General features: G+C 64.1%; 56 protein-coding genes. 46 read left to right on the top strand and 10 right to left on the bottom strand.

Translation table 11 applies throughout. The annotated features are described in order from the left end of the window. From CDV46_RS02045 to CDV46_RS02065, 5 genes are all read left to right on the top strand, one after another. Positions 1-149 (top strand): SPOR domain-containing protein (locus tag CDV46_RS02045; RefSeq protein ID WP_176398986.1); only part of this gene is annotated, 149 nt, incomplete at its 5' end. Between the two features lie 280 nt (positions 150-429). Continuing rightward, positions 430-1,128, top strand: coding sequence for a thiol:disulfide interchange protein DsbA/DsbL (locus CDV46_RS02050; protein ID WP_087690030.1), 699 nt, complete (start codon positions 430-432; stop codon positions 1,126-1,128). 45 nt (positions 1,129-1,173) lie between these two features. Beyond that, positions 1,174-2,016 (top strand): SDR family oxidoreductase, encoded by an 843-nt coding sequence (locus CDV46_RS02055; protein WP_087721669.1) that lies wholly within the window; start codon positions 1,174-1,176, stop codon positions 2,014-2,016. A 285-nt stretch (positions 2,017-2,301) separates the two neighbouring features. Next, entirely contained in the window at positions 2,302-3,621 is a 1,320-nt protein-coding gene (locus CDV46_RS02060; protein ID WP_058377013.1) for an MFS transporter, read from the top strand. A gap of 140 nt (positions 3,622-3,761) precedes the next feature. Next, positions 3,762-4,658, top strand: coding sequence for a hypothetical protein (locus tag CDV46_RS02065; protein ID WP_087721670.1), 897 nt, complete (start codon positions 3,762-3,764; stop codon positions 4,656-4,658). A gap of 40 nt (positions 4,659-4,698) precedes the next feature. Here CDV46_RS02065 and CDV46_RS02070 read toward each other — a convergent pair whose 3' ends face one another. After that, on the bottom strand, positions 4,699-5,781 hold the full coding sequence (locus CDV46_RS02070) for an MBL fold metallo-hydrolase (RefSeq protein WP_087721671.1): 1,083 nt from the start codon (positions 5,779-5,781) through the stop codon (positions 4,699-4,701). 189 nt (positions 5,782-5,970) lie between these two features. Between CDV46_RS02070 and CDV46_RS02075 the strand changes: the two genes are divergently transcribed. The 16 genes from CDV46_RS02075 (at position 5,971) to CDV46_RS02150 (ending at position 23,971) form a co-directional block, all read left to right on the top strand. Then, positions 5,971-6,423 carry a MerR family transcriptional regulator gene (locus CDV46_RS02075; protein ID WP_087690038.1) on the top strand — a complete coding sequence of 151 codons (453 nt, stop codon included), beginning with the start codon at positions 5,971-5,973 and terminating at the stop codon, positions 6,421-6,423. Positions 6,424-6,484: 61 nt separating this feature from the next. Then, the gene (locus CDV46_RS02080) at positions 6,485-6,958 is read left to right on the top strand and encodes a PaaI family thioesterase (protein ID WP_254915903.1); all 474 of its coding nucleotides are present in this window, start codon (positions 6,485-6,487) and stop codon (positions 6,956-6,958) included. 189 nt (positions 6,959-7,147) lie between these two features. Continuing rightward, positions 7,148-8,329, top strand: coding sequence for an isovaleryl-CoA dehydrogenase (locus CDV46_RS02085; protein WP_058377009.1), 1,182 nt, complete (start codon positions 7,148-7,150; stop codon positions 8,327-8,329). A 130-nt stretch (positions 8,330-8,459) separates the two neighbouring features. After that, positions 8,460-10,277: a bifunctional isocitrate dehydrogenase kinase/phosphatase gene (gene aceK, locus CDV46_RS02090; protein WP_087721673.1), complete on the top strand. Its 1,818-nt coding sequence runs from the start codon at positions 8,460-8,462 to the stop codon at positions 10,275-10,277. 48 nt (positions 10,278-10,325) lie between these two features. Beyond that, positions 10,326-11,006 (top strand): carbonate dehydratase, encoded by a 681-nt coding sequence (can, locus tag CDV46_RS02095; protein WP_087690044.1) that lies wholly within the window; start codon positions 10,326-10,328, stop codon positions 11,004-11,006. Between the two features lie 149 nt (positions 11,007-11,155). Continuing rightward, positions 11,156-12,337, top strand: coding sequence for an acetyl-CoA C-acetyltransferase (locus tag CDV46_RS02100; protein WP_087690046.1), 1,182 nt, complete (start codon positions 11,156-11,158; stop codon positions 12,335-12,337). Between the two features lie 78 nt (positions 12,338-12,415). Beyond that, positions 12,416-13,093, top strand: coding sequence for an SDR family oxidoreductase (locus tag CDV46_RS02105; RefSeq protein ID WP_087721674.1), 678 nt, complete (start codon positions 12,416-12,418; stop codon positions 13,091-13,093). 127 nt (positions 13,094-13,220) lie between these two features. Further along, entirely contained in the window at positions 13,221-13,826 is a 606-nt protein-coding gene (locus CDV46_RS02110; protein WP_058377004.1) for a 2-hydroxychromene-2-carboxylate isomerase, read from the top strand. A 14-nt stretch (positions 13,827-13,840) separates the two neighbouring features. Next, positions 13,841-14,284, top strand: a complete 444-nt coding sequence (locus CDV46_RS02115) for a YchJ family protein (protein ID WP_087721675.1) — start codon at positions 13,841-13,843, stop codon at positions 14,282-14,284. Between the two features lie 84 nt (positions 14,285-14,368). Next, a complete protein-coding gene (locus CDV46_RS02120; RefSeq protein ID WP_087690050.1) occupies positions 14,369-15,976 on the top strand; it encodes a carboxyl transferase domain-containing protein in 1,608 nt (535 codons plus the stop codon). Between the two features lie 65 nt (positions 15,977-16,041). Further along, on the top strand, positions 16,042-16,833 hold the full coding sequence (locus CDV46_RS02125) for an enoyl-CoA hydratase/isomerase family protein (RefSeq protein WP_087721676.1): 792 nt from the start codon (positions 16,042-16,044) through the stop codon (positions 16,831-16,833). A gap of 349 nt (positions 16,834-17,182) precedes the next feature. Then, positions 17,183-18,616, top strand: coding sequence for an adenosylmethionine--8-amino-7-oxononanoate transaminase (bioA, locus tag CDV46_RS02130; protein WP_254915904.1), 1,434 nt, complete (start codon positions 17,183-17,185; stop codon positions 18,614-18,616). After that, positions 18,613-19,821: an 8-amino-7-oxononanoate synthase gene (gene bioF, locus CDV46_RS02135; RefSeq protein WP_087690054.1), complete on the top strand. Its 1,209-nt coding sequence runs from the start codon at positions 18,613-18,615 to the stop codon at positions 19,819-19,821. The genes bioA and bioF overlap by 4 nt, the downstream gene beginning before the upstream one ends. After that, complete coding sequence (gene bioD, locus CDV46_RS02140) at positions 19,814-20,569, top strand: dethiobiotin synthase (protein ID WP_058376999.1); 756 nt, start codon at positions 19,814-19,816, stop codon at positions 20,567-20,569. Before bioF ends, bioD begins: the two co-directional genes overlap by 8 nt. Before the next feature lie 44 nt (positions 20,570-20,613). After that, a complete protein-coding gene (gene bioB / locus CDV46_RS02145) occupies positions 20,614-21,681 on the top strand; it encodes a biotin synthase BioB (RefSeq protein WP_087690056.1) in 1,068 nt (355 codons plus the stop codon). A 268-nt stretch (positions 21,682-21,949) separates the two neighbouring features. Further along, a complete protein-coding gene (locus CDV46_RS02150) occupies positions 21,950-23,971 on the top strand; it encodes an acetyl/propionyl/methylcrotonyl-CoA carboxylase subunit alpha (protein ID WP_087721677.1) in 2,022 nt (673 codons plus the stop codon). A gap of 36 nt (positions 23,972-24,007) precedes the next feature. Here CDV46_RS02150 and CDV46_RS02155 read toward each other — a convergent pair whose 3' ends face one another. Next, positions 24,008-24,883: an AraC family transcriptional regulator gene (locus tag CDV46_RS02155; RefSeq protein ID WP_254915905.1), complete on the bottom strand. Its 876-nt coding sequence runs from the start codon at positions 24,881-24,883 to the stop codon at positions 24,008-24,010. Between the two features lie 220 nt (positions 24,884-25,103). Here CDV46_RS02155 and CDV46_RS02160 point away from each other — a divergent pair, with 220 nt between their 5' ends. From CDV46_RS02160 to CDV46_RS02175, 4 genes are all read left to right on the top strand, one after another. Continuing rightward, the gene (locus CDV46_RS02160) at positions 25,104-25,997 is read left to right on the top strand and encodes an NAD(P)-dependent oxidoreductase (RefSeq protein WP_087721678.1); all 894 of its coding nucleotides are present in this window, start codon (positions 25,104-25,106) and stop codon (positions 25,995-25,997) included. A 235-nt stretch (positions 25,998-26,232) separates the two neighbouring features. Beyond that, on the top strand, positions 26,233-27,453 hold the full coding sequence (locus CDV46_RS02165; RefSeq protein WP_087721679.1) for a porin: 1,221 nt from the start codon (positions 26,233-26,235) through the stop codon (positions 27,451-27,453). 302 nt (positions 27,454-27,755) lie between these two features. Further along, positions 27,756-27,941, top strand: a complete 186-nt coding sequence (locus CDV46_RS02170; protein ID WP_058376994.1) for a hypothetical protein — start codon at positions 27,756-27,758, stop codon at positions 27,939-27,941. 570 nt (positions 27,942-28,511) lie between these two features. Then, positions 28,512-28,757, top strand: coding sequence for a hypothetical protein (locus CDV46_RS02175; protein ID WP_058376993.1), 246 nt, complete (start codon positions 28,512-28,514; stop codon positions 28,755-28,757). 114 nt (positions 28,758-28,871) lie between these two features. Here the strand turns inward: CDV46_RS02175 and CDV46_RS02180 are convergent, their stop codons facing one another. Further along, the gene (locus CDV46_RS02180; protein WP_087690776.1) at positions 28,872-30,050 is read right to left on the bottom strand and encodes a diguanylate cyclase; all 1,179 of its coding nucleotides are present in this window, start codon (positions 30,048-30,050) and stop codon (positions 28,872-28,874) included. Between the two features lie 457 nt (positions 30,051-30,507). Between CDV46_RS02180 and CDV46_RS02185 the strand changes: the two genes are divergently transcribed. The 3 genes from CDV46_RS02185 (at position 30,508) to CDV46_RS02195 (ending at position 33,330) form a co-directional block, all read left to right on the top strand. After that, positions 30,508-31,410 carry a DMT family transporter gene (locus tag CDV46_RS02185; RefSeq protein ID WP_087690066.1) on the top strand — a complete coding sequence of 301 codons (903 nt, stop codon included), beginning with the start codon at positions 30,508-30,510 and terminating at the stop codon, positions 31,408-31,410. Positions 31,411-31,560: 150 nt separating this feature from the next. Next, a complete protein-coding gene (locus CDV46_RS27325; protein ID WP_254915906.1) occupies positions 31,561-32,346 on the top strand; it encodes a helix-turn-helix domain-containing protein in 786 nt (261 codons plus the stop codon). Positions 32,347-32,952: 606 nt separating this feature from the next. Continuing rightward, positions 32,953-33,330: a helix-turn-helix domain-containing protein gene (locus CDV46_RS02195; protein ID WP_084655979.1), complete on the top strand. Its 378-nt coding sequence runs from the start codon at positions 32,953-32,955 to the stop codon at positions 33,328-33,330. Between the two features lie 49 nt (positions 33,331-33,379). Here CDV46_RS02195 and CDV46_RS02200 read toward each other — a convergent pair whose 3' ends face one another. Continuing rightward, entirely contained in the window at positions 33,380-34,216 is an 837-nt protein-coding gene (locus CDV46_RS02200) for an alpha/beta fold hydrolase (RefSeq protein WP_087721680.1), read from the bottom strand. Positions 34,217-34,331: 115 nt separating this feature from the next. On the opposite strand from CDV46_RS02200, the gene CDV46_RS02205 reads away from it, so the two are divergent. The 11 genes from CDV46_RS02205 (at position 34,332) to CDV46_RS02255 (ending at position 45,298) form a co-directional block, all read left to right on the top strand. Continuing rightward, positions 34,332-34,883, top strand: a complete 552-nt coding sequence (locus tag CDV46_RS02205; RefSeq protein WP_058376990.1) for a YaeQ family protein — start codon at positions 34,332-34,334, stop codon at positions 34,881-34,883. A 148-nt stretch (positions 34,884-35,031) separates the two neighbouring features. Then, positions 35,032-35,976: a 2-hydroxyacid dehydrogenase gene (locus CDV46_RS02210; RefSeq protein ID WP_087690070.1), complete on the top strand. Its 945-nt coding sequence runs from the start codon at positions 35,032-35,034 to the stop codon at positions 35,974-35,976. Between the two features lie 60 nt (positions 35,977-36,036). Beyond that, on the top strand, positions 36,037-36,981 hold the full coding sequence (locus CDV46_RS02215) for a hydroxymethylglutaryl-CoA lyase (protein ID WP_087690072.1): 945 nt from the start codon (positions 36,037-36,039) through the stop codon (positions 36,979-36,981). Between the two features lie 34 nt (positions 36,982-37,015). Beyond that, positions 37,016-37,546, top strand: coding sequence for a YbaK/EbsC family protein (locus tag CDV46_RS02220; protein ID WP_087721681.1), 531 nt, complete (start codon positions 37,016-37,018; stop codon positions 37,544-37,546). 67 nt (positions 37,547-37,613) lie between these two features. Next, positions 37,614-38,051: a thioesterase family protein gene (locus CDV46_RS02225; protein ID WP_058376986.1), complete on the top strand. Its 438-nt coding sequence runs from the start codon at positions 37,614-37,616 to the stop codon at positions 38,049-38,051. Between the two features lie 8 nt (positions 38,052-38,059). Beyond that, complete coding sequence (locus tag CDV46_RS27600; RefSeq protein WP_087690074.1) at positions 38,060-38,380, top strand: DUF1289 domain-containing protein; 321 nt, start codon at positions 38,060-38,062, stop codon at positions 38,378-38,380. Positions 38,381-38,425: 45 nt separating this feature from the next. Continuing rightward, the gene (locus CDV46_RS02235; RefSeq protein WP_087690076.1) at positions 38,426-38,866 is read left to right on the top strand and encodes a MaoC family dehydratase; all 441 of its coding nucleotides are present in this window, start codon (positions 38,426-38,428) and stop codon (positions 38,864-38,866) included. Then, positions 38,863-39,804 (top strand): MBL fold metallo-hydrolase, encoded by a 942-nt coding sequence (locus CDV46_RS02240; protein ID WP_087690078.1) that lies wholly within the window; start codon positions 38,863-38,865, stop codon positions 39,802-39,804. Before CDV46_RS02235 ends, CDV46_RS02240 begins: the two co-directional genes overlap by 4 nt. A 425-nt stretch (positions 39,805-40,229) precedes the next feature. Then, a complete protein-coding gene (locus tag CDV46_RS02245) occupies positions 40,230-41,177 on the top strand; it encodes an NAD(P)H-dependent flavin oxidoreductase (RefSeq protein WP_087721682.1) in 948 nt (315 codons plus the stop codon). A 405-nt stretch (positions 41,178-41,582) separates the two neighbouring features. Further along, entirely contained in the window at positions 41,583-43,385 is a 1,803-nt protein-coding gene (locus CDV46_RS02250) for a hypothetical protein (protein ID WP_087721683.1), read from the top strand. 218 nt (positions 43,386-43,603) lie between these two features. Continuing rightward, positions 43,604-45,298 (top strand): hypothetical protein, encoded by a 1,695-nt coding sequence (locus CDV46_RS02255; RefSeq protein WP_087721684.1) that lies wholly within the window; start codon positions 43,604-43,606, stop codon positions 45,296-45,298. On the opposite strand, the gene CDV46_RS02260 is transcribed toward CDV46_RS02255, so the two are convergent. The 4 genes from CDV46_RS02260 to CDV46_RS02275 form a co-directional block, all read right to left on the bottom strand. Further along, on the bottom strand, positions 45,286-46,134 hold the full coding sequence (locus CDV46_RS02260) for a 3-hydroxybutyryl-CoA dehydrogenase (protein WP_087721685.1): 849 nt from the start codon (positions 46,132-46,134) through the stop codon (positions 45,286-45,288). The two genes, CDV46_RS02255 and CDV46_RS02260, sit on opposite strands and share 13 nt — an antisense overlap. Positions 46,135-46,351: 217 nt before the next feature. Continuing rightward, positions 46,352-47,392, bottom strand: coding sequence for a porin (locus CDV46_RS02265; protein ID WP_087690087.1), 1,041 nt, complete (start codon positions 47,390-47,392; stop codon positions 46,352-46,354). A gap of 464 nt (positions 47,393-47,856) precedes the next feature. Next, the gene (locus CDV46_RS02270) at positions 47,857-48,126 is read right to left on the bottom strand and encodes a hypothetical protein (RefSeq protein ID WP_087690089.1); all 270 of its coding nucleotides are present in this window, start codon (positions 48,124-48,126) and stop codon (positions 47,857-47,859) included. Positions 48,127-48,408: 282 nt separating this feature from the next. Beyond that, complete coding sequence (locus CDV46_RS02275) at positions 48,409-48,918, bottom strand: hypothetical protein (RefSeq protein ID WP_087690091.1); 510 nt, start codon at positions 48,916-48,918, stop codon at positions 48,409-48,411. 608 nt (positions 48,919-49,526) lie between these two features. On the opposite strand from CDV46_RS02275, the gene CDV46_RS02280 reads away from it, so the two are divergent. From CDV46_RS02280 to CDV46_RS02305, 7 genes are all read left to right on the top strand, one after another. Next, complete coding sequence (locus CDV46_RS02280; RefSeq protein WP_140413273.1) at positions 49,527-50,087, top strand: hypothetical protein; 561 nt, start codon at positions 49,527-49,529, stop codon at positions 50,085-50,087. Positions 50,088-50,315: 228 nt separating this feature from the next. After that, positions 50,316-50,720, top strand: a complete 405-nt coding sequence (locus CDV46_RS02285; protein ID WP_058376975.1) for a hypothetical protein — start codon at positions 50,316-50,318, stop codon at positions 50,718-50,720. A 98-nt stretch (positions 50,721-50,818) separates the two neighbouring features. Beyond that, the gene (locus CDV46_RS02290) at positions 50,819-51,304 is read left to right on the top strand and encodes a hypothetical protein (RefSeq protein WP_087721687.1); all 486 of its coding nucleotides are present in this window, start codon (positions 50,819-50,821) and stop codon (positions 51,302-51,304) included. 207 nt (positions 51,305-51,511) lie between these two features. Continuing rightward, positions 51,512-51,898, top strand: a complete 387-nt coding sequence (locus CDV46_RS26730) for a hypothetical protein (protein WP_140413274.1) — start codon at positions 51,512-51,514, stop codon at positions 51,896-51,898. Next, positions 51,895-53,268 carry a TolC family protein gene (locus CDV46_RS02295; RefSeq protein ID WP_087721688.1) on the top strand — a complete coding sequence of 458 codons (1,374 nt, stop codon included), beginning with the start codon at positions 51,895-51,897 and terminating at the stop codon, positions 53,266-53,268. The genes CDV46_RS26730 and CDV46_RS02295 overlap by 4 nt, the downstream gene beginning before the upstream one ends. After that, positions 53,265-54,623, top strand: coding sequence for a multicopper oxidase family protein (locus CDV46_RS02300; RefSeq protein WP_087721689.1), 1,359 nt, complete (start codon positions 53,265-53,267; stop codon positions 54,621-54,623). Before CDV46_RS02295 ends, CDV46_RS02300 begins: the two co-directional genes overlap by 4 nt. A gap of 83 nt (positions 54,624-54,706) precedes the next feature. Further along, positions 54,707-55,213: a cupredoxin domain-containing protein gene (locus CDV46_RS02305; protein ID WP_087721995.1), complete on the top strand. Its 507-nt coding sequence runs from the start codon at positions 54,707-54,709 to the stop codon at positions 55,211-55,213. Positions 55,214-55,321: 108 nt separating this feature from the next. On the opposite strand, the gene CDV46_RS02310 is transcribed toward CDV46_RS02305, so the two are convergent. Together CDV46_RS02310 and CDV46_RS02315 are read right to left on the bottom strand one after the other, a co-directional pair. Further along, the gene (locus CDV46_RS02310; RefSeq protein ID WP_058376971.1) at positions 55,322-55,900 is read right to left on the bottom strand and encodes an IMPACT family protein; all 579 of its coding nucleotides are present in this window, start codon (positions 55,898-55,900) and stop codon (positions 55,322-55,324) included. Positions 55,901-55,955: 55 nt separating this feature from the next. Then, entirely contained in the window at positions 55,956-56,825 is an 870-nt protein-coding gene (locus CDV46_RS02315) for a PhzF family phenazine biosynthesis protein (protein WP_087690103.1), read from the bottom strand. Positions 56,826-57,117: the final 292 nt, after the last annotated feature.

Consider the following 57,117-nt stretch of genomic DNA (forward strand, 5'->3'; position numbering starts at 1 on the left):
CGAAGGTGACGCAGCGCGACGCCAACGGTCTCACGCTGTTCCGCGTGCGCCTTGGCCCGTACGGCAAGCTCGACGAGATGAACCACGTGCGTCAACGCCTGCAAGACGGCGGCTACGACACGGCAGTCATCCGTTTCACGAAGCAATGAACGAACGCAAGCGGCGTTGCGCCTGTCGCAACGCCGCTTGTTTTCCGATCGCCGAAGTCATGTGTCAAGCCGGTCGCGGGGGCATGCCGGTACAGCAAGTCATCGCAAAATGCCCCATCATGCGGGGAAATTTGGCACATTCGTCACGCTCGACACGTTGAACCCGGCGGATGCCGCCCGGTCATACGCAGTGGCGAATATGCCTTAATCCGGGATATGGTTTCGTAGATGCGCCGCAACACCAGCGCCGGCGCGCCTGCTTCACTCCTAAACAACGATCATGAAAAAACTTCTTGGTGCCGTTCTGATTTCTTTCGGGTTTCTCTCGGGTGCGGCCGTTGCCTCGCCGGAAGCCCCGGTCGCGGGGACCGACTATCTGACGATTCCGCAGCAACCGCTCACCGCGGGTGCCGGCAAAATCGAAGTGACCGAATTCTTCTGGTACGGCTGCCCGCATTGCAATGCGCTCGAGCCGACGCTTGAAAAATGGGTCAAGGCGCAGGGCAAGGACGTCGTGTTCAAGCGCGTGCCGGTGGCCTTCCAGAGCCGCTTTGAGCCGCATACGCGCATGTTCATTGCGCTGACCGCGCTGGGCAAGGAAGCCGAACTCACGCCGAAGGTCTTCAACGAAATCCACGTCAAGCACAACTACCTGCTGACCAAGGAATCGCAAGCCGACTTCCTCGCGCAGTTCGGCATCGACAAGACGGCTTACATCAACGCCTACGACGCCGCCGGCAAGCCCGCCATGATGCGCAAGGAAACGCCGGTCGAACTGGCCAACAAGGCCTGGCAGGACTACAAGATCGACGGTGTGCCGACGATTGCGATCCAGGGCAAGTACCTCGTCTCGCCGGCCACCTCGGGCGACGCGCTGCAAAAGGCCGGCAAGCCGGCCACGACCGAGCAGCAGACGTTCGACGCGGCCCTCAAGACGGCCGATTCGATCATCAATCAGATCCGCGCGAAGAAGCTCTAAGCTTCGCGCCTCACAAAGCCCGGCTCCGGCCGGGCTTTTGCGTTCATGGCGACACATACTGCATCACCGAAGGTCTTCATCACGGGCGCCTCCAGCGGGCTGGGCGAGGCGCTCACGCGGCATTACGCCGCCGAGGGCGCCATTCTCGGGCTGGTTGGACGGCGCGGCGACAAGCTCGCCGATCTGGCCGCCACGCTGCCGCATCCGCATGCCGTGCATTGCTATGCGCTCGACGTGCGCGATGCCATCGCATTGCGCGCCGCCGCCGAAGACTTCATGTCGCGCCATGGCACGCCGGACATCGTGATCGCCAACGCCGGCATCAGCCACGGCGTGAACACCGAAGACCCCGCCGACCTGCCGCATTTTGCGTCCGTCATGGACACGAACTGGATGGCGATGGTCGCTACGTTCAGCCCGTTTGTCGGGCCCATGCGCGCGGTGAAACGTGGCGCGCTCGTGGGTATCGGCAGCGTGGCGGGCGTACGCGGTCTGCCCGGGCACGGCGCGTACAGCGCGTCGAAAGCCGCGGCGATGACGTATCTGGAAAGCCTGCGGGTGGAGCTCCGCGCCGACAAGGTCGCCGTGGTGACAATTGCGCCGGGCTACATTCGCACGCCGATGACCGACGGCAATCCGTTCCCGATGCCGTTCCTGATGGACGCCGACAAGTTCGCGCGCAAGGCCGCCGGTGCCATTGCGCGGCGCAAGCGCTTTGTCGTGCTGCCGTGGCAGATGGGCGTGGTGGCCTGCCTGCTGAAGTGCCTGCCGCGCTGGCTTTATGACATGGCGTTCGCCAAAGCCCCACGCAAGCCGCGTATGGCAGACCGGCAGAAAGCGGCGGATGACACGCAAGCCGCGTCGAAAACAGACACCGATCCTTCCTGAGCCAGCGCTCACACGCGGGCGCCGCCTTACACGGCTTGGCACGCGCCCCTCGCCTCTCCCCGCGTCCCATCCCTGAAACAGCCTCCCGCCAGCGGAATATTGACCCGTTGTGGTGCGTCGCGTACCTGCGCTAGAGTGGATAAGTCACTCAAACAGAGGTCACACACGGCGCACACACGTCACTGAACGGTTTTGCCGCCACCAGAGAGAGGCCATACCGGCGCGCGGATGCTGCCGGGTGAGGCTTCCAAGTGCGGCGCTCCCAACCAAGAGCAGGAGAGGCACATGCAGGCAACCCCCACCGGCACGCCGGTTATCGATCCGGCGCTGCGACGCAAGGCTGTGATCGGGTCTACGCTGGGCAACGCATTCGAGTGGTTCGACTTCACCGTCTACGGCCTTTTCGCCGTCGTCATTGCAAAACTGTTCTTCCCTGCCGTCGACGACACCAACTCGTTGCTCGCGAGCGTGGCGTCACTCGGTGTCGCATTCTTCTTCCGCCCGATCGGCGGTATTGCTTTCGGTCTCTATGCCGATCACGCGGGCCGCAAATCGGCGCTGTCGGTCATGGTGCTGCTCATGGCGCTGGGCACCGGCCTGATCGGTATCGCCCCGACCTACGCGACCATCGGCTTTGCAGCGCCGCTGCTGATTCTGCTTGCACGGGTGATTCAGGGCTTCTCCGCCGGGGGTGAATTCGGCGGCTCGACGGCCATGCTGATCGAGTTTTCGCCGCCGCACCTGCGTGGCTTCTACGGCAGCTTCCAGATGTGCTCGCAAGCGCTGGCCGTCGCACTCGCCGGGCTGTGCGCGTATCTGCTCAACACGGGGCTGACGAAAGAAGCGCTGGAATCGTGGGGCTGGCGTCTGCCGTTCCTGTTCGGGATTCTGATCGGTCCGGTGGGTTTCTACATTCGCCGCCGCATGACGGAATCGCCGGAGTTCCTCGCCTACGCCGCCGTGCGTGAACCCACGCGCCGCACGCCGCTCGCTGAAGTGTTCGCGAACCACTATCGCTCGCTGATCGCCGGCTTCGGTCTGACGGTGGCTGCAACGACGTCGTTCTACGTCACGCTGATTTACACGCCGATTTACGCGGTGAAGCAACTCGGTCTGTCGCAGGGTGCGGCGAGCTTGTCGACGTTTGTCGCCGCCATGCTGATCGCGTTCATGTGCCCGCTCACGGGCTGGATCTCGGATCGCGTGGGCCGCAAGCCGCTGATTCTGCTGTTCGTGCTGCTCTATGGGCTGGTGTCGTTCTGGATGTTCACGCGTCTGCACGGTGCGCCGTCGATGGGCAACTTGCTGCTCGCGCAGATTCTGCCGGCCGTTTGCATGGGCTTCGTGTGGGGTGCGTTCCCGACGGCCGTCACCGAGGTGTTTCCGGTGGGTGTGCGCTCGACGGGTGTGTCGATTCTCTACAACGTGTCGGTCATGCTCTTCGGTGGTCTGGCGCCGTTCTGGATCACCTACCTGATCAAGGCGACGCAAAACGAGCTGGCCCCGGCGTACTACATCCTGCTTACCGTGGCGATCAGCCTCGTCACGTACGGACTGCTCGGCCGTGATGGCCGTCACATTCCGTCGGCAGCACAGCACGCTTGATTGCCGCCAACGCGATGCCAGCGCCGCCACTGCGATGACTGACATGCGTTGTCGACCCGATACCCCGCTCTCGCGCCCGCGACAGCGGGGTTTTCTTTTTGGCCGCCGCAACGGCGCCCGGCACTGAGACGTCTGCCCCCATGTTCGAGTATCAGGATTGGCTGCCCTTCAAGTTTGCGTCGGCGCGACTGGATGGGAAGGTTCACGAGCGCACCGCCATCTTTATCGAGGCAACGCTGGCCGCGACCGGTCAGCGGGTGCGCTTTCAATGGGATACGGGGGCGCCGGCGAACCTGCTCTATGGGCGAGCCGCCGGTCCGGTGCTGGGTGTGGCTGACGATGCGTTGTCGACTTCATCCGCTGCATCGACCTCGTTGACCTCATCCACGCTACCCACGGAAATGGCGCTTATCTTCGACAGTGGACTGCGCATGCAAGTCCCGTTCGAAGCTCGGCCCACACTGGGAAGTGCGCCGCGCTCGCCGGATGAGCCCCCGTTGATCGGCACGCTCGGCTACGCGTTCACGCGTGGGATGGCTATTGCAATCGACTATCGCGAGCAACGGATTTACTGGCTTAACCCGGAGCAAACGGACGCATTGATCTCGCGTTGGCCGGCACATTTCTCGCAATACCGGGAAAGCGCGGGCAGCCTGCGCGACAAGATTCTGGTGGACTACGCCGCCCCGGCCTTCAGCGGGCTGGCGATTTTCGATACGGGGAGCAGCATGTTCGAGCTGGTGGTGCCGCCGGATCAATGGGCCTTGATCCCGGACACCGCCACGGCCGACGACCGGCCCGTGCCGATTACGGTGCCTGCGTGGGGGAATCCGCTGGTGATGCTGCCCAAACGCACCGACCTTGCACTGACGGTCGGCAGACACCCGGTGCATGTAACGCTGGCCTACACGTTGCGCGACGACGATCGCATGGCCCCGACGATTGGCAACGCGCCTTTCCTCGACCATATCGTGGTGATCGATACCGTAGGAAAACGCTTCGGCGTGTTGCCACGCCATCGAGGCAATTCAGAATGATCTGAAGCGACGCGATCATGGTCGCGTCGCTTCATGCGTGTCACGCCGGCGAGAATCGCCACACGCCTTTCTCGTCGCGCGCGCGCTTGAGTTCACCCTTGCGCCAGAGCATGTGCAAATGCGCCAGCGCCTCGCCCATGGCGAACGTGGTCTGGTGCGCATCGAGCTTGCGGTGGAACATGATCGGCACGATGTCGCCCGCGCTTTGCGGCGACTTGGCGCACGCCGCGCGCACTTCCTGCAAACGGGCGTCGTGGTGATCGCGAAGTTGCCGGATACGCGTATGCAAACCGGTGAACGGGCGGCCATGCGACGGCAGCACGAGGCAGTCTTCCGGCAGATCGAGATACACGCCCAGCGAATCGAGGAATAGTTGCAGCGAGTTGGCCTCGGGCTCGATGTCGAACACGCTGACGTTGGTCGAGATGCGCGGCAGCACCATGTCGCCGGAAATCAGCACGTTGTGCTGTTCGCTGTACAACGCCATGTGTTCCGGCGAATGCCCGAACCCGGCAATCATGCGCCAGTCGCTGCCACCGATGCGCAACGTGTCGCCATCGCGCAAACGGTAGAAGCGCGACGGCACTTCGGGCACGAGATCGCTGAAGTAGGTCTTGCGATGGCGAATCTGATCGATCATCGCTTCGTCGGCGAGGCCATGCGCGATGAAGTGCGCCACGGCAAATTCGCCGCCGGCGTTCGAGCTGTTGTTGTTATCGCCCGACGACATCAACCGGCCCCACGCGTAGTCGCCCTGCGACATCGCGAGGCGGGCGTCCCAGCGCTGCTTGTCGCCGCCCTTGCAGATCCAGTGCGCGAGGCCGAGGTGATCGGGGTGGCAATGCGTGACGAGCACACGCAGCACCGGCTCGCCGCCGAGCGAGGTGTCGAACACCTGCTCCCAGTACGCCTTGATTTGCGGATGCGTGATGCCGCAATCGACAACCGTCCAGCCTTTGACGCCGTCCACTTCGTCGCGCAGCAGCCACAGATTGATGTGATCGAGCACAAACGGCAGCGGCATGCGCACCCAGAAGACGCCCGGCACGACTTCATGCACGGTGCCGCCGTCGGGCAGGAGTTCACCAAAGGGGTAATTCAGTTGTTGTTCGAGGGCATTCACGGGGGCCACGCTCCAGATGGGCTTGTTCTGTTGTTCTTGAAGTAGACGCCGTCACCGATTGCATACGATGCAACTTGACGCTAACGTAAACGGCAATTCTATCTGCAATGGTAAGCGCCCGCTTAAACGTCGCAGCCGCGCCATCGTCATGCATAGCCACGCATAGTCACGGATAGCCACGCCCACACCATGTCTGCCAACCCGATGCTGACTTACACGATTACCGACCTCGCCCGCGAGTTCGACATTACGCCCCGGGCGATCCGCTTCTACGAAGATCAGGGGCTGCTCACGCCCGCCCGCGAAGGCCCCGGCGGACGCCATCGCGTCTACACCGGTCAGGACCGCACGCGCCTGAAGCTCACCCTGCGCGGCAAGCGGCTCGGCCTGACGCTGTCCGAGATCAAGACGATTCTCGATCTCTACGAATCGCCCAAAGACACCGTGCCGCAGCTCAAGGTGTTTCTGGAAACGCTCTCTCAGCACCGCGAAGTTCTCGAACAACAACTCGAAGACCTCCACGCCACGCTCGACGAAGTCTCCCAGCACGAGGCGCAATGTCTGGCACTGCTCGAGGCGGCCGGAGAATCGGCACCGCCCGCCCTCGCGCGCCGTGTGAAGGTGCCGGCGACCTCGCATTAATCTGGAAAGTCCCTACTTTACGTTTACGTTAACGTAAAGTAGTATTTGCCGATCTGTGGTCTTGAAGCCGCCTATCGCCATGAACGTTTCCGTCTCCCATGCCGCGCCGCTCGACGATGCCGTCGCCGCGAAAATTCGCGCCAGTTTCGATGCGCAAGGCGTAATGACCCATTGGGGCGCACAAATCACGCATTTGACCGACGGTCACTGCGAGATCACGCTGCCTTTCTCGGACAAGGTCAACCAGCAGCACGGCTTCTTCCACGGCGGCGTCATCGGCGCGATCGCCGACTCCGCAGGCGGCTACGCCGGTTACACGCGCATTTCGCCGGAACACGAGCTGGTCACTGCCGAATACAAGCTGAACATTCTCGCGCCGGGCAAGGGCGATACACTGGTCGGACGCGGTCAGGTCGTCAAAGCCGGGCGCTCGCTCATCGTCGCGACCGCCGAACTCTTCGCCATCGACGGCGGCAAATGGACGCTGTGCGCACTCATGCAGCAAACGCTGTTCGTGCTGCCGCCCACGCGCTGATGACGGCTCGGGCGGCCCTGCTGGACGTCGCTTAGTTCGCTTACGTCGCTTACGTCGCTTACATCGATTAGGTCGATTACGTCGCGCCCACGCCGCCGCAACCTGCCGAATACTGCATTAGAAGCTACCCAACACCACCCCGAACATAAGCGCGAGCCACGAGCCACGCGCCCCTCTGGAGACTGCCTCATGACTATGCTGCCCGGCCTCAACTTCATGCTCGGCGAAGACCTGGACATGCTGCGCGATTCGGTCGCGAACTTCGCGGCGAAAGAAATCGCACCGCGTGCCGCCGAAGTCGACCGCACCGACCAATTCCCGATGGACCTCTGGCGCAAGATGGGCGACCTCGGCGTGCTCGGCATGACGGTCTCGGAAGAGTACGGCGGTGCCAACATGGGCTACGTCGCGCACATGATCGCGATGGAAGAAATCTCGCGCGCCTCGGCGTCGGTCGGCCTGTCGTACGGCGCCCACTCGAATCTGTGCGTGAACCAGATTCACCGCAACGGCACGGCCGCCCAAAAGGCGAAGTACCTGCCGAAGCTGGTCTCGGGCGAACACGTCGGCGCACTGGCCATGAGCGAACCGAATGCCGGCTCGGACGTGGTGAGCATGAAGCTGCGCGCGGAAAAACGCGGCGACCGCTACGTGCTCAACGGCACCAAGATGTGGATCACCAACGGCCCGGACTGCGACACGCTGGTGGTCTACGGCAAGACCGACCCGGAAGCGGGCGCACGCGGCATGACGGCGTTCATCGTCGAAAAGGGCATGAAGGGCTTCTCGGTCGCGCAAAAGCTCGACAAGCTCGGCATGCGCGGCTCGCACACGGGCGAACTGGTCTTCGAGAACGTGGAAGTGCCGGAAGAGAACGTGCTGGGTCAGGTCGGCGGCGGCGTGAAGGTGCTGATGAGCGGTCTGGACTATGAGCGCGCCGTGCTCGCCGGCGGCCCGCTGGGCATCATGCAGGCCGCCATGGACGTGGTGGTGCCTTACATCCACGACCGCAAGCAGTTCGGTCAGTCGATCGGTGAATTCCAGCTCATTCAGGGCAAGGTCGCCGACATGTACACGATTCTGCAAGCCAGCCGCGCGTATCTGTACGCGGTGGGCCGCCAGCTCGATTCGCTGGGCAGCGATCACGTGCGTCAGGTCCGCAAAGACTGCGCCGGCGTGATTCTCTACACGGCGGAAAAGGCCACGTGGATGGCCGGCGAAGCGATCCAGATTCTGGGCGGCAACGGCTACATCAACGAATACCCGGTCGGGCGCCTGTGGCGCGACGCGAAGCTCTACGAGATCGGCGCCGGCACGTCGGAGATCCGCCGCATGCTGATCGGCCGCGAGCTGTTCGCGGAAACCATGTAAAAGGCGCATGTAACACGCGGAAATTCACGCAATATCAGGGAGATAGCAAGGGCGACGCCATATCGATACGGGGGCAGACCGGAAGGCTACAATCAGCCGGAGATCGCCCCCTGCGCCCTTCCCGACCGGTATGAATCACTTTCCGAAACTCCTGTCGTCGCAGATCGCTTACGACGTCGCCCGCACAATGCTGGACGGCTTCGACAAGCACTACCGCATCTTTCGCGAGGTGTGCGTGGCGGCACAGGCTTGTTTCGAAGCCGGTGACTTCACCGGCATCCAGAAGCTCCAGCGCAATCGCATTGCCTATTACGACGAACGCGTGCGCGAATGCGTCGAGACGCTGTCGAGCCGCTTCGATGCGCAAGCGCTCGACGACGATGTCTGGCAGCAGGTGAAGCTGCACTACATCGGGCTGCTCACGGAGCATCGTCAGCCGGAACTCGCCGAAACGTTCTTCAACTCGGTCTGCTGCAAGATCCTGCACCGCTCGTACTTCAACAATCGCTTCATTTTCGTGCGGCCCGCCATCGCGACGGAATACATCGAGAACGATGCGCCCGCCGCGAAGCCGACGTACCGGGTCTACTACCCGGCGCAGGACGGCATGGCCGCGACGCTCTCGCGCATCGTCACGAACTTTCAGCTCGCGCGCCCGTTCGCCGATCTGCCGCGCGACGTGGCCTATGTGATGCGCGCCATCCACGAAGCGTTCGGTGAATTCGAACAGGCCCCGAATTTCCAGATTCATGTGCTCGCATCGCTGTTTTTCCGGAACAAGGCGGCATACGTCGTCGGCCGGATCGTCAACGGCGATGTGACCACGCCGTTCGCGATGCCGATCATGCACGACGCCAACGGGTATCTGGCACTCGACACGGTGCTGCTGCGACGCGACGAGTTGCGCGTGGTGTTCAGCTTCACGCACGCGTACTTCATGGTCGACATGGAAGTGCCGTCAGCTTACGTGCAGTTTCTGCGCACCATCATGTCGAGCAAGCCGAAAGCCGAGATCTACACGTCGGTTGGCCTGCAAAAGCACGGCAAGAATCTGTTCTATCGCGATTTTCTGCATCATCTGAAGCATTCGAGCGACAAGTTCGTCACCGCCCCCGGCATTCGCGGGCTGGTGATGCTGGTCTTCACGCTGCCCTCCTATCCGTACGTCTTCAAGGTCATCCGCGAGCGCTTTGCGCCGCCCAAGGAGACGACGCGCGAGCAGGTGAAGGCGAAGTATCTGATGGTCAAACAGCATGATCGCGTCGGCCGCATGGCCGATACGCTGGAGTTCTCGAGCGTGGCGTTCCCGCTCGCGCGTTTCGACGACGCGCTGCTCGCCGAGCTTCAGTCGGAAGTGCCGTCGCTGCTTGAGATCGATGGCGACGCGCTGGTGATTCGCCATTGCTATATCGAGCGCCGCATGACGCCGCTCAATCTCTGGCTGCACCAAGGCGCGTCGGACGCCGAGATCGATCATGCGATGCGCGAGTACGGCAATGCAGTCAAGGAACTGATGGCGGCGAACATCTTCCCGGGCGACATGCTGTACAAGAATTTCGGTGTGACCCGCCATGGCCGGGTGGTCTTCTACGATTACGACGAACTGGAATATCTGACGGATTGCCACATCCGTCGAGTGCCGGAACCCCGTAACGAAGAAGAGGCGATGTCGGGGGAAGTCTGGTACCGTGTAGGCCCGCACGACGTGTTTCCGCAGACGTTTGAGACGTTTTTGACCGGCGACCCGCGCGTGCGGCACTCTCTGAGCCAGCATCATCCGGACTTCTTCGACCCGGCCCTGTGGCAAAGCCATCAGGAACGGGTACAAGCCGGACAGATGCACGACTTCTATCCGTACGATGTCTCGCTGCGTTTCGTCAATCGCTACGGCACCGGCAGCGGTGCCACGCACGCCACAGCCCGCCCCGCCCGGGCGGCCGCGGCTTGAGCGAATGACGCCACACAGCGCACGACACGCCCACCGGATGACACGATCATGACTGAAGACAAAGACCAACCCCTGATCCATCTGCTCGACAACAACCGCGCCTGGGTCGCCAGCGTGAACGCGGAAGATCCCGCATTTTTCGAGCGCTTGGCCAAACAACAAGCCCCGGAATATCTGTGGATCGGCTGCTCGGACTCACGCGTCCCGGCCAACCAGATCACAGGGCTCGCACCGGGCGAGGTGTTCGTTCACCGCAACATCGCCAACGTGGTGGTGCACAGCGATCTGAACTGCCTCTCGGTGCTGCAATTCGCCATCGAAGTGCTCAAGGTGCGCCACATCATGGTGGTGGGCCACTACGGCTGCGGCGGTGTGGGTGCAGCGCTCGACGGCGCCAAGATGGGTCTCGTCGACAACTGGCTGCGCCATGTGCGCGACGTCTACGAGCGCCACCTCGACCAGATCGACGCCTTGCCCTCGCGCGACGCCCGCCACGACCGCCTGTGCGAACTCAACGCCATCGAACAGGTAGTGAACATCTGCCACACGACGGTATTGCGCGACGCGTGGGCCCGCAACCAGCCGGTCACGGTGCATGGCTGGGTGTACGGCCTGCGCGACGGTCTGGTGCGCGACCTGCGCATGTCGGTCAACAGCCTTGAAGCCTTGCCGCGCGTGTATGAACGCTGCGTCTCGGCATTTGCAGAACTGCGTAATCCGCGCGCGTAATTCAAGCGCATAAGCCTCACTCGCGGGTGCCTTAGGGCACCCGCCAGCCCTTGCAGCGCTCGCGGACGACGGAACGACTGAAGCATTGGATATCCCGGTGCCGGCGGCAAACGCCGACGGCACCGGTCACCGATTACAGGAGAACTGCCATGCAAGACCCGATCGTTATCGTTTCCGCTGCCCGTACCCCGATGGGTGGCCTGCAAGGGGTGTTCGGCGACGTTGCCGCCCCGCAACTGGGCGCTGCCGCCATTCGCGCGGCCGTTGAGCGCGCCGGACTCAAACCCGAACAAATCGACGAAGTCGTGATGGGCTGCGTACTGCCCGCCGGTCAGGGCCAAGCGCCTGCCCGTCAGGCCACGCTCGGCGCCGGGCTGCCGCTCGCTGCCGGTGCCACGACGGTCAACAAGATGTGCGGCTCGGGCATGCGCGCGGCGATGTTCGCGCACGACATGCTCGTTGCCGGCAGCGCCGACGTGATCGTCGCCGGCGGCATGGAAAGCATGAGCAACGCGCCGTACCTGCTGCCCAAGGCCCGTGCCGGCATGCGCATGGGACACGGTCAGGTCATCGATCACATGTTCTTCGACGGTCTGGAAGACGCCTATGACAAAGGCCGTCTGATGGGCACGTTTGCCGAAGAATGCGCCGACCGCTACGCCTTCACGCGCGAAGCACAAGACGCCTTCGCCATCGCCTCGCTGGAGCGCGCACAGAACGCCACCAAAGACGGCTCCTTCGCGTGGGAAATCACTGCCGTGACGGTGCCGGGCCGCAAGGGCGACACGGTGGTCGAGCACGACGAACAGCCGTTCAAGGCCAACCCCGAGAAGATTCCGACGCTCAAGGGCGCTTTCCGCAAGGACGGCACTGTGACGGCCGCCAACTCGTCGTCGATCTCCGACGGCGCCGCCGCGCTCGTGCTCATGCGCGAGTCCACCGCCAAGCGCCTCGGCCTGACGCCGCTCGCACGCATCGCCGGGCACAGCACGTTCGCCCAAGCCCCGGGCCTGTTCACGACGGCCCCGGTCGGCGCGATTCGCAAGCTGTTCGAGAAAACCGGCTGGTCGGCGAGCAACGTCGACCTGTACGAAATCAACGAAGCCTTTGCCGTCGTCACGATGGCCGCCATGCACGAATTCGATCTGCCGCACGACAAGGTGAACATTCACGGCGGCGCCTGCGCCCTCGGTCACCCCATCGGCGCCTCGGGTGCGCGTATTCTGGTCACGTTGATCGGCGCGCTGCGCAAGACCGGCGGCAAGCGTGGCGTCGCCAGCCTGTGTATCGGCGGCGGCGAAGCGACGGCCATGGCGATCGAGCTCGTCTGATCATTTCCGGCTGCCGTTCGTTGTGGGCCACCAAGCTCACCGACCCACGGCAGCCCTCCAACTTAGGACTCACGCGTCATGAAAACTGCCCTCATCATCGGTGCTTCCCGCGGTATCGGTCTCGAATTCGTGCGGCAATACCGGGAAGACGGCTGGCGCGTGATCGGCACGGCGCGCAATGACGAGGGTCTGGCCGCGTTGCGCGATCTCGGCGCCCAGCCTCTCAAACTCGACGTCACCCGTATCGAGTCGGTCGCGGGCCTCACGTGGCAGCTCGATGGCGAAGCACTCGATGTCGCCATCTACAACGCCGGTGTGAATTCCGAGCGCACGACCGGACTCGCACCGATTACCCGCGAGGAGTTCGACCGCGTGTTTCACACCAACGTGCTCGGGGCAATGCAAGTCGCGCCGCTCGTGTTGCCGTTCGTCGAAGCGGCCAAGGGATCGTTCGGTTTTCTGTCGAGTCGCATGGGCAGCGTGGCATTGATGGATTCGAACGGCAGCTGGTTGTATCGCGCCAGCAAGGCCGCCGTGAACTCGGTGGTCAAGGCTGCCTCGCTCGAAGCGCAGCAGGCGACGTGCGTCGCGATGCACCCGGGCTGGGTGCGCACGGACATGGGCGGCGAGAACGCTGACATCGACGTGCAGACGAGCGTTGCCGGCATGCGCCGCGTGCTGGCCCGCGCCCCGGGCGAGCGCGCCACGCACAACGGCGGGTTCTTCAATTACGACGGCAACGCGCTCACTTGGTAAGCCGGCACGTTGCAGAGCAGCACCGGAATCAGTGTAGTCAACGTAGTCAACGAATAACAAGCTGTACGCCCTACCGCCGTATCTTTTGATAAGCGGGCCAGAAACGTCATTCTGAAACGGAGCCACCATGACGTCCGCCATCGACTTTTATTTCGACTTCGCATCCCCGTACGGGTATTTTGCGAGCACCTGCATCGACGAGATTGCCAACAAGTACGGACGCGGTGTCGCCTGGCATCCGATCCTGCTCGACATTGTCTACAAGGTGAACGGCACAGGCGCGCCGGTGCAGCATCCGATCAAGACCGAGTACATGCGTCGCGACGTCGAACGCACGGCCCGCTTCAAAGGCATCGCGTACAAGCGTCCGTCGCACTTCCCGATCCCGACGCAATGCGCCGAGCGCGCCGTGCTCTGGGTGGCGGACCATCGCGGCGGCGATCTCGCCGCAGAGTTCGCCAAATTGATCTACCGCGCGCTCTACGTCGACGACGTGAACATCGGTGAGCCCGCCGAACTCGTCAGACTTGGCGAGACCCTCGGCATCGACGGCGCGGCACTCGACAAGGGCATGCACTCGCCCGCAGCCAAGGACCACCTCAAGGCGGAAATCGATCTGGCGATGGCGCGCGGCGTGTTCGGCTCGCCCTTCGTGATCGTGGACGGCGAGCCGTTCTGGGGCTACGACCGTTTCGGTCAGGTAGAAGCCTGCCTGCAAAACGGCAAGGTCTGACGGGGCACGACGACATGGCAAGCCCCAAATCGCCCCGCGCCAATGCCGCATCGACTGCATCGAACACGGCACCTGACCTCGATCGCGAAGGCTGCCCCTGCGGCGGTCTCGCGTTCGACTCGTGCTGCGGCCGCTACATCGACGGCGGTGAGCTGCCGCCGACGGCCGAGGCACTGATGCGCTCGCGATACACCGCGTTCGTGCGTCAGAACGCGCCCTATCTGATCGACACGTGGGCGGCGCGCACGCGCCCCGCGACGCTCGATTTCGACGACGCACCGCAGTGGCTGGGCCTGCAAGTCAAAGCGCATTTGCAACGCGACGACGCGCACGCCGAAGTGGAATTCGTCGCGCGCTACAAAGTGGGTGGCCGCGCACACCGGCTGCATGAGCGCAGCCGCTTCGAGCGCACCGACGACGGCCGCTGGCGCTATATCGACGGCGATCTGTTCGACTGACCACAAGTCACGTTCGCACGCTCGCCGCCGACAAGTTTCTGATCCGAACCTAACGACAACTCACTCTCCACCGGATTTCGTCACATGCCGATTCTCGAAAGCAAGCTCAACCCGCGCGGCGAGGAATTTGCCCGCAACGCGGCCACGATGCAGACGCTGGTCGACGACCTGCGCGAGCGCATTGCGCAACTCTCGGGCGGCGGCGGCGAAGCCGCACGCAAGAAGCATGTGGCCCGCGGCAAGTTGCTGCCGCGCGAGCGTGTGCAGCAACTGCTCGATCCGGGCTCGCCGTTTCTCGAACTCTCGCAACTCGCCGCGATCGGCATGTATCACGACGACGCGCCGGGCGCAGGCATCATCACCGGCATCGGCCGTGTGTCGGGTCAGGAGTGCGTGATCGTCTGCAACGACGCCACGGTCAAGGGCGGCACCTACTACCCGATGACGGTCAAGAAGCACCTGCGCGCGCAGGAGATTGCCGAGCAGAACCATCTGCCGTGCATCTATCTGGTCGACTCGGGCGGTGCCAACCTGCCGAATCAGGACGACGTCTTCCCCGATCGCGATCACTTCGGCCGCATCTTCTACAACCAGGCGACGATGTCTGCACAGGGCATCCCGCAGATCGCCGTGGTGATGGGCTCGTGCACGGCCGGTGGCGCCTATGTGCCCGCCATGAGCGACGAGTCGATCATCGTGAAGGATCAGGGCACGATTTTCCTCGGCGGCCCGCCGCTGGTGAAAGCCGCCACGGGCGAAGAAGTCAGCGCCGAAGACCTCGGCGGCGCCGATGTGCACACGCGTCTGTCGGGCGTCGTCGATCACTTTGCACAGAACGATGCCCACGCGCTGTCGATCGCGCGCAGCATCGCCGCGAATCTGAATCGCCGCAAACCGGCCACCGTGGCCGTGAAAACGCCGGTCGAGCCGAAGTACGACCCGCGCGAAGTGTATGGCGTGATTCCCGCCGACACGAAAAAGCCGTTCGACGTGCGCGAAGTCATCGCGCGTCTGGTCGACGGCTCGGAGTTCGACGAATTCAAGGCGCGCTACGGCACCACGCTCGTGTGCGGCTTCGCGCACCTGTGGGGCTATCCGGTCGGCATCGTTGCGAACAACGGCATTCTGTTCTCGGAGTCGGCGCAAAAAGGCGCGCACTTCATCGAACTGTGCTGCCAGCGCAAGATTCCGCTGATCTTCCTGCAAAACATCACCGGCTTCATGGTCGGGCGCAAGTACGAAAACGAAGGCATCGCCAAGCATGGCGCCAAGATGGTGACGGCCGTCGCCACGGCCAACGTGCCGAAGTTCACGGTCATCATCGGCGGCTCGTTCGGTGCCGGCAATTACGGCATGTGCGGGCGTGCGTATTCGCCGCGCTTCCTGTGGATGTGGCCGAATTCGCGCATCTCGGTGATGGGCGGCGAGCAAGCGGCGTCGGTGCTGGCGACCGTCAAGCGCGACGGCATCGAAAGCAAGGGCGGTCAGTGGAGCGCCGCCGAAGAAGACGCGTTCAAGCAGCCGATTCGCGATCAGTACGAGCGTCAGGGACATCCGTACTACGCCAGCGCCCGCTTGTGGGACGACGGCGTGATCGACCCTGCCGATACGCGCACGGTGCTCGGGCTCGGCCTGTCGGCCGCCCTCAATGCGCCGATTCCGGAAACGCGCTTCGGCCTGTTCCGCATGTAACGAACACACCGGCCCCTTCCCTATATCGCTTGTTGCGCGAAAGGGGCCGTCGAGGATTTGCCGCCATGAACCTTGCCACGCTCAAACTCAGCGTCGACGCCCACGTCGCCACGGTTACGCTCAACCGTCCCGACGTTCGCAATGCTTTCAACGAAACGGTCATCGAAGAACTGACCGGCACGTTTCGTGCGCTCGCCGATAACGGCGACGTGCGCGTGATCGTGCTGGCCGCCGAGGGCGTTGCCTTCTGCGCCGGTGCCGATCTGAACTGGATGAAGAAGATGGCCGGTTACTCGGACACCGAGAACCGTGCCGATGCGATGACGCTCGCCGTCATGCTCAACACCATCTACCGTTGCCCGAAGCCAGTCATCGCGCGCGTGCAGGGCGATACGTATGCCGGCGGCGTGGGCCTCGCGGCCGTGGCCGACATCGTGGTGGCCGTCGACACGGCGCACTTCTGCCTGTCGGAAGCTCGCCTCGGGTTGATTCCCGCGACCATCGGGCCGTATGTGATTCGCGCGCTCGGCGAGCCCGCCTCGCGCCGCTACTTCCTCACCGCCGAGCGCTTTACGGCGGCCACCGCGCAGCGTCACGGTCTGGTGCATGAAGTGGTGAGCGCCGACGCGCTCGACGCCACCGTGCAAGCCCTCGCCAAAGCGCTGGCCGATAACAGCCCGAATGCCGTGAAGGAGTGCAAGCGCCTCGTGCAGGACTTCGCCAGCCGCACCATCGACGACGATGCGATTGCCGAGACCGCCGAACGTATCGCCACAATCCGGGCCTCCGACGAAGGCCGCGAAGGCGTGCGCTCGTTCCTCGAGAAGCGCTCGCCGTCGTGGCGCGACGCGTCCTGAGCCTGAAAAAACCGGCAATTTCGTCGCGTGCCGTCAAAACATCGCGACATTGCCCGCAACACGGTTACAAATTTATTTTGGGAGGGGTGACGGCGGAGATGCCGCAACGTTGTCGACAGGTTTTAAGAAATTATCGATAACGTCGAGCTATAGCTCGCAAGAGCACGATATTTCACGCCATTTCCGCCTATTGCCCTGCCAAATTGCTTTGCCTACCATGCGCCCATCCCCCACCTCCGGCCCCGTCCAGCAACGCACCTTGCGTATGCCTGACGACGGCCAGCCGGGCGAGTCGACGACGGTGCATCCGCACCCGTGTCGCCCGCCTCGGCGCATGAAGGAGTCAATGATGGACGCCCCTATCCGGCAAGCTCAAGGGCACCCCCCCACCATCGCCGAACCCACTGCACGCGTTGACGCGTCAGGCCCCGGCAATCTCGCGGCACGCAGTCAGCGGCAGGTCTGGCATCCCTGCACGCAGATGAAGCAGCAAGCGAAGCTTCCCCTCGTCGCGCTCTCGCATGGCGAGGGCCCGTGGCTGGTCGATACCGACGGCCAGCGCTACCTCGACGCAATCAGCTCGTGGTGGGTCAATCTGTTCGGTCACGCGAATCCGCGCATCAACGCGGCGCTGATCGATCAGCTCGGCCGTCTGGAGCACGCGATGCTCGCGGGTTTCACGCACGAGCCCGTCGTCGCGCTCGCCGAACGCCTGTCGGCACTGACCGGCGGCGTGCTCGGCCATGCGTTCTTCGCGAGTGACGGCGCGTCTGCCGTCGAAATCGCACTCAAGATGAGTTTTCACGCGTGGCGCAATCAGGGCCACAGCGACAAGCGCGAATTCGTTTGCGTGAAAAACGGTTATCACGGCGAGACGCTCGGCGCACTGGCCGTCACCGATGTCGCTCTCTTCCGCGACGCGTATGACCCGCTGCTGCGTCATGCCCACGTGGTCGCGTCTCCCGACGCACGTCTCGCCCGCGATGGCGAAACGGCGGAGGATGCCGCACACCGCGCGGCCGCCGAACTCGATTCGCTGCTCACGCAGTGCGAGGGCCGTGTCGCCGCCGTCATCGTGGAGCCGTTGGTGCAGTGCGCCGCCGGCATGGCGATGCACGACCCGGCGTATCTGCGCGAAGTGCGCGCGCTGTGCGATCGTCACGGCGCCCACATGATCGCCGATGAAATCGCGGTCGGCTGTGGCCGCACCGGCACGTTCTTCGCGTGCGAACAGGCCGGCATCTGGCCCGACCTGCTCACGCTCTCGAAGGGCATCAGCGGTGGCTATCTGCCGCTCTCGCTGGTGCTCTCGCGCGACGCCATCTACGACGCGTTCTACGACGACGACACCGCGCGCGGCTTTTTGCATTCGCACTCGTACACGGGCAATCCGCTCGCGTGCCGCGCGGCACTCGCCACGCTCGATATCTTTGCCGACGACGATGTGCTGGCACGCAATGTCACGCGCGCCGAGCGTCTGACGCAAGCCCTCGCGCCGCTGGCCGACGATGCGCGCGCCATGCACTTCCGCCAACGCGGCATGATCTGGGCCTTCGATGCGAAGCTGCCGGATACCGCCGGTGCAGCGGGCGCATTCGCCAAGCAGTTCTACAGCGAAGCGCGTGCCCGAGGCGTGCTGCTGCGCCCGCTCGGCGCAACGGTGTATCTGATGCCGCCGTACGTGCTCGACGACAGCACCAGCGACTGGCTGGCGGAACAAACCATCGCGGCGTTCGATGCCACGATGCGTCAGGGCTTCGACAGCATGGGGAGGGCCGCATGAGCGCACATCCCTTGCTCGAACGCCTTGAAGCCGGTCTCGCCGAGATCGACCGCGCGCACCTGCGCCGCACGCATCGCGTGGTCTCCACGCCGTGCCAGCCGCATTTGCGCGCCGATGGCCGCGACGTGCTCGCCTTCGCCAGCAACGACTATCTCGGTCTCGCGGCGCACCCGAAGATCGTGGAAGCGCTGATCGACGGGGCACGGCGCTACGGCGCAGGCAGCGGCGCCTCGCACCTGATCAGCGGTCACTCGCAGGCGCACGCAGAACTCGAAGCCGCGCTCGCCGACTTCATGTCGCCCCATCTGGTCGAAGGCCGCGCGCTGTACTTCTGCACGGGCTACATGGCCAATCTGGCGACGATTTCCACGCTCGCCACCAAAGGCGCCGAGATCTTCTCCGAAGAACTCAATCACGCATCGCTCATCGATGGTGCGCGTCTCTCTCGCGCCCGCACGCATGTCTACCCGCACGGTGACGTGAAGGCACTCGCCGCGCTGCTCGAAGCGAGCGAGGCCGAGACGAAGCTGATCGTGACCGACGGGGTGTTCTCGATGGATGGCGATATCGCGCCGCTGCCGCAGTTGCTGGCGCTCGCCGAGAAACACAACGCGTGGCTCATCGTCGACGATGCACACGGCTTTGGCGTCGTCGGTGAAAACGGCCGCGGGGTGTTCGAGCCCTTCGACCTGCGCTCGCCGAACCTCGTCATCATCGGCACGCTCGGCAAGGCGGCGGGTGTCGCGGGTGCTTACGTAGCCGCGCACAAGAGCGTGATCGAATGGCTCATCAATCGCGCCCGGCCCTACATCTTCACCACGGCAGCCGCTCCTGCTCAAGCGCAAGCGTTGCTCACCAGTCTCGCGTTGATTCGCGGCGACGAAGGCCGTGAACGGCGCGCGACGTTGCAGGCGCGCATCTTCCAACTGCGCAGCTCGCTCAAGCTCAAGCACTGGCGGCATATCCCGTCGCCGACGGGTGTGCAGCCGATCATCCTTGGCGAGAACGCCGCAGCCTTGCATGCGCAAGCCGGGCTCGCAGAAGCCGGCCTCTGGGTGCCTGCCATCCGGCCACCGACCGTGGCCCCGGGGACCTCACGCCTGCGCGTGACGCTCTCGGCCGCTCACACGCAGGACGACGTCGCACGGCTCGTGACGGCGATCAACCAACTCGACCGCGACTGGACCGCTCACGCCCATGGCTAATCAAGACCTCATGACGCCGGTCACCGAGCGCCCCACGCCCGCCCGCCACGCCTTCTTCGTCACCGGCACCGACACTGAAATCGGCAAGACGCTCGTCTCGTCGGCGCTGCTGCACGCGTCCGCACGCCGTGGCCTCGTCTGCGCCGGACTGAAGTCGGTCGCAGCGGGGGCTATCGAAAGCGATGGCCGTTACGTCAATGACGATGTCGAACAATTGCACGACGCGAGCAACCTCAAGCTGCCCGACGACTGGTACTGCCCGTACGTGCTCAAGGACGCCACGGCACCGCACATCGCCGCCGCCGAGGAAGGTATCGACCTCGACTGTGAAGTCATTCGCGCCGGCTACGCCCGCGTGGCCGCACGCGCCGATCTGGTGATCGTTGAAGGCGTCGGTGGCTTCCGCGTGCCGCTGGGCGCCGGCAGCAACGCGCTCGACACCGCCGATCTGGCCCGTCAACTCGGCCTGCCGGTCATTCTCGTAGTCGGCCTGCGACTCGGCTGTATCAACCACGCGTTGCTCACGGCCGAAGCCATTGCCGCGCGCGGTTTGACGCTGGCCGGCTGGGTCGCCAATCACGTCGATCCGGAGATGCGCCACGCGGAAGCCAACATCGACGCCATTGCGCAACGACTGCCGGCACCGCTGCTCGGCCGCATTCCGCATCTGTCGCACCCCGACGCGGCCACCGCCTCCGGTTATCTCGACATTACGCCGCTGCTCGATCACACGCCCGCGCCGCGCTAATTGCCGAATCGACAGAAATTACACAGAATTCAAGGAAACACACCATGCAAGTTCATGCCCACACCGCCGCTCACGGTCACGACGAAGCCCTGCGCCAGAACGACAAGCCTTGGCGCGTCGACGAGATCGAAGCGCTGTTCGAGTTGCCGTTCAACGACCTGATCTTCCGCGCCCAGCAAGTGCATCGCGAACACTTCGATGCCAACGCGGTGCAGCTCTCGTCACTGCTCTCGATCAAGACCGGCGGCTGCCCGGAAGACTGCGCGTACTGCCCGCAGTCGGCCAAGTACGACACCGGCGTGGACGCCGAGAAGCTCATGCCCATCGCCGAAGTGCTGTCCGCCGCGCAAGCCGCCAAGGACGCCGGTGCGACGCGCTTCTGCATGGGCGCCGCATGGCGCAGCCCGAAGCCGCATCAGGTCGATGCCGTGGGCGAGATGGTGCGCAGCGTGAAGGCGCTCGGTCTGGAAACGTGCGTCACGCTCGGCATGCTGCGTGACGGTCAGGCCGAACAACTGCGCGAGGCCGGTCTCGACTACTACAACCACAACCTCGATACATCGCCCGAGTTTTACGGGCAGATCATCACGACGCGTACCTATCAGGACCGTCTGGACACGCTGGCTCGCGTGCGTGAAGCCGGTCTGAAGGTCTGCTGCGGCGGCATCGTCGGTCTGGGCGAGACGCGTCGCGAGCGCGCCGGTTTGATCGCGCAACTGGCGAACATGTCGCCGTACCCGGAGTCGGTGCCGATCAACAACCTGATCAAGATCGACGGCACGCCGCTCGAAAACAACGAGAGCGTCGATCCGTTCGATTTCGTGCGCATGATCGCCGTGGCGCGCATCACCATGCCGCGCGCAATGGTGCGCTTGTCGGCCGGCCGCGAAGAGATGGACGAGGCGCTGCAATCGCTGTGCTTCCTCGCGGGCGCGAATTCGATGTTCTACGGCGACAAGCTGCTCGTCACGCAGAACCCGCAGGCCGAAGCCGACCGCCAGTTGCTCGCGCGTCTGGGCATGCGCACGTCGACCGAGGCGAAGCTGGGTGCCGAGGCCGACACCGGTTGCGGCGAGGCCGAGGGCACGTTGTCGGCTTGCAAGACACACTGATGCACTGATGCAGCGAGTTGCTGACGGCAGCAATGGCAGCAATGGCAGCAATGGCCGCGATGACAGTGATGGCTTCGACGTAAGGACGAAACGCCGGTGACGCGGCAAGCATCGCAGCAGACGATGTGGCGGCACCGGCGGAGATGGATAGCAAGAAAGTAGCGATATAGCAGCAGGACAGAAGCAGGCGCGAGTGCGCCGGCGGTTCGCCACAAGCGAGCCTGCCGGGTGCGAACGTCGCCCCAATCGATCATTTTCCGGAGGCAATATGTTCGACAAGATCCTCATCGCCAACCGCGGCGAAATCGCCTGCCGTGTGGCAGCCACCGCCGCACGTCTGGGCATTCGCACGGTCGCCGTCTATTCCGATGCGGACGCGCAGGCCAAGCACGTTGCCGTGTGCGACGAGGCCGTTCACGTGGGCGGTGCCGCCGCACGCGACAGCTATCTGCGCGTGGACGCCATCATCGCCGCCGCCAAGGCCACGGGCGCGCAAGCGATCCACCCGGGGTATGGCTTTCTGTCCGAGAACGAAGCGTTCGCGAAGGCCTGCGACGACGCCGGTATCGTCTTCATCGGCCCGCCGGTCGGTGCCATTCACGCCATGGGCAGCAAGAGCGCCGCGAAAACGCTGATGGAAGGCGCTGCCGTGCCGCTCGTGCCGGGCTATCACGGCGAGAATCAGGACGCCGCCTTCCTGCACGCCCGCGCCGACGAGATCGGCTACCCGGTACTGCTCAAGGCCAGCGCCGGGGGCGGTGGCAAGGGCATGCGCGTGGTCGAGCGCAGCGACGACTTCCGCAGCGCACTGGCGTCGTGCCAGCGCGAAGCGGCGAGCAGCTTTGGCGACGAGCGCGTGCTTGTCGAGAAGTACCTGACGCGTCCGCGTCACATTGAAATTCAGGTGTTTGCCGACACGCACGGCAACTGCGTCTATCTGTTCGAGCGCGACTGCTCGGTGCAGCGCCGCCACCAGAAGGTGCTGGAAGAAGCGCCCGCACCGGGCATGAGCGCCGAGCGCCGTCAGGCCATGGGCGACGCCGCGTGCAATGCCGCGCGTGCGGTCGGTTACGTGGGCGCGGGCACGGTCGAATTCATCGCCAATCAGGACGGCTCGTTCTACTTCATGGAGATGAATACGCGCTTGCAGGTCGAGCACCCGGTCACCGAAATGATCACCGGCCTCGATCTGGTCGAATGGCAACTGCGTGTGGCCGCTGGCGAAGTGCTGCCGCGCAAGCAGGACGAACTGCGCATTCACGGCCATGCGCTCGAAGCGCGTATCTACGCCGAGAACCCCGACAACAACTTCCTGCCGTCCACGGGCACGCTCTCGACGCTGCGCCCGCCCGCGGCCGTGCAGTTCGAGATCGGCAGTGGCGCGACGCCGGCCGCCGTACGTATCGATTCCGGTGTGCGCGAAGGCGACACGATCTCGCCGTTCTACGACCCGATGATCGCCAAGCTGATCGTGTGGGGGCAGGACCGCGACGAAGCGCTCGCCCGCATGCGCCGCGCGCTGGGGCAATACCGTGTGGTGGGCGTGCAGACGAATATTGCGTTCCTCGGACGGCTGGTCGCGAGCGAACCGTTTGCCGGTGCCGATCTCGACACAGGCCTGATCGAGCGCCATCGCGATACGCTGTTCCCCGGCGCGGCGCCCGTGCCCGCCACGACGCTGGCGCTGGCCGTGGCCGCACAACTGGCTCGCGAGGCCATCGTCGGCCGTCGCAAGTATCAGGACAGCATCGATCATCACTCGCCGTGGCAACTCGCGACCGGCTGGCGTCTGAACGGCGACTACCGCCGCACGCTGTCGTTCTATCAGGGCGAAACGCGTCACGACGTGGTGCTCACGAGCGGCGCGCAGGCCAGCACGCTCACGGTCGATGGCGAAACGTATCCGTATCGCTACACCCATGACGGCGGCGTGTATCGCGTGACGCTCGGTGAGCGCCGCGTGCAAGGACACGTCGATTTCGAACATGCCCTCGCTCACGTGTTTGCCGACGGTCAGTCGTGGGCGTTGCGCTGGCATGACCCACTCGCGCAGGCCGGGGCACAGGAGGGTGGCGAAGGCCGCCTGACCGCACCGATGCCGGGCAAGGTCATTGCGGTGCTCGCACCGGCCGGTACGAAGGTCGAGAAGGGGGCACCGCTGCTCGTGATGGAGGCGATGAAGATGGAGCACACCATCAGTGCGCCCGCCGACGGCGAGATCGAGGAAGTGCTGTACGCCGTGGGCGATCAGGTACCCGAAGGCGCGCAGTTGCTGGCGTTCAAGCGGTAAGTGAAGCGGTAGGCCGGGGGCGGGGTCGGGGCGGCATCAGACCGTCCCGCCGTGCCCCTCGCCCAGAATCGTCTGACGCCGGAATTGCTCCGGCGTCAGTCCCGACTGGCGGGTGAACATTTCGATGAATGCCGACGGTGTGGCGTAGCCCAGATCGAACGCAATCGACTTCACCGTGTGTCCGGCTTCCAGCCCTTCGATGGCACGCAGAAAGCGCAACCGCTGCCGCCATTGCCCCAGCGTCATCCCCAATTCCACCAGACAGTGACGGGCCAGCGTGCGCTCGGTCAGCGATGCCGTCTGCGCCCATTGCGCGAGCGTACGGTTGTCACCGGGCTCACTTTGCAGCGCTTGCAAGATGCGCACGAGCGCCGGTGAATTCGCCTGCGGCAGAAAGCGCGGTTCGGCCGGCGCGAGGGCCAGTTGATCGACGAGCACCTGCGCCAGACGTTTGTCGGCATCGGTGCGGGGGGATGCCACGCCCCGCTCGGCAAAGTCCGACAGAATCGCCCGCAACAAACCGCTGATGCGTAAGGTGGCCGCATGCGATGGCAGTACATTCGCGAGCGACGCATCGATGTACACCGACCGGTAGATCACCGCGTGCGCGTTGAAGCTGGCGTGCGCGGCTTTCGGCGGAATCCAGACAGCGTACTGGGGCGGCGAAAGGTAACGCGCGCCTTCGATTTCAAGCTGCATCACTCCATTCGCCACGTAGTTGAGCGTGCCCCAGTCATGACGATGCGGCACCCACGCCGTCTGCGCGTCGAACTCGTCGTAGCGGAAGTACACCGGATACGGCAGCGTCTTGAAGGTGGGCCAGTTGTAACGGACGGTCATGGCGCAGGGAGGAAGGAAGTTCGGGTCGGTCGTGACGGCAACGGCAATGGCAATGGCAATGGCAAGTGACAACTTGAATGCCGCCGTGCGACGGTTCGGTCAGGCAAACGTGCGCGGCGCGTGAGACATCCGCGCCACTGCATCGCACGTCGGTGCATCTTACCCGCTCCGCGCGGCGCTCTCGCAGGCGCCGTACGCGTGCGCTGCATCGACCTGTGTTCGGTGTCATGCTCTCGGTTGATACGTGGCCAAAGCGGTATCGGACGCCACGTTGCACGCACCTGGAGAACATATGACTATCGGATTTCTCGGCCTCGGCACCATGGGCTCGCCCATGGCGATCAATCTCATCAAAGCGGGTTTTTCGCTGCAAGTCTGGAATCGCTCGCGCGGTCCGGTCGACACCGTCGCGAAGGTTGGCGCACAAGCTTGCGACACGCCGGCAGACGCGGCACGTGGCGCCGACGTGCTCATTGCGATGCTGGCCGACGACGACACGAGCCGGGTCGTACTGAACGACGGCGGTGCCCTCGCTGCGCTGGCGCGCGGCGCCATCGTCGTGAACATGGCCACGGTGTCACTCGACTTCGCGCGCGAGATGCAGGCGAAATGCGACGCGCTCGGCTTGCGCTACATCGCCGCCCCCGTACTCGGCCGCGTGAACGTGGCGCAAGCCGGCAAGCTCAACATTCTCGCCGCCGGTGCCTCCGATACCCTCGCGCAGGTGCAGCCGATCTTCGACGTGCTCGGTCAGCGCACGTGGCGTTTCGGCGACGTGCCCGAGCAAGCCAACGTCGTGAAGCTCGCGTCGAACTTCATGATCGCGAGCGCCATCGAGACGATGAGCGAAGCCGCCGCCCTCACGCAAGGCCACGGCGTACCCGGAGCCGACTTCCTCGACATGATCACGACGGCCGTGTTCGCGGTGCCGGCCTACACCGGCTACGGCGGTGCGATTGCCAAACAGGTTTTCGAACCGGCCGGCTTCAAGCTCGCACTCGGGGCGAAGGATGTGCGCCTGGCGTTGCTCGCCGGCGAAGCGGCCAACGTGCCGATGCCGTTCGGCACCGTGCTGCGCGACAACCATCTCGATAGCCTCGCGCACGGCGAGGGACATCTGGACTGGGCTGCGCTGTCGAAGGTGGCCGCGCGCCGCGCCGGACAGGAAGACGCCGCTGCCGACTAATGTGGTTGCCCGCAAGACAAACAACACAACACGTCACAAATACGAAACGCCGCAAATCGCGGCGTTTTGTATTTTATTTGGGGATCGTTCTTAGAAACGCGATAGGTGATCGCGTGATGTCGCCGCAGCGACGGGCTTTTGACGACAATGGGAATTTTCATCAGGATTCCGAACCGCTATTCAACAATATTCTCGGTGTCGATATCAACCACGCGCAGCCACGCTGCCCGACACCATGACACAACGTCTCCCTCTGCTTACCGGTCCGCGTGCCCTTGCGCTCGCGGCCAGCCTCGCTCTGTCCACGCTGCCGGCCGGCGTTCATGCGCAGAGCAACGTCACCCTTTACGGCACCCTCGACTCCGGTTTTGTTCACGCCAATCACGTCGCCAGCAACAACGGCCCGGTCGGTTTATCGCAAATCACCAGCAACATCATGTCGGGCAGCCGCTGGGGCCTGCGCGGCACCGAGTCGCTCGGCAGCGGCCTTACGGCGCTCTTCCAGATCGAAAGCGGCTTCGATGCCGTCAACGGTAAACAAGGCAATGGCGGCCTCGCATTCGGCCGTAAGGCCATCGTCGGCCTGAAGGCGAATCAATGGGGCGAGGTCACGATCGGCCGTCAGTACGACCCGGTCGTCAACCTTGTGCAGGGCCTCACCGCCGACGGCTATTTCGGTGGCTTCTTCGCGACGCCGGGCGACGTCGACAACTACGACAACAGCGCGCGCATTAACAACTCGATTCGTTATGCGACCCCGAACTACGGCGGCCTGCAATTCGAAGGCATGTATGCGCTGGGTAACGTCGCGGGCAAGACGGGTTCCGGCCGCTCGTATGGTCTGGCTGGCGCGTATAGCAACGGACCGATCGCCCTTGGCGCCGGCTTCTTCTTCGCCGACGGTGGCGGCAAAATCGATGAAAAGGCCGATTCGGCGAGCCGAGGCTTTCGCCAGTGGTCCGGCAGCGCCGGTTCGCTGTTCAACTCGCCGATCAATCGCGGCTTGAGCACGGCAAGCAAGGTGCGAATCGTGCGCGTGGGCGGCAAGTACGCTATCGGGCCGGCCATTCTCGGTGTGTCTTACTCGCACGCCCAATACGCCAGTGACGGCCTTTCGGCATTCAGCGGCACGGCCAAGTTCGACACCGTCAATCTGTTCACCAGCTACGCGCTGACGCCCGCCCTGAGCACCGGTCTCGGCTACAGCTACACGCGGCTGCGCGGACCGAGCCAGACGGCGGCGCATTACAACCAGTTCAATGCCGGCGTCACCTACGCCCTGTCCAAGCGGACGGCCACGTATGTCATCGGCGGATACCAGCAAGCGACCGGCAACACGCTCGACGCCTCGGGATCGAAAACCGTCGCAGCAAACGCGTCGGTCGGTTCATACGGCATCGATGCGGGGGCTCGTACGCAACTGTTGCTCGGCATGGGGCTGAAGCACAGCTTCTGACCTGACGTTGCACGATCGGCCCAACCTCGTTTATTCATGCGGGTTTGGGCCGATTTCCCCAATGAAATAAGCCATTTACCATTCAAACGATCGTTTGGATGTTTTCAACTTATTAGCTAATGAAAATTCATTATTTCGAATTTTCAGGGTTTACCCTATTCGGGAAAGTATTTAGAATTCGTCTCTATCAAAAGTTGATGCAGACGCAACCGGCAGTCCCCCAAGCTTTCGAAGTCATTGAGAAATCGAGTTGCGGCGGTTTGTCTTGTCGCGAGTCAATAAGTGAATTCGGGAGAAGGGTTGTGAGTTTCGTCAGTTGGTCGTTGATTGCCCTCGTCGCCATTGCTATTTCGGCGGCGCGTGTGAATCAACTGCATCGCAAAGCCACAAGGCTGGCAGCCTCGGCGCACATCGACCGCGTATTGCGTTATCGCCGTAGTCATCGCCGCACGCCGTGCTCGCGCATTCAGTTCAAGGACGCCGCGTAAGCGTTTTCGCGCAGTGTCCTGACGCAGTAGCAGTAGCAGTCTTTGGTAATTCAGTAGTTGGCAGTTCGGCTTTATCGCTGTACTCGCATCACCCGCAGTCCTGTCGTTCAGAAGGTCTTGCATCACCGCAGTCCCCGTCGCAGTCCGACGGCTTCAGCAGTCGTAGTGAAATCAAGCTTTACTCGCAGTGGTAGTCCGCAGTACTCATTGCTGTTTTCCGGCGCTCATGTCATGGCCGGATGGAGAGTCATCCCTCCCTGCTGTTACGAGGCATCGCTCCCACGCGTCGAAGCCGTACCGCCGCCAGTCATTCGGGCGGTGGAGCGCGCGCCCACAGCCTCGTATTGCCCACGCGTTGCATCAAACAACCTGACGCCCCGATTCCCGGATCGCGCGTTCGTCCGCCTCACGCTGGTACGTCAGCGCCCGGCCACGAATTCGCCATGCACTGTCTTCCGAGCGATCCCGTGCGTTTGTGGTCACGCACGCCCCCGTTATCGCGTGGGCGCCCCGGCATGTGCCTACCCGCGCAACATGCCCGACGTATTCGTTAAAGAGAAGATTGTTGTCATGAACACCGACCCAGAGCGCATTACCGTCACCCTCAAGCTGCACCCGAACGACCTGAAGCAACTCGACAAGGCCTGCCAACGCGTGGGCATGAAGCGCGAAGATTTTTGCGTGCTCGCCACGCATCTGGAAGGCTCGCGCGTCCTCAACGGCGAGGGACTGGCGACGCTGGCCCGCCCGTTCGGCTTTGCCGCCGCCATTCCGGCCGTCCTGCGCTCGGCGTTCTCGCGCCTGTGCGTGCGCTGATCGAAGACACGATCGATAGTTGCGGTGCCGATTTGGTGCCCAAACGCGCCGATGGGCAATGACCTGATCCGGCGCGCATTCGGCGAGCCGGTCATCGCGCCGTCAACGATCTGGCTAGCTCACCTCGAACACCACCATGCCGTCGCGCCCGTCACGCTTGGCGCGATAGAGCGCACGGTCGGCCTGTTGCAGCCACGCCTGCGGGCTATCGAAGCTCACCGAGAACGGCACCAAACCGATGCTGACAGTGCATTCGGCCAGCGATAGCGACTGGCCGTCCGTATCCGGCATTTGAAGCTGCAACTGGGCTTCGGCCTGTGCCACCCGCGCGCGCAGGTCTGCCAGCAGGTGGTGCATCAAATCCTGCCCGGCGACGCCACCGGTGTTCACCAGCACCGCGCCGAACTCTTCCCCGCCATATCGGCCCACGGCATCGATGTCGCGCAGCCGTTGCCGAAGCAAGCCCGAAAAGCGCCGCAACGCCGTGTCGCCCGCCGCATGACCCAGCGTGTCGTTGATGCGCTTGAAATGGTCGAGATCCATCAGCACCAGACAGGCCGGTTGCCCCGTCGCCGCACAATGCGTGTGAATGTCTGCGAGCCGCTGCTCCCACGCGCGGCGATTGAGCAAGCCCGTGAGGCCGTCGTGCTGTGACAGATACTCCATCTCGCGCGATCGATTGGCGAGTTTCTGGGCGAGATCGTAGGTGACCTTACCGAGCGCAATGGGATACAGGATGATCATCGGCAGACACGTGATCACGTTGAACGTGTCCGACGCCGGCGCCCACGCGAAGCCCAACAGCGCAATGCCGACCAGCACGCCCGCCACGTTGGCGAGCACCCCCTGCAAGAACAACCTCACCCCGCCGGCACTGATGTTGTCCATCGACATCATCGCCAGCACGACCACACTGGGCAGCAGGTTGAAATGCATCGCGGCGACCCAGAAGCCGCCGAACGCCGAATCGATCAGCAGATTCCAGCGCTCGGCACGATAGGGCACCGGGCGCGAGAGCGCCAGCGCGCAGGCCACATGGGGCCACACAAAGCCATTGAAGATGAGCAGCGCCCAAAGCCAGGACGCGATGGGCGGGTCATGACGGTAAAAGACACCGGCGACGCAGAAGAAGCCGATCGCGAGGCCGATGGTGCGCAGACGATAGATGCGGCGCACAAAACGCTTGCCCTTGCCCGCGACGGCAGAATCAACCCCGAAAGAAGACGCCGCATTACGACGCTGTGGCGAGCCGTCGGCTTGCACCGGACGACCTTGTGGACTTGCTGACACCATGCTGCTCCGATCACCTGTCACGAAACGCGCACGATGCGAGTGCACCGTGGGGCTGCCGATGGCCATCCGTTGCGCCGCTACTGCCCGGCGACGGCACGCCAATCCCCGCCTCGCGCCATTCTACCTGCGGCAGATGGTCTTCCGGCAATAGCAAAGTGACCCAGTTTGGGGTAGCAGCCGCGTGGCGAAGAAAAACTACGGCGTCGACGACGCGTCCGAAACCCCGCATCAATTGTCTTAAATTCGCTATGTCGAAACGATACATCGGGCGGACAATTCGTCCCGTACCTTGCCGCGTGATGGTGTCGCGTCAACGCCGGGCCGCGCTGGTTGGTGGATCTGGCGACGCCCCGACAAATCGTCATGACACCGCACACGGCATCGCAAGACTTCGTTCAACGCCCCGCGCCACCGATGCTTCCGGTCGGCCAGGCAACCGGCAACCCGCCATCGACTCATGTCCAATTTCATCCTGCCGTTGATCGCCGTCCTCATCTGGTCGGCCAACGTGATCGTCAACAAACTCGCCGTCGGTCATATCTTTCCCGCCGAAATCGCGTTCCTGCGCTGGTTTGCCGCCGCACTGATCCTCACGCCTTTCGCGTTGCCGGCGCTCTGGCGCCACCGCCAGCAGTTTCTGCCCCATCTCGCGCAATACGCCACGCTGGGCGTGCTCGGCATGGCGATCTATCAAGGCCTCGCCTACTCGGCGGCGCACTACACCAGCGCCACCAACATGGGGATCATTCTGTCGCTGCTGCCGCTCACCACGCTCACGCTGGCGGTCGTGGTGTTGGGCGACGTACTCACTGCCGGCGCCGTCGCCGGCGGCCTGCTGTCGATCTTCGGTGTGCTGTTTGTCGTGGGGCACGGCTCAGTCACACATCTGGCCGATCAGGGCATCGGCGTTGGCGACGCCATGATGTTCTTCGCCATGCTCGCTTATGCGATCTACTGCGTGCTGCTTCGCAAGTGGCATCTGCCGCTCGCACCGCTGCCGTCGCTGTATGCGCAGATCGTCAGCGCCGTCGTGGCGCTGCTGCCCTTCTACCTCGCGTCGCAGAAGGCCGGTATCTCGATGGACAATTTGCCCCAGCTGGCCTTCGCCACCATTCCCGTGTCGATTGCCGCCCCCTTCATCTGGATGATCGGCGTCGCCCGTATCGGGCCGCGACGCGCGACGGTCGTCATCAATCTGGTGCCGATTTTCACGGCGTTGATTGCCGCATTCGGCCTCGGCGAACACCTCGCGGTCTATCACCTCGCAGGCGGCGCCCTCATTCTCGCGGGGGTCGCATTGGGCGAGTTCTGGCACCTGCCGATTCGAAAATCCCGAGAACTGGCGCCGAAATTGCAATAAGACTTGGGAAGCGTCCGATAAATTTTGTGCGCATAAAGTGGCCCACTCTTTATAGAGGGCCGCCTGTCACGCATGGGGAGGAATGCGATATAACGTCGCAAGACGCGGGGGGATTGATTAGGCTGTGTGACTCGTCAACGGAGTTCCGCCATGCAAACGAATCCACTCGCGCTGTTTGGAGACCATCTGGCGCACTTGCGTAAAGCACGTGGCTGGTCGCAGGAAAAGCTTGCCCTCGAGAGCGGTCTGGCCCGCTCGTACGTCAGCGGTATCGAGCGTGGCCGGCGCAATGTCGCGCTGGTGAATATCTGTGTGCTCGCCGACACGCTCGGAGTACCCACTTCCGAGATGTTGCGGTTCTCGCAAGCTATCGCCGGTACCGACACTTCTGCCATCACCGCCGGACGCACGCCACTGCCACAAATCAGCCGCTCGCTCGGGCGACTCGAAAACCGCGATCAGGTCTGGCTCGCGGAAATCATTCGCAGTCTGAGTTCGCGGTTGAGCCACGCCAACGTACCGGCTGCCGCATCGAGCATCGATCACGGCGTCGACCCGGATTTCGACGGCAACCTCGACGGACACCGCCCGACGTCCATCGCCGCCGACAACGATGCCGCCTATCTCGATGAAGACGACGAAGCGGGCGAGGGTCAGGTCGAGCGGAACAGGGCGAGTGACCGTGATGGTGAGCGTAGCGACATCGACGACGACGACACTGTCGATACCCTTCATCCCCCGGTCATCGAACCGCGCTTCGACCATCGTCACCCGACACCGCATCAGGCCTCTGCGACAGCGCAGGGATATCACGCCTCAGGTGACAATGCGCCGCCCCGGCGCGAGCCCGACGGCAATCGCCCGATAGTGCACGACGTCTCACGTGACACCGATCACGACGACGCACAGCGCTCCCCCGCAGTCGACGAGGAATGAACGAGCGCGCTGCGGGCGCGGTGTAGGACATCGCGCAAAGTCCGATCGTGTTGCGACGACTTTGCGTGATAGTTCGTCTTGTTGGCGTGTCGTCGCGACGATGAAAATCGTCTCTCATGCGCACCGGAACGTCACGCCGATCACGCGGAACGCCAACATTGTTTCGCTACGTCGTCGGTCGAAAATCCCGTGGATCTTGCGAGACATCCGTGAGATTCCCGCCGACACGCACGTCGTATCAAAACCCATTCGCATTGCGCGGCATCACACGCGGCACACCGACGCTGAGTGACATCCCGAAAGAAAATAAAGAGAGTCATCTCCCTGCGTCACGCACGCTTCGCAATGTCACACTCCCCGTTTCTCATTGACCGGAAGCGCGACTACGCACGTCACCGCACCCACGTGACCACCGCAATACTACGCAGCGTAGCGTGACCCAAGCCTTCGGAACCCCGCACTGCTTGTGCCTTCTCCGAAAGTCAGTTCAGAGGCGACGTTGCACACTATGCAGTTCGTGCCTCGCGAACGGGTATACCCAAGAGGCCGTCCCCGATGCCGGTTTTTTGCTTCAATCTTCCTGTCCCCAACAAGGAAATTTTTAGTATGGACTCCAATTTATTCAGATTCGGCAGACACCTGGCCGGCTTACGCAAGAAATACAACTGGGCACAGGACAAGCTCGCACTGGAAAGTGGACTCGCCCGTTCGTATCTCAGTGGCGTGGAACGGGGCAAGCGCAACATCTCGTTACGCAATATCTGCATTCTGGCGGACACGCTCGGGTTGCCGCCGCACGAATTGCTCGCGTTCGATGGTGCGCATGCGACGGCCGCCGACGGCACGATGTCGATTCCCTGCGACCCGTATCCGTCGCTCAACCGGGCCATGCAGAAATTGTCGGATCGCGATCAGGCGTGGATGGCCGATCTCGTGCGCACGCTCAGCTTGCGACTGGGGCATGGCCTGTTGCGCGAAGAGTGAGCCTCAGCGATGAAAGCAGCGCGTGGGCGCGTGGGCCGATCCGGTGGCTTCAGTCATTCCCGAGGAACGCATCCACGGCAAGATGAAAAGCGATCGGATTGGCCAGATTCATGCCGTGCGAGGCATCCTGAATCAACATGCGGCGCGCCTCGGGCATGGCATACGCCAGTGCATTGAGCACATCGGGATAGGGTGCCGGGCTCTCCGCCCCACCCATGAGCAACACCGGGGCGTGCAACGCGCCCAGCGCATCGATGGGCAGCGGCGTGCGCGGCTCAGCCACTTGCCCGATCAACGTCCGGGCGTTGTCCCTCACCATCTGTTTGAACCACGGCACCATGCGGCGCCACGTGTCCGGACCACTGACCGTGTCGATGAAGATGGCGAGTCCGCCATCGATATCACCGGCCTCGATGGCGGCCAGCGCCTGTTCGCGGAAATTGCCGCGTTCGCTGTCGAGTGGCACCTGAACGGGGCCGCCGCTGATTTCCACCCCCGGGTCGGCCAGAATCAACGAACGAACCGTATCCGGCGCCAGCAGCGCCGTGCGCAGGGCGACGTAGCCGCCGCGCGAGTGACCGAGCACATGCACCGGACCGACACCGAGCGCCGTAATGAACGCCGCGAGGTCTTCCGCATGCTGCTCACCGGAGAACGTGCCTTCGTGACCGTCCCATGCTTCAGGCCAGTAATGGCGCAGGCTCACCGAGATGACGCGCCGGCGTTGCCCCAGCGGGGCCATGTTCGGCTTGAAATAACGCAGATCGCAAAGCGAGCCGTGAACCAGCACGAGGGGTGCGCCGACGGCATCGTCGGGGGCTGGCGTTTCGACATACGCCATCGGGTAGCCGTTGACGTCGATCGTTTGCGGGATAGGGGCCGGCATGGGGGTGACACTTCTGGTGAGACAGGCCCGCCAGTATACCGAGCTTGCCGGGGCCTTGCCGGCGGGAGACGCTGGTGTATCCTTGCGACTCTTCTCATTCCCGCGGCACGACGTCATGGCACTCAAAGCCACCATTTATAAGGCCGAGGTGCAAATCACCGACCTCGATCGTCACTACTACGCCACCCACAACCTGACCCTGGCCCGCCACCCGTCGGAGACCGACGAGCGGATGATGGTGCGCCTGCTCGCCTTCATGCTCTACGCAGCGGAGCGCCTGTCGTTCGGCAAGGGCATTTCGACGGCGGACGAACCCGATCTGTGGGAGCTCGATTACGGCGACGACATCGTGCGCTGGATCGACGTCGGCCAACCTGACGCGCGACGCCTCATCAAGGCCGCCGGCCGGGCAGAACACGTCGACGTCATCGCCTACGGCGGCAAACCCGCCGCCATCTGGTGGCAAGCCACGGAAACCCAGATCACCCGCCTCTCGAATCTGACCGTGCGCATGCTCGACGAAGCCTCGGCCGAAGCCCTGACCGCGCTCGCCGCACGCAGCATGCGTCTGCAATGCACGCTTCAGGATGGCGAAGTCTGGATCGCGGACGACAGCCACAACTTCGCCGTGAACCTCACCACGCTGCGCGAAGCCAAGCGCGACTGAGCCCGGACCGGGGGCTCTCCCGACTACGCGGGGTACCACAAGCTGCGTTACACTTGACGTTAACGTAAATCGAGTGAACCCGCCCGCACGCGGCGGCGTGGCTACCACGCTGCCTCGCGCTTGCCCCGTGCCCCGCTAGCCGCTGCTCATGGATATCCTGATCTTTTCGCCCGACGGCAAGACTGCCCCCTATGAAGCGGGCATCGCCGAACACCTGCCGCACGCCAACATCCGTAGCTGGCAACCGGGCGACAGCGCCCCGGCCGACTATCTGGTGCTTTGGAAGCCGAACGCCGAGGTGTTGCAACCTCGCGCCAATCTGAAAGCCATCTTCAATATGGGGGCCGGTGTCGACGGCGTACTCGGTACGCGCGGCGAAGGTGCCGAGCGCCTGCCCGCCGGTGTGCCGCTCGTGCGCCTCGAAGACGCCGGCATGGCCGACCAGATGGCGCAGTACGTCAGCGCCGCCGCGCTGCGTTATTTCCGCCGTCTCGACGAATTCGACGCGTTTCAGGCGCAAGGTCAGTGGAAGTTTCTCAAGCCGAACCGTCTCGCCGATTTTCCCGTCGCCGTCCTCGGCTACGGCACGCTCGGCGCGCACGTGGCGAAGGCCCTCGCGAGCTTCGGCTTTCCGGTGCGCGCATGGAGCCGCAGCCAGCGTGACGACGACAGCGGTATCGCCCTGCATCATGGCGACGCGGGCTTCGATGCCTGCGTCTCGGGTGCACGCATCCTCGTCAATCTGCTGCCGCTCACGCCGCAAACCGTCGACGTCCTGAACGCCGGCCTGTTCGCCAAACTGGCCACGGGCGCGTTCCTGATCAACGTGGCGCGCGGTGCGCATCTGGTGGACGACGACCTGCTCGCCGCACTCGACAGCGGGCAGATTGCCGGCGCCACGCTCGATGTGTTCCGCACCGAGCCGCTGCCGGCCGAGCATCCGTTCTGGCGTGCGCCGCGCGTGACGGTCACGCCCCATATTTCTGCCCTCACGCTGCGCGACGAAACGGTGGCACAGATCGCCGGCAAGATCGCCGCGCTCGAGCGTGGTGAAACCATCACAGGCATCGTCGACCTGACGCGCGGGTACTGACACGCACCGCTCGCCGCTCGCGCCCAGCCTTTGCCAGGACAACACCGAGGAGACACCCCCATGACACAACCTCAACTGCCTCAATTGCCGCGACGCGTGAAAGTGGTCGAAGTCGGCCCGCGCGACGGTCTTCAGAACGAGAAGCAACTGGTCCCCGCCGACGTGAAGATCGCGCTGGTCGATCAACTCTCGGCAGCGGGTTTCGCCAACGTGGAGACGACCTCGTTCGTCTCGCCGAAGTGGGTGCCGCAAATGGCCGACGGCGCCGAGGTGATGGCCGGCATTCAACGCCACCCCGGCACGGTCTATTCGGTGCTGACGCCCAACATGCGCGGCTTTGAAGGCGCGGTTGCCGCCAAGGCCGACGAAGTCGTGATCTTTGGCGCCGCCAGCGAAGCGTTCTCGCAACGCAATATCAATTGTTCGATCGAAGAAAGCATCGAGCGCTTCGCCCCGGTGGCCCGTGCCGCGAAAGACGCGGGACTGCGCCTGCGCGGCAGCATCTCGTGTGCGCTCGGTTGCCCGTATCAGGGCGAAGTGCCGATCGCCAGCGTGGTCGACGTAGTGAAGCGCATGGCCGCGCTGGGCTGCGACGAGATCGACATTGCCGACACCATCGGCGTGGGCACCCCGACGCGCACCCGTGAAGTCATGGAAGCCTGCGCGCGCGCGTTCGCGATCGAGCGCCTGTCCGGTCACTTCCACGACACCTACGGGCAAGCCACCGCGAACATCTACGCCGCGCTGCTCTCGGGCATCTCGATCTTCCACTCGTCCGTGGCCGGCCTCGGCGGCTGCCCGTATGCGAAGGGCGCGACCGGCAACGTCGCCACCGAAGACGTGCTGTATCTGCTGCACGGTCTGGGGATCGAGACGGGAATCGACCTCGAAGCCGTCGTGCGCACGGGCGACTTCATTTCGAAGTCCATCGGCCGCACCAACGCCTCGCGCGTCGGCCGGGCGATGCTCGCCAAGATGCAAGACGCCGCGACGTCTGCGGCCTGACCTCACGCGCCCACGCGCCCACGCCACGCCGATCATGAGCCAGACACCTCACCGAACGCCTCAAATCGCTGCCCCTGCCGACGAGCAGGATCTCCCGGACGGTGCACGCCACGTCGCCCGCCTGCTGGCCGGCATGGGACATGATCAATCGATCGTGCTACTGCCGGCCACCGGCAAGACGTCGGCCGAAGCCGCGGCGGGGCTGGGCTGCGAAGTCGCGCAGATTGCCAAGTCGATCATCTTCCGCCGTGCCGCCGACGACACGCCTGTGCTGGTCATTGCCAGCGGCGTCAATCGCGTGGACGAGAAGAAGGTCGCGGCACAAGTCGGTGCGCTCGCCCGCGCCGACGCCAAGTTCGTCAAGGAGAAGACGGGCTACTCGATTGGCGGCGTGAGCCCCATCGGTCACGTCGTCTCGCCAGTCACACTGATCGACGAAGACCTGCTCAAACTGGCCAGCCTCTGGGCCGCCGCCGGCCACCCGCACGCCGTGTTCAACCTGACACCGAAACAACTCGTCGCCATGACGGGCGCACCGGTGGTGGACGTCGCGCTGCGGGACTGACGATTTGGTGAGCGCGCCGCCCATCGCGCACCTCGCGACACAACAACATGAATAGCGGAGACCTGCCATGCCGAGTCCGGAACTTGTCCCTGGCCTGACATTCGAGTGGACGTACCGGGTGCCCAAGAAGGCCGTGGTGCCCGAGCTCTACGATGATGTGGAACTGTGCCGCGACATGCCCGCCGTGCTCGCCACCGGCTATCTCGCCGGGATTCTCGAATGTGCGTGTCTTCAGGCGATTCGTCCGTATCTCGACTGGCCGCGCGAGCAATCGCTCGGCACGCTCGTGTCGTTCTCCCATCTCGCCGCCACCCCGGCGGGCGACACGTTGCGCATTCACGGCAAGCTGGTCGACGTCACCGGCCGTACGCTGCGCTTCGAAGTCGCCGCGTGGGATGGCCTCGACAAAGTGAGCGCAGGCATCCACGAGCGCGTGATCGTCGATCAGGAAAGATTTCAGACCAAGCTGCGCGCGAAAGCCGACAAGCTCGGCTTACCGCTATAGGAATGCCAATGCCCCTCCCGCGCTCGGTCGCCGCTTCGGATGACGTGCCGTCCCCCTGCACCAACATCTGCCGCATGAACCCGGCGACCGGCTGGTGTTCGGGCTGCTGGCGCACGCTCGCGGAAATTGCCGCCTGGTCGACCATGGCCGCCGACGACAAGCGTCACGTGTGGTCGCTGCTGCCGGCGCGGCGCGCCGAACACACCGAGCCACCCGTCATGCATCGCCGTGTTCGGGCCAATGAGGTTGATGCGGTCCGTGCCGAAGTCGTCGGCAGCCACGACGACAACCGCACGGATGGCAATGACAGCAACGCCGGCCCCCGTTAGCACGCGCCCCCCTATTCACTACACCCGCCCTCGTCATCACCACACATGGGAAAAATCGTTACTGTCGGCGAAACGTTCAGCGCCACTCACGCGTTCACGCCAGCATCGATCCGCGAGTTCTCGACGCTCGCTCACGACCTGAACCCGCTGCATCACGACGCCGAATACGCGGCGGCCGATCCGCGCTTTGGCGGCCTGATCTCGTCGGGTACGCAGCAAATGTCGTACCTCGCGGCGCTGCTGGCCACGCATTACTCGAAGACGGCGCAGCCGCTTGGGCTCGAGTTCGACATGAAGTTGCGCCGCGCCGTGCGCGCAGGTGACGACATCACCGTGCGCTGGACGGTCACTGACAGCCAATGGAAAGAGAAGCTCGCAGGCGACATCGTCTCGCTCGACGGCGAGGCCGTGAATCAACGCGGTGAGACCGTGATTGCCGCCACGGCGAAGATTCTCGTGTGCGCAAAACCAGAGATACGTTCATGACCTCGCCTTCACTGCCCGCGCCGTCCGGCCTTCCGAACGAGATGCGCGTCTTCGAGCGCGGCTGGCTGTCCTCGAACAACATCCTGTTTCTCGGCGACGAGCCCGCACTGGTCGACAGCGGCTACGTCTCGCATGCCGCGCAGACCCTTGCCCTCGTCCAGCACGCGCTGCCGGCCGGCCAGCCGCTCGCGCGCCTGATCAACACGCATTTGCACTCCGATCATTGCGGCGGCAATGCGGCCTTGCAGGCGCATTACGGTTGCCGCACGTGGGTGCCCGCCGCCGAGGCCGATCCGGTCCGGCATTGGGATGAAGCGCGTCTGTCCTACCGCGCCACGGGTCAGCAGTGCGCGCGCTTCGCCTTCGACGACACGCTCTCGCCGGGCGACGCCGTGACACTCGGCGAGCGCGAATGGCTCGTGCTCGGCGCGCCCGGACACGATCCGCACGCGCTCATGCTGTACAGCGCCGCCGACGGCATCCTGATCTCGGCCGATGCCTTGTGGGAACGCGGCTTCGGCGTGATCTTCCCCGAACTCGACGGCGAGTCGGGATTCGCCGAACAGGCGGCGGTGCTCGATCTCATCGAACAACTCGACGTGTCGCTGGTCATTCCCGGCCATGGCAAGCCGTTCGACGATATCAACGGTGCGCTCGACGCCGCGCGCAGCCGGCTCGACTACCTGCGCAGCGACCCGGCGCGCAACGCCCGCAACGCCCTGAAAGTGCTGATCGTGTTCCGGCTGATGGCCGAGACAGAGATGACATGCGCCGCGCTCAAGACAACGCTCGATACGGCACGCGCGTGGCGAGGCGCGGCGGCGATGCTGGCACCACCGTCAGCGTGGCCGGAATTGCTCGACACGCTCATCGCGGAACTGGCCAAGGCCGGTGCACTGCGCCACGACGCGGCGCAAGGCAAGTTGTATTCGGTGTGATGGGGTGTGGGGGTACGTCAGAACGCGTCACTGGAAAAAAACAACGCCGAGTGCCGGTGAAGGCAAACGGCGTTTGAGGACGTGACGTGCCGGCCGAATGCCGCGGTCGCTAACGCGGCGCCCGTCCTGCGGCGCCGTGTTACCGGCACCGCGTGGCACGCGAATTCATACTAGTCGGGTCGCGAAGTCGCTCCAAGAGGACTTTCCCTGATGCCGGTCCGAACAACCTTCGGCGCACCATCCATCCGCCACCAATCCGAAGCTTTCTTCGAGTCTGTTCACCCCGGGTGACAAACGAATCCCCCTATAATCGAACGATCGTTCGCGAAAGTGGCGAACGCAAGTAGCGAACACACATAGCCACCGGCATTCCCAGCCAATGTGCCACTCCGCTCCCCTCAGGAGCGTCCGCACAAGGAGACTTCATGGCGCTTCCCAAGATTCTGCAAAACCTGGCGCTGCCCGTCGTGGCCTCGCCGATGTTCATCGTGAGCTATCCGGAACTGGTGCTCGCGCAGTGCAAGGCCGGCATCGTCGGATCGTTCCCCGCGCTCAACGCGCGCGAACCGCAGATCCTCGAAGACTGGCTCGCCCGCATTACCGAAGAACTCGCGTCGTACCAAGCGGCGAACCCCGATGCCGTGGTCGGCCCGCTCGCCGTCAACCAGATCGTGCATCAGTCGAACCAACGGCTGGAACACGATGTGCGCGTGTGCGTCGAACACCGCGTGCCGATCTTCATCACGAGCCTGCGCGCGCCGCCCAAGGAAGTGCTCGACGCCGTGCACAGCTATGGCGGCATCGTGCTGCACGACGTCATCAACCTGCGCCATGCGAACAAAGCCCTCGAAGCGGGCGTCGACGGGCTGATTCTCGTCGCGGCCGGTGCGGGTGGCCATGCAGGCACGCTCTCTCCCTTCGCGCTGGTGGGTGAAGTGCGCAAGATCTTCGACGGCCCGCTCGTGCTCTCCGGCTCGATTGCCAACGGCGGTTCGATTCTCGCGGCGCAGGCGATGGGTGCCGACCTCGCCTACATCGGCACACGCTTCATTGCATCGAGCGAAGCCAACGCGAGCGACAGCTACAAACAAGCCATCGTCGATGCGAGCGCCAACGACATCGTCTACACGAACCTCTTCACCGGGGTGTCCGGCAACTACATCCGCCAGAGCATCGTGAATGCCGGGCTCGATCCCGATGACCTGCCCACCGCCGACAAGACCGCGATGAACTTCGCCAAGGCGAAGGCGTGGAAAGATATCTGGGGTGCCGGACAAGGCGTGGGCCTGATGGACGATGTGCGCCCGGCCGCCGAGATCGTCGCCCGTCTCAAACAGGAATACGACGAGACTCGCCAGCGACTTGCGCGCTGACGGGTCACGCATGAACCGAACGAAAGCCACAGGGTGCCCCTCGGGCACACAAGCCTGATCGTCACATCGGGCTGAGGCTCTCCGAACCGGGCCGCGCAATGCGCGAGTGTCGTCGCCAAGGCAACAAACTGGCGAGCACCGTGCAGGCGCGGCTCTTCTTTCGGAGAGTCCACCATGACGCATGTCCCGCACCGGCGTGCCATTGCCGTAGCACCGCACTACGGATTGCCCCTCAACGCGCAACGCCGCCCCTCCCCCCGCACCAGACACCCGCCCACACCGCCCCGCTCAATACCCGCGAACTTGCGCGCACGCGCCGTCACTCGGCCCCTTGCGCCGTGTCCGTCCGAAGCACACCCAGCGACACCGGCGGCGCCCCGAACCTCGACCAACGCGCCATGGCAAGTGGCGTGGACACTGCTGCTGGTGGCCAACGTGGCGGCCCTCGCACTCCCCGCGCATGCCGCAGTTCCCCGGTCGGCACGCGACGACCTGCCCCCTCTCGACACGGGCAACAGCCTCGATACCGGGCAGGCGCTGGCATGGCGCGCGGGGACGGCGGCGACCGCATCGCCCACGCTACGCGCCGCCGAAGTCAGCACGGCCTCGTGGCCCGACGTCGTCATCCGGCCACTGGTACCCGAGGCCGTAAAAACCGAGTACAGCGTTGACGACATCCTGAAGGCGATTGCGTCAGGCACCGCGCCGTTCCGCAATCTCGGTGAATCGATTGCCGACGCCTACACGGCACTCACCGGTAACGACGTCAGTACCAAAATGCGAACGAGCCTTCGAAAAGGCACCGTCACCGCAGATGTCCTCACGGGCATGCTGCCCAGTGCGGCCCTCGCTCGCCTGAGCGCCGAAGTCGCACAAGTCCTCGCCGATCAGCACGAGGGCAAGCCGGTCGACAGCAGTCGTCTCGTCGCCATTTTGCTGAACACCAACCTGCGCGGCATGGGTTCCTCTTCGCACAAGTCCACGGTACGTCACACCCCGGCTAACAACGCACGTCCCCTTGCCGCGCACGAGCCCGCACCCGAGCCGCCGCGCGAGCCCCTCGACGCCCCGGCTTTCCATTTGCCGGAGATCGTGACGGGAGAACGCGAACATCTCACCGGCTACGCGCAACCGCTTCCCGGGAATGTGCTTCACAGTCCCTTGCCTGCCGGTCCTGAAGGACCGGACACGTTACACGGCATCATCGTGGCGGATGGCCATTACTTCATACGCGGCACCGGTGGCTATTACCGCATGCAGCGCCAGAAGACCGGCGATCACTGGCTCATCGAAGCCCATGAGGCCGGCAAGCCGAAAATCCCTGTGGTCTACGACGCGGCGACGGGAAAATGGCGGGCCCATGCACCCTTGCGTTTGTGCGGGGGCGGCTGCGGGTCCAGCAAGGCATCGGAAGTGGCCAGCAACAGCAACAGCGACAGCATGCTCGGCATGGTGTTCGATCTTTCCAGCATTCGCGAGCCCGAGGTGCGCCGGGCCATTCAGGAGTCCTACGACGACCTGAGCGAGTTGCGCCTGTTGCGCACGAATCGCGACGATCTACGGCCACGGCGCGACAACTCGATCGTCGAGATACGGGAAAGCCTGTCGAACGCCATGCGCCGCATCAACCGTAACGCCCCGCTGCTTGAGCAACAGCGACAGGCGGCCAGATGCACCGCGCTCTACTATCTGGAGCATCCCGATTCCGAAGCCTTCTGCCAGGAAAACGCGGAAGTGCTCTTCCACTTCATGCTCGCCAATCAGGTGCCGGCGAGCCGAATCCGCATGATCACGCTGCGTCCGCGCAACCGGCCGCCGCACGTGATGGTGCTCTATACGGAATCGAAGAATGTCATTCAGATGCTGCACTGGGCGACACCGCAGCCGGCCGTAGACGGACGCGTCGATGGCATCACCGACCTGACCTTCGCACAAGAGATTTACGCCACACGTGCCAGCACACGACTGCTCGACCCGTGGGGGCGAATCAAGATGCAGTCGTTCGAGCGTGCGCGGTGCGAGCACGAGGTGCTCGACACCTTGCGCGTGATGCTCGAAGACGCGGGGGCGCGTAACGGCGAGCCCTTCTTCGTATCGATCACCCGCCCGCTGGGCACACCCCGTACCAGTTCCACCAGTCTGTCGTCACCGGGCGGGGCGTCTCCGCGCAGTGAGCGAATTCCCCAAGATGCGAAGGATTCGTCATGATGAAGCGCGCACAGCGGCACGCGGATCCTGCGGCACTTCGCTACGGTTTGCCGATGACCGTGGTGCGAAAAACGCCACGACGTCCAGCGCAGTCGGAGGCCGCCGTGGCGATTCGGAGCGTTCATCGGCAGCGCAGACCGGCGTCGCAAACGACCGAGCGACCTTCCCCTGCGCCTGACAACGGTTCGTCCGCTCGCGCTTCGCTTATCGGGTGGCCGATGGCGTGCGCACTGCTGCTCGTCGCGAACATTGCGTTGCCAGTCGCCATCGCACGACCACGCGACGCCGTCGAGACGCGCGATACCGGCACGCCATCTGCGGGGGTTCTCATCGAGCCAGTCGCCTATGCCCCGATCAAGACCGACTACAACGCGAACGATGTCCTGAAAGCGTTGGCCTCGGGGGGCTCCCCCTTCGCGAACTTCGCCGAGTCGATCAGCGATGCCTATGTCGTGTCGACGGGACACGACGTGCCGGCGACGACACGCAAGCAACTGCGCAATGGCATGCGCGCGCTGGACTACGCCACCGGCATGATTCCGGGCGTGCAACTCCTGCGTGTCCCCGGCGACGTGGCGCAACTCATGTCCGAAGCGTTGTCCGGACACTCGCCGGCGGTTCACCGAGTCGCAGCGGTGCTTTCGAATTCCGATCTGCGTGGCATGGACGGTATCGGCGAGCCGCACCGGCAGGCAGACGCCTCGCCGCGTGTCGCCGCGGCGCCTGCACCACGCAGCGAAGCGCACGGCGCCGTGGCGACCGACACAGGTCCGCCCCCCCATGATTTTCGAGTGCCGACGCAGTGGCGCCCGGTATTGAAACCTTCCCCTGCGCGACACGCCGGTGCGCGATCGCCGATGCCCATTCACGGCGAAAGCGAATTCTTGCGGGGCTATGCACAATCGCTGCCGCGCACAGAACCGTTGACACATCTGCTGCCCGGGCTCGTTTTGCGAGGGAGTCGCTTCTTCCTGCGCGGCACCGGCGGCGACTATCGCGTGCAGCGATCCAAGGTCGGTGATTACTGGTACGTCAATGCCCCGCGAGCCGGTAAGCCGCAGGTGCCCGTGCGATTCGACCCGGCCACCGGCCAGTGGTACGCCCACGCGCCGCTGCGCTTGTGCGGTGGCGGCTGCGCGCAGAGCCGGATGGACACGCCGCGTAGCGCCACGGACAGCATTCGCGGGTACGTGCTCGATCTCGTCGGCATCGCCGATCAGCGGGTGCGCGATGCGATTCAGGAGGCCTTCGATACGCTCGGCGAGTTGCGTCTGCTACGCAGCAATCGCCACGATCTCCGGCTGTTTCGGGACAACTCGATTACCGACATTCGTGAAGCTCTCGTGGAAGGGCTGCGCGACATCGATCCGACCGCGCCGTTGTCCAGCCAACAGCGCCGCGCCGCCGAACTCACTGCGATGTACTACCTGGGGCGTCCCGGGCTCGAAGCGTTCTGCCATGAGAACGCCGAGGTGCTGTTCCACTTCATGCTGGCGCGTGGGGTGCCGAAGTCACGACTGCGCATGGTCACCGTGCGCCCGCAAAACAGGCCGGCCCACGTCATGCTGCTTTATTCAGAGTCGCCCGTGCTCATCAAGATGCTGGAGATGGCGACACCGCAGCCGCCGGTCGAGGGGCTGGTGGACGGTCTGACACATCTGGAATTTGCCCGGGCCATCCTGTCGTCGCGCTATCGCAGCCGGCTCTTCGACCCGTGGAGTCGAATCAAGATGGTGACGTTCGAACAGGCGCGCAGCGAACGGGAAGTGAGCGACATGCTCGCGCCGACGCTCCAAGATGCGGGCTACCGGCGCGGTGCGCCCTATCGCATCTCGGTGACACGTCCGCTGGGCACGCCGCCTCTACGGCAGTCTGCCCAGACGGATCGCGCACAGAACGATCAGTACGTGTAGACGCCGCGGCCGGTCTTGCGGCCGAGATAGCCGGCCGCCACCATTTCCTTGAGCAGCGGGCACGCACGATACTTCGAGTCTTCGAACTCTTCGTAGAACACGTTCATCACCGAGAGGCAGACGTCGAGCCCGATCATGTCGGCGAGCGCAAGCGGCCCGATCGGATGATTGCAGCCGAGCTTCATCCCTTCGTCGATTTCTTCCGGCGTCGCGAGGTTTTCCGCCAGCACGAAGAAGGCTTCGTTGATCATCGGCACGAGAATGCGGTTCACCACAAAGCCCGGGGCATTCTTCACGGTGATCGGCGACTTGCCGAGTTGGCGGGCGAGCGCATCGACGCGCGCATGCGTCTCGTCGCTCGTTTGCAGGCCGCGAATGATTTCCACCAGCGCCATCAGCGGCACCGGGTTGAAGAAGTGCATGCCGATGAACTGCGACGGGTTCTCAACGACGGCGGCCAGCTTGGTGATCGAGATCGACGATGTGTTGGAGGCAAGAATGGCATCGGCCTTGGCCACGCCCTGAAGCTGCTTGAGGATCTTCACCTTCAGGTCGAAGTTCTCGGTCGCCGCTTCGATCACGATGTCGGCACCGGCGAGCGCTGCGTAATCGGTCGACGTCGAGATGCGCGCCAGTGCGGCTTCCTTTTCGGCCGTCGTGAGCTTGTCTTTCTTGATCAGGCGATCAAGGCTGCCGGCGATGGTGGCGAGGCCCTTGTTCACGGCGGCGTCGCTGATGTCGACCATCGTGACCGGCAGTCCGGCCACCGCACAGGCCTGCGCAATGCCGTTACCCATCGTGCCCGCGCCAATGATGCCTACGTGTTGAATCGTCATGTCGTCTCTGCTCCGTGTCTGGTGGATTTTCGGTGCACAAATCATAGCGCGGACACGTCGGATCAGTGACACACGAAACCGCTGTGCGGAACTCGCAAGTGGCGATGCGGCGCGTGTGCCGCGCAGAAAACGACAAAGGGGCAGACGCACCCCAAATTGGCGTCTGCCCCCTTGCCGGACCCGAACGGTGCGCGCATCGCTGCCGCACCGCGCGACATCAGAACTTCATGCGAATACCACCGCCTGCCGTGTTACCCGTCGAGAGCGTGCTCACCTTGTCCATCATGTAAGCCGCGTAGATGTCGGTACGCTTGGACAGCGGGTAGTCGTAACCCAGTGCCCACGTCTTGCGGTTGACGTTGGTCGCGCCCGAGCTCTTCGTGTACGCGTACGACGCGAGCACGCTGCCATTGCCCAGCGGCACCGACACGCCGAGCTGGCCGCCATTTTCCGACACGCCGCCACCCGTCACGTTGTTGCGAATGTATTGGTACTGGCCGAACAGCTTCACGATCTGGAAGTCGTACGTGGCGCCCAATTGCAGGGCCTGCTGGCTGCGGAAGCCCGGCATGCCTGCCATGTCGTCGGGGACCGAGTCGAACTTCACTTGCTGGTAAGCCACGGTCGCGGCAAACGGACCGTTGAAGTACAGCGCCGATGCGCTCCACTTGTTCTGGCCGGCTTCACCCGCCTTGTTGCCGAACGCGTACGACACGCTGCCCGACAGGCCCTTGAAGTTCGGCGTGGTGTACATCACGCCATTGCTCCAGCCCGAGTCGCCGACGATACCTTGACCGGCCTGACCGATGAAGGTGTGGAACACCATCGGGCTGAACGTGTACGAATCGACGAACGGGTTGAACAGGATCGTCGAGACGAAGTACGACGTGGTCAGGCGGCCGATCGTGACGGTACCGGCGGTGTCCGACGACAGGCCGACATACGCGTTACGCGAGAACATCGAGTCGCCCTGGAAGCGGCCGTACTGACCGTTCTGCGGACGGAAGAAGTCTTCGAGCACGAACACGGCTTTCAGGCCGCCACCGAGGTCTTCGCTACCCTTCATGCCCCAGTACGACGTCGACATCCCGCCGCCGCCTTGCGTCCAGGCCGTATTGCCGCCCGGGTTCTTCACCGCGCCCACGAAGGCATCCACCTGACCGTACAGCGTGACGTTCGATTGTGCGAACGCCGCCGTGCTCATGCACGCGCCCAGAATGATTGCCCCGCCCAGGCCCTTGGCCATGCTCCGCTTCATTGACTTCTCCTTGGTTTGAGTATTTTGTGTGCCTGCTCCCGCCCCTGCGCGGGCCCTGCCGGCGCTCGTTTGCGAAGCGCCTCCCTGTTGAACGGCCGTGATTCTCGCACAGCCCCCGCGGCCTCGGTACGCCGAAACCGCGTAGAAAAATCGCCACATGAGGTGGCCGGGAAATGGTGGGGAGACAAAATTCGGACGACCACCCGCGCCACAATTAACCTCGGTATAACAGGATCGATATATCCCTTATATTGCCGGGTTAGCGAACACTCACATTCGCTGTGATGTGCGCGTTTGATGGGGGGTCATGAAGCGCGACCTGAAGTCGGCATTGCGGACAGACGAGCGCATCCGATGTTGCACATATGCAACATTCGATTCACTCAAGGGAGAAATTCAGGGGCAGGTGCAGCGCAGCGTCGGAGCGTGGGCTCAGGGACGGACGTCGCCGCTGAGGTGCCGAATTACCGTTCGCGACGACCGCCGCCGCCACCGCCGTGCGGGCCACGCGGGCCGCCTTGCGGGGTGTACTGCCGTTCGCGGGGTTCGGCCGGGGCGGCCCAGTTCGGGTAGGCAGACTGACCACGGCCGCGGTCGGCGCTGAAGCGGCTGATGTCCTCGCGCAACGACGCCTTGTTGACGTCGAGCGGGTCGCGTCCACGCCCGCCTTCTGCCCAGGCAGGATAGGCGCACACGAGCAGCAGGAGGAAACAGCAGCGGATACGGGCACTCATTTCGATATCGCCGGCTTTCGACCGACATCGGCCGGCCCGAGGGTGGGGCCGGTTGGCACGAGGCGACAGTCACGCAACCTTCGCGTGGGCAGCGCATACCTGCGCCATACGCCTCAAGAATGAATGTACCGGGTCAGCCGAACGAGCGTCGACCGAAAAGATGTTAACGCGCGGGGTGGTGTGCAACCGTTTGTAACTGCGCGTTGTGGCTGCGCAATTCGCTTGGGCGAGCGCCTGCTTTCTGCCGGCTTATGACCTGCTTTTTGCCCGCCTTTTACCTGCTTACTGCTTCTCGACCGACAGCGAAATCTCGCGCATGCGCTCGCCGCGCGGCGTCACCAGGTCTTGCGCCGTGACCGTGAAGTTCACCGGACGCGCGTACTTCTTGCTCGCGCTCTGCCATTCGGCGGGCAGACCGGCGGAGTTGGTCGTGGTCGTGCGCAACGTCGTCACGCCACGGGTGCAGCGCGAGACCTGTGTGGCGAAGCCTTGCGCTTGCGTGCGCAGATCCATCGGGGTGATCTTCTGGTAGTCCCAGATGCACTCATAAGTCGGTGCCAGTCCGGTCGCCCGGAACACCTTGCAATCGCCGCCCGGCACCGAATAGGTCGCCTGATAGCTTTCGCCGCGATCGTTCTTGGCCGCGAGTGGGCCGGTGATGTCTTCAAAGCCGTTCTGCGCGCTCTTGGCCAGCAGGAGGATGCCCTCGCACTGGTCCGCCGCAAAGGCCGTCTGCGCTGCGCACAGGCAGGCCAGCAGGGCCCATTGTTTTAGAGAATTCGTTGCCATCATAGGAATGTTTGACTGTCCTGCATCGGGCACATACTGCGGAATATGGCGTCATTAGAACGCAAACCGGGCCCGGACGAAACCACGGTGACAGGGGAAATGGTGCGCCAATTCGAGTGCTGACAGGCGGGTTAGTTCGCGCTGGCCCCGCGCGCGTCCCCGTGCGCATCCTCATGCTCATCCAAAAGGCCGATTCGCACGTCAGTCTTGCGACCTATACTCGGAGGGCAGTCAAACTGCATGGGCGCGGCCGGAACCGGCGACGGTTCAATGCATTGTGGCAGTGCCCCCTGGTGCCAAGTCTTCTTGGCCCTTACCATGCCGCGCCGGTACACGCGGCTGGCGATGCCCCGATGGGGCCTCAACCGGCGGCTTAGCCCGCCGGTTTCCTTTGGTGCCCACGATACGCTGCCACTTGCGCGCTCTCGCACGCAGTCACACTGTCGCCTCATGACGACGGATTAGGCGAAAGTGCGGATATCGCTGCCCGCAGCCGTCTGCAACTATCAAAGCACAAGAGCAATATTCACCGGGCACTCAACTTCGGGAAGTCAACGGAGTGTTTGTGGATACCTGTCTGTCGTTGGCAGTGCACCCGTTCGGGTGTGCTCGTGTCTGCACGCGTCGCACGGGGTGACATCATGGGCTACCCCACGATTCCCGGCGACATCTGCTCTGTTGGTCCCATTGGTCCGCTTGGTCCGCTTGGTCCTGTTGGTCCCGTTGGCGCGTTGGGGTCTGTTCACGCGATCAGTCCAATCGCCGCCATCGCCCCCGATCTCTCCCAAGCTACCTATTACCTGCGGGGTCATGGCGGCACGCTCGCGCATGTGCTCGCCGCCCTCGGCAAGTTTCGCCGACGCCATGGGCATTGGCCGCGACGCCTCTACCTCTACCCCGAAACCTTTGCCGCGCTGGTGCAGGACCTCACGCCGATCGGCTTCTATCGCTTCCAGCAGCGGCTTGAGATCATTGCCGATCTCGAACGCGACCTGTTCTGCTCGGACGATGCCGGCAATGTAACCGTCTACCGGATGCAAGCCGCGCAGGACCCTGCCGCAATCGATGCCGCCACGGGCTGGCTAGACCTGTGTTCGCCCGGGGGGCTGCCGCCGTCGAACGCAGCGCCCTCGCCACATTCGCCGCCGTCACCCCACGAGCCGTCGCGCTGACGGCGGCGCGTCCGGCATCTCATCGATGAGGCGAGACGTGCCACTTTTTCGATATCGCGTTGTCACAGCAATATCGCAAAGCGCGACTAGTCTGGTCTGCCGGCGCGCCGCTTGACTGGCGACGCGCCGGGCACCTGAGCCTCCACCGTATTGTCTGACTGCTACCGGCCCCCGCCCCTGTCGTGCGGGGCGATATGACCTCCGCCCTCCCCCTGTCGGAGAGATGTCATGAACCGACTCGCGATCATTCTTGATGGTCTGATGCTGCTCTATCTCGCTGCCGCCACCGTGGTGGGCGTGCAAGCGAGCGCCGCCGACGGGCATGAAATGCTCGCCAGCGTGCTCGGCGTGCTGCTCGCCATATTCACCTTGGCGTTGCTGGCTGCGCCGTTCTACGTCTCGCTGGTCGTCCTCGTCGCGCAGTCGGAGCGGCATCTGCGGCTGGCCGCGTGCCTGCAATGGGTACTCCTCGGATTGATGGTGGCGCTCACGCTGGTCTCGTTTCTCGCCAGCGATACGATCGAAGTCTCCGCGCCGCTGTTCGTGCTCGTGGCCGTGGTGTGTGTCGTCAATCTGGTTGCGCTCTCGCGGCGGCGCACGCACTTCGAGTCGTTCCATCTGTTCGAGCACTGAGGCGACGGACGCCGCGTAGCCCAGTTGCCAGACGCGTTCGTGTGTCCTTATTTCCGTCCATTTGCGAGCGGCCTGCCGGCAATGCTAGACTGCGCGGCATGAATCGCTGGCGCAAACTCCTCGTGCTGTGGCTGTTGTGCGTGACCTTGCCGTTACAGGCACTGGCCGCGCTGCGCACGCATTGCGCGCCGGGTTCACCCGTGCAAAGCGTGGCGCAACTTGCCACGCCGATGGCCGCGATGGCGCACGACGATTCCGTCATGGCTAATGGCACCGCGCAACACACGATGCATCACGCGATGGGTGACATGTCGCATGACACGATGTCGGCCAGCGACGGCACCCACGACGCAACGCTTCACGCTGCGGGCCACGACACCTCGTCTGACACCGCTGCGCAACACTCGCATCACGCCAGTTGCTCGGCATGCGCCGCGTGCGTGGTCTGCACGGCACTGCCGCAAAGTCTGGCGCTTCGCACGCCGGACGCCCAGCCTTCCACCGTCATTCCGTTCTTGCGCACGTCCGCCGCCAGCGCGTTCGTTGCCGCACTGGAACGCCCTCCGAAAGCCACCCTCGTCTGAGTTTCTGATGGTGTGACGTTTGCGCTCAATTTGCGCACCGCTCGCCGTCACTGTTCCCGCTCGAACCGACGTCTGTCCTGCTACGCACGCTTTCTGCGATCGCTTGCAGTGCGCTTGCTACGTCCGTTCGTCAGATGAACTTGCGATGTCCGCTGCCTCGTCGTGAACCGATGAGCGCGGCCATCGCCATGCTCGACGAGTCTTTCGATGATGCTTCTTTCTTTGCGACGGCACGCGCTCACCGTGCCAGCCGCGCTATCGGTGGCGTATGCGTTCAGCGCACCACCGGCACACGCGGCGACCGATCCCGCTGGCGCGCCGCAGGCTTCTGCTGCGACGGCAACTTACGACCCCGCAAATCCGGCCGCGCCTGCTGGGCCATCCGCGGCCCCCGGTGTACTGCATGACTTTGCCCGCCCCGCGCTCTCCGTGCCGCCCGGAAACTGGCGCGCGGTGAATGCCAGCGTGTCCGGCGGTGGCCAGATGGACCATGGTGCAATGAATCACGCCATGCCGATGCCGGCAACCTCACCGGCATCCGCAGCCGCAGCGGACCCGCACGCCGGGCACTCCATGAGCGGAGGCACGCGATGACGACGTCAACTCGCCTCCACCGTCACGCCCGTCGCACCCAAGGCGCGCTCATTTCACTCGCCGCGTTAGCGCTCACCGGTTGTGCCACCTTCAGCGACGACGGTGGTTTCACGCCGGTCGCGCAGGCAGCACAGCAGCGGCTGGGCAAGTCGACCGTCTGGGCGCGCGACGATGCCACCACGCAAGCACTCGCCGAACAGCGCGACGCCCTGCTCGCCAAGCCGCTCGATATCGACACGGCAGTGCAACTCACGCTCATCAACCATCGCGGCTTGCAGGCTACCTATGCGGAGCTCGGCATCGCCGAAGCCTCGTTGGTGCAAGCGGGCCGTCTGCCCAACCCGCGCTTTGCCTTTCAGCGCGTACAAGGCGGGGGCGACATCTCGATCGAGCGCACGTGGGGTATCGACTTCGTGCGTGTGCTGACGATGCCGCTCGCGTCGCGCGTCGAAGCGCGACGGTTCGCCCAAGTGCAGGCACAAGTGACGCAAGCCATCATCGAGCAGGCCGCGCTTACCCGGCGGGCATGGGTCGAGGCGGTCGCCGCTCAAGAGCGCGTGCAGATTCTCGAACAGACGAGTCTCGCCACGCAGGCCGCCAGCGAACTGGCCGACGGCATGGCCCGGGCAGGCACCTTCAGCGCGATGCGCCGTACGCAGGAGAACCTTGTCTACGCCGATACCGCAGCGCGGCTGGCCCGCGCCCGCGAGCAGGCCAACACGGCACGCGAGCAACTTGCCCGGCAGATGGGGCTATGGGGTCAGCAGCTCACGTTCACGTTGCCCGCGCGCCTGCCGTCGTTGCCTCGCACGCGTCCGGCGTGGCCCGACGCCGAAGCGCAGGCGATGCGTGAGCGCCCCGACATCAATGCAGCGCGCGCCGCACTCGACGCGACGGCCAGCGATCTCGGCCTCACACAGGCGACACGCTTCATCAATGTGCTCGACACGTCCTATCGCGACAACAGCGCCACAGGCTCGCCCAACGAGCGCGGCTACGAGATTTCGCTCGAAGTGCCGCTGTTCGACTGGGGCAGCGCGCGTGTTGCCGGCGCGGAGGCACGCTATCGGCAGCGCGTCGATCGGCTGGCCGATACCGCTGTCGCCGCCCGCGCGGACGTGCGCACGCGCCGCGCGCAGACCCTCGCCGCGTGGGACATCGCCGAGCACTACCGCGTGACAGTCTTGCCGCTGCGCCAGCGTGTCTCCGACGAAATGCTGCTGCGCTACAACGGCATGCTCTCCAGCGTGTTCGACTTACTCACGGACGCCCGCGAACAACGCGACACCGTGCTCGCCTACATCGACGCCACCGCAGACTTCTGGCTGGCCGACGCGGCATTACGTGAAAGCTTGGGAGGTGGCGCATGACGTCACGTCGACGATTCCTGCGTGACGCGAGTCTGGCCATGATGGGCACGGCCGCCGTCGAGCGAACCAGTCTCGCAGCCATCCCCGAAGCGGCGACGCGCAGCGACGCCAGCACCGCGACACCGCACGCCCCACCGAATGGGCGCCCGTATCGACCGGTCGTCACGCTCAACGGCTGGACTCTGCCATGGCGCATGCGCAATGGCGTGAAGGAATTCCATCTGATTGCCGAGCCCGTCGTGCGCGAGATTGCGCCCGGCATGCAGGCGAATCTGTGGGGCTACAACGGCCAGAGTCCGGGGCCGACCATCGAAGTCGTGGAAGGCGACCGCGTGCGGCTCTACGTCACCAATCGTCTGCCCGAAGCGACGAGCGTGCATTGGCACGGTCAGCGCTTGCCCAACGGCATGGATGGCGTGGCGGGTCTCAATCAGCGCGCGATTGCTCCGGGACAGACCTACGTCTACGAATTCGAAGCCAAGCGGGCTGGCACGTTCATGTACCACCCGCATGCCGACGAGATGATGCAAATGGCGATGGGGTTGATGGGCTTCTGGGTCACGCATCCGAAAGATCCGGCGGCGATGCCGGTCGACCGCGACTACGTGTTTCTCATCAACGCGTATGCGATCGACCCGGGCACGCGCACGCCGCGCGTGAACGAGATGACCGACTTCAACCTGTGGACATGGAATAGCCGCGCGTTTCCGGGCATCGATCCGATGGTGGCGCGACAAGGAGACCGCGTGCGCATTCGCGTGGGCAACCTCACGATGACCAATCACCCGATTCATCTGCACGGTCACGAGTTCAAGGTGACGGGCACCGACGGCGGCTGGGTCCCTCCCTCGGCGCAGTGGCCGGAAGTGACGACCGATGTCGCGGTCGGTCAGATGCGCACCATCGAGTTCGATGCAACGGAGCTGGGCGACTGGGCCTTCCATTGCCACAAATCGCACCATACGATGAACCCCATGGGACACGAGGTGCCCACCATGCTCGGCGTGAATCAGCGTGACATCGCCGGCAAGATTGCGCGCATCATTCCCGACTATATGGCGATGGGAGAAACCGGAGGCTCGATGAACGGCATGGAGATGCCACTGCCCGAGAACACGCTGCCGATGATGACCGGCACCGGTCCGTATGGGCCGATCGAAATGGGCGGCATGTTCACCACCGTAAAAGTGCGGCGCGACCAGCCGCGCGACAGTTATCGCGATCCCGGCTGGTATGCCCAGAAGCCCGGCGCGCCACGCGGCTCGGTCGCGCGTGCGTGGCAAGGCGATGTTTCAACCCTACCGTCGGCTTCACCTTCTTCCCAACGTCCGCCCGTTACCGGAGGCAAATCATGATTCGTTCGTCCCACTTCCGTCAGATCCGCCGTCAGCTCAGCCGTCACCTTGCCCGTCTGCCGCAGTCGCCGTTGTCCGCGCGCATGCCGTTGCGCCATGTCATCCGCTTGCTGATTCCGGTGGCTGCGCTGGGGCTGAGTGTTTCGGCGGCGCCGGCCTTTGCCGACGATCCGCACGCGATGCACAACATGCAGCACGCGCACGGCGACGGTGCTGCGACCAACATCGGTGAAGCGGGCGACGCGGCGCAAGCCACGCGCACCGTCGAAGTCGATATGCGCGACACCATGCGTTTCTCGCCCGGCACACTCTCGGTGCGCCGTGGCGACACGGTGCGTTTCGTCGTGACCAACAGCGGCAAGATCCGTCACGAGATGATGCTGGGCACCGCAGCGTCGCTCACCGAGCACGCGAAGATGATGCAGCAGATGCCCGGTATGTCGCACGCCGAGCCCAATGCGGTCACCGTCGAGCCGGGCCAGCAAAAGACGCTCGTGTGGCATTTCACGCAAGCCGGCACGGTGGACTTCGCGTGTCTGGAACCGGGCCATTACGAAGCCGGCATGCGCGGCGTCATCAACGTTCGGTAATTGGGAGGAATGGGCGGGGCGCGGGCATCCGCCACTGCAATGTCGGCAATGTCGGCAATGCACAGAAGGCCTGTTTGCCGACGTTTTTCGGCGCAGACCGCGCCTTGCCTAGACCCGTTCGAGTCCGCCGCTGAGCGCTTCGGTAGCGTCGGCCTCGAAGGCGTCGACATCGCGCGCCTTGAGACTCAGCCGCAGGGTCACGCCGTCGTCGTAGCTGACATCCAGTACGGTGGCCGCGTGACGCTCGGCAATCCGGCGCAGCGGCGCTTCGTGCGCGAAGCTGCAACGGTAGCTCGGCTCCGCCATCGGTTCGACGGCGGTGAGCGTCGCCAGCTTCAGGGCTTCGCTCACCGCCTGTCCGTAGGCGCGGGTCAGGCCGCCCGCACCGAGTTTGATACCACCGTAGTAGCGCACCACCACGGCCAGCACGTTGGCCAGCTCCTTATGCATCAGCACGTTATACATGGGCTTGGCCGCCGTGCCACCGGGCTCGCCGTCGTCGTCGAAACCCGACGCACCTTCGCACAACAACACCCAGCAGTAATGCGTTGCGTTGGGATAACGCACGCGCAGCGCGTCGAGCTCGCGCATTGCCACCTCGCGGGATGCCACGGGCATGACAATGCCGATAAACCGGCTCTTCCTGATTTCCAGCTCGGTTTCGACCGGTGCTGCCAATGCGTACATCCGTTGAATTCTCCCCGCGTCCAGAGCGCGACTGCCCTGCGACGCTCGCAAACGATTACAGGCTGACTTCGCCGCGCGCGAGTTCGATCACGTTACCGCCGACGCGAATCTGACGGTCGGCCGTCACTTCGAGCGTCAGGCGGCACGGACGTTCGATCGCGTCACCTTGCGAAACGCGCGCGCGCACCGGCAGCGGATAGCCCTGTCCGATCAACCAGCCGCCCAGATTCGCGCAGGCCGAACCGGTGCCCGGATCTTCGCTCACGCCACCGCCTTGCGTGGTGAAGAAGTAGCGCGCCGTCACTTCCAGCTCGCCGCCATGATTGGCATCGATGGAAAACACATAACCCGTCTTGCGCTCGAGGCTCGAGAGCGGCCAGCGTTCCAGCCGGGCGCTGTCTGGCGTTGCACGGGCCACTGCATCGGCGTTCTTCAGCGGAATCAGCAACTGATCGGCACCGGTATCGACCCACTGCGGCGATTGCGCCAGATCGTCACGCGACAGGCGCACGAGCGCCGCGATGTCGGCGTCGGCTTCGTGTGCCTTCTCGATCTTCGGTTCGCCATGCGACGGTGCCGTGAGCGTCCAATGATCGCCTTCGGCCTGCACCGGCACGAGACCGGCCGCGAATTGCAGCGTCACCGCGTCGCCGAGATTACGAATCGAGCGCAGCACGTGGGCCGTGCCCAGCGTCGGGTGACCGGCAAAACGCATTTCGTAGCCGGGCGTGAAGATGCGTACATGCGCGTCGGCAGTCTCCGACGGCAGGATAAACGTCGTCTCGGACAGATTGAACTGTCGCGCCAGCGCTCGCATTTCGTCGTCGCTCATGCCGCGCGCATCTTCGAAGACACACAGCGGATTGCCGCCGAACGTGGTTTCGGCAAAAACGTTGACGATACGAAAGGCAAAGGTGCGGCTCATGACGAATCTCCAGAGTGGGGGCGGTCAGGCTGACAGCGCCGACAGCGCCGGCGTGACTAACGAGGCCCGTGGCCTCGCAGGGCGGCCGGTCTGCCATGCGAAAGAAGGCTCGTAGTCTCGCACATCGTGCGTCAACGCGCGCATCGGCCGCACGTCTTTGCCGTTTTCACGCGACTTTTCGGCAAATTTCACCGCTCGGCTCAGATTTATCCGACCTTCACACGGAAATCCCGTCAATCCATTGCACAACAATTGTCATCTGAAATGTGACAATTATTCGCCATTCAGACGG

The organism is Pandoraea sp. PE-S2T-3, from assembly GCF_002179965.1.
Classification (GTDB): Bacteria; Pseudomonadota; Gammaproteobacteria; order Burkholderiales; family Burkholderiaceae; genus Pandoraea.

What these genes read in the sequence shown, in the direction of transcription:
- CDV46_RS02235 (WP_087690076.1), top strand. Translation starts at nt 38,426, where the DNA reads ATGGGAAAAATCGTTACTGTCGGCGAAACGTTCAGCGCCACTCACGCG.
- bioB (WP_087690056.1), top strand. Translation starts at nt 20,614, where the DNA reads ATGCAAGTTCATGCCCACACCGCCGCTCACGGTCACGACGAAGCCCTG.
- CDV46_RS02050 (WP_087690030.1), top strand. Translation starts at nt 430, where the DNA reads ATGAAAAAACTTCTTGGTGCCGTTCTGATTTCTTTCGGGTTTCTCTCG.
- CDV46_RS02200 (WP_087721680.1), bottom strand. Translation starts at nt 34,216, where the DNA reads ATGCCGGCCCCTATCCCGCAAACGATCGACGTCAACGGCTACCCGATG.
- aceK (WP_087721673.1), top strand. Translation starts at nt 8,460, where the DNA reads ATGAATCACTTTCCGAAACTCCTGTCGTCGCAGATCGCTTACGACGTC.
- CDV46_RS26730 (WP_140413274.1), top strand. Translation starts at nt 51,512, where the DNA reads ATGATGCTTCTTTCTTTGCGACGGCACGCGCTCACCGTGCCAGCCGCG.
- CDV46_RS02215 (WP_087690072.1), top strand. Translation starts at nt 36,037, where the DNA reads ATGACACAACCTCAACTGCCTCAATTGCCGCGACGCGTGAAAGTGGTC.
- CDV46_RS02205 (WP_058376990.1), top strand. Translation starts at nt 34,332, where the DNA reads ATGGCACTCAAAGCCACCATTTATAAGGCCGAGGTGCAAATCACCGAC.
- CDV46_RS02075 (WP_087690038.1), top strand. Translation starts at nt 5,971, where the DNA reads ATGTCTGCCAACCCGATGCTGACTTACACGATTACCGACCTCGCCCGC.
- CDV46_RS02310 (WP_058376971.1), bottom strand. Translation starts at nt 55,900, where the DNA reads ATGTACGCATTGGCAGCACCGGTCGAAACCGAGCTGGAAATCAGGAAG.
- CDV46_RS02300 (WP_087721689.1), top strand. Translation starts at nt 53,265, where the DNA reads ATGACGTCACGTCGACGATTCCTGCGTGACGCGAGTCTGGCCATGATG.
- CDV46_RS02260 (WP_087721685.1), bottom strand. Translation starts at nt 46,134, where the DNA reads ATGACGATTCAACACGTAGGCATCATTGGCGCGGGCACGATGGGTAAC.
- CDV46_RS02185 (WP_087690066.1), top strand. Translation starts at nt 30,508, where the DNA reads ATGTCCAATTTCATCCTGCCGTTGATCGCCGTCCTCATCTGGTCGGCC.
- CDV46_RS02115 (WP_087721675.1), top strand. Translation starts at nt 13,841, where the DNA reads ATGGCAAGCCCCAAATCGCCCCGCGCCAATGCCGCATCGACTGCATCG.
- CDV46_RS02175 (WP_058376993.1), top strand. Translation starts at nt 28,512, where the DNA reads ATGAACACCGACCCAGAGCGCATTACCGTCACCCTCAAGCTGCACCCG.
- CDV46_RS02125 (WP_087721676.1), top strand. Translation starts at nt 16,042, where the DNA reads ATGAACCTTGCCACGCTCAAACTCAGCGTCGACGCCCACGTCGCCACG.
- CDV46_RS02150 (WP_087721677.1), top strand. Translation starts at nt 21,950, where the DNA reads ATGTTCGACAAGATCCTCATCGCCAACCGCGGCGAAATCGCCTGCCGT.
- CDV46_RS02315 (WP_087690103.1), bottom strand. Translation starts at nt 56,825, where the DNA reads ATGAGCCGCACCTTTGCCTTTCGTATCGTCAACGTTTTTGCCGAAACC.
- bioA (WP_254915904.1), top strand. Translation starts at nt 17,183, where the DNA reads ATGGACGCCCCTATCCGGCAAGCTCAAGGGCACCCCCCCACCATCGCC.
- CDV46_RS27600 (WP_087690074.1), top strand. Translation starts at nt 38,060, where the DNA reads ATGCCCCTCCCGCGCTCGGTCGCCGCTTCGGATGACGTGCCGTCCCCC.
- CDV46_RS02180 (WP_087690776.1), bottom strand. Translation starts at nt 30,050, where the DNA reads ATGGTGTCAGCAAGTCCACAAGGTCGTCCGGTGCAAGCCGACGGCTCG.
- CDV46_RS02120 (WP_087690050.1), top strand. Translation starts at nt 14,369, where the DNA reads ATGCCGATTCTCGAAAGCAAGCTCAACCCGCGCGGCGAGGAATTTGCC.
- can (WP_087690044.1), top strand. Translation starts at nt 10,326, where the DNA reads ATGACTGAAGACAAAGACCAACCCCTGATCCATCTGCTCGACAACAAC.
- CDV46_RS02295 (WP_087721688.1), top strand. Translation starts at nt 51,895, where the DNA reads ATGACGACGTCAACTCGCCTCCACCGTCACGCCCGTCGCACCCAAGGC.
- CDV46_RS02160 (WP_087721678.1), top strand. Translation starts at nt 25,104, where the DNA reads ATGACTATCGGATTTCTCGGCCTCGGCACCATGGGCTCGCCCATGGCG.
- CDV46_RS02265 (WP_087690087.1), bottom strand. Translation starts at nt 47,392, where the DNA reads ATGAAGCGGAGCATGGCCAAGGGCCTGGGCGGGGCAATCATTCTGGGC.
- CDV46_RS02240 (WP_087690078.1), top strand. Translation starts at nt 38,863, where the DNA reads ATGACCTCGCCTTCACTGCCCGCGCCGTCCGGCCTTCCGAACGAGATG.
- CDV46_RS02270 (WP_087690089.1), bottom strand. Translation starts at nt 48,126, where the DNA reads ATGAGTGCCCGTATCCGCTGCTGTTTCCTCCTGCTGCTCGTGTGCGCC.
- bioD (WP_058376999.1), top strand. Translation starts at nt 19,814, where the DNA reads ATGGCTAATCAAGACCTCATGACGCCGGTCACCGAGCGCCCCACGCCC.
- CDV46_RS02195 (WP_084655979.1), top strand. Translation starts at nt 32,953, where the DNA reads ATGGACTCCAATTTATTCAGATTCGGCAGACACCTGGCCGGCTTACGC.
- CDV46_RS02225 (WP_058376986.1), top strand. Translation starts at nt 37,614, where the DNA reads ATGCCGAGTCCGGAACTTGTCCCTGGCCTGACATTCGAGTGGACGTAC.
- CDV46_RS02220 (WP_087721681.1), top strand. Translation starts at nt 37,016, where the DNA reads ATGAGCCAGACACCTCACCGAACGCCTCAAATCGCTGCCCCTGCCGAC.
- CDV46_RS02110 (WP_058377004.1), top strand. Translation starts at nt 13,221, where the DNA reads ATGACGTCCGCCATCGACTTTTATTTCGACTTCGCATCCCCGTACGGG.
- CDV46_RS02100 (WP_087690046.1), top strand. Translation starts at nt 11,156, where the DNA reads ATGCAAGACCCGATCGTTATCGTTTCCGCTGCCCGTACCCCGATGGGT.
- CDV46_RS02165 (WP_087721679.1), top strand. Translation starts at nt 26,233, where the DNA reads ATGACACAACGTCTCCCTCTGCTTACCGGTCCGCGTGCCCTTGCGCTC.
- CDV46_RS02285 (WP_058376975.1), top strand. Translation starts at nt 50,316, where the DNA reads ATGAACCGACTCGCGATCATTCTTGATGGTCTGATGCTGCTCTATCTC.
- CDV46_RS02245 (WP_087721682.1), top strand. Translation starts at nt 40,230, where the DNA reads ATGGCGCTTCCCAAGATTCTGCAAAACCTGGCGCTGCCCGTCGTGGCC.
- CDV46_RS02290 (WP_087721687.1), top strand. Translation starts at nt 50,819, where the DNA reads ATGAATCGCTGGCGCAAACTCCTCGTGCTGTGGCTGTTGTGCGTGACC.
- CDV46_RS02060 (WP_058377013.1), top strand. Translation starts at nt 2,302, where the DNA reads ATGCAGGCAACCCCCACCGGCACGCCGGTTATCGATCCGGCGCTGCGA.
- bioF (WP_087690054.1), top strand. Translation starts at nt 18,613, where the DNA reads ATGAGCGCACATCCCTTGCTCGAACGCCTTGAAGCCGGTCTCGCCGAG.
- CDV46_RS02105 (WP_087721674.1), top strand. Translation starts at nt 12,416, where the DNA reads ATGAAAACTGCCCTCATCATCGGTGCTTCCCGCGGTATCGGTCTCGAA.
- CDV46_RS02055 (WP_087721669.1), top strand. Translation starts at nt 1,174, where the DNA reads ATGGCGACACATACTGCATCACCGAAGGTCTTCATCACGGGCGCCTCC.
- CDV46_RS02065 (WP_087721670.1), top strand. Translation starts at nt 3,762, where the DNA reads ATGTTCGAGTATCAGGATTGGCTGCCCTTCAAGTTTGCGTCGGCGCGA.
- CDV46_RS02085 (WP_058377009.1), top strand. Translation starts at nt 7,148, where the DNA reads ATGACTATGCTGCCCGGCCTCAACTTCATGCTCGGCGAAGACCTGGAC.
- CDV46_RS02275 (WP_087690091.1), bottom strand. Translation starts at nt 48,918, where the DNA reads ATGATGGCAACGAATTCTCTAAAACAATGGGCCCTGCTGGCCTGCCTG.
- CDV46_RS02305 (WP_087721995.1), top strand. Translation starts at nt 54,707, where the DNA reads ATGCCGTTGCGCCATGTCATCCGCTTGCTGATTCCGGTGGCTGCGCTG.
- CDV46_RS27325 (WP_254915906.1), top strand. Translation starts at nt 31,561, where the DNA reads ATGCAAACGAATCCACTCGCGCTGTTTGGAGACCATCTGGCGCACTTG.
- CDV46_RS02210 (WP_087690070.1), top strand. Translation starts at nt 35,032, where the DNA reads ATGGATATCCTGATCTTTTCGCCCGACGGCAAGACTGCCCCCTATGAA.
- CDV46_RS02255 (WP_087721684.1), top strand. Translation starts at nt 43,604, where the DNA reads ATGGCGTGCGCACTGCTGCTCGTCGCGAACATTGCGTTGCCAGTCGCC.